Origin of the sequence: Ornithinimicrobium kibberense (assembly GCF_006519705.1) — a bacterium.
Lineage (GTDB): Bacteria > Actinomycetota > Actinomycetes > Actinomycetales > Dermatophilaceae > Ornithinicoccus > Ornithinicoccus kibberensis.
In genome coordinates this window covers 1-57671 of record NZ_VFXM01000004.1, presented here as the reverse complement: position 1 = coordinate 57671, position 57671 = coordinate 1, and the positions used below count along the sequence as shown (strand labels likewise).

Annotated in this window: 46 protein-coding genes and 2 tRNA genes (1 of these 48 running past the window's edge); 21 read left to right on the top strand and 27 right to left on the bottom strand. The window is 73.6% G+C overall.

The window, feature by feature from the left end; translation table 11 throughout:
* The 7 genes from FJR00_RS04225 to FJR00_RS04195 all read left to right on the top strand — a co-directional run.
* Window positions 1-1297, top strand: the 3' portion of a protein-coding gene (locus FJR00_RS04225) for an acyltransferase family protein (RefSeq protein WP_141337595.1). 1001 nt of this gene lie to the left of the window's left edge; 1297 of the gene's 2298 nt are visible here — the last part of the coding sequence; its start codon lies beyond the left edge, outside the window; the stop codon is at window positions 1295-1297.
* A 55-nt stretch (window positions 1298-1352) separates the two neighbouring features.
* Window positions 1353-2570 carry an ATP-grasp domain-containing protein gene (locus tag FJR00_RS04220; RefSeq protein ID WP_141337594.1) on the top strand — a complete coding sequence of 406 codons (1218 nt, stop codon included), beginning with the start codon at window positions 1353-1355 and terminating at the stop codon, window positions 2568-2570.
* Window positions 2560-3603 carry a hypothetical protein gene (locus FJR00_RS04215; protein ID WP_141337593.1) on the top strand — a complete coding sequence of 348 codons (1044 nt, stop codon included), beginning with the start codon at window positions 2560-2562 and terminating at the stop codon, window positions 3601-3603. The genes FJR00_RS04220 and FJR00_RS04215 overlap by 11 nt, the downstream gene beginning before the upstream one ends.
* A complete protein-coding gene (locus FJR00_RS04210) occupies window positions 3600-4790 on the top strand; it encodes an alpha/beta hydrolase (RefSeq protein WP_141337592.1) in 1191 nt (396 codons plus the stop codon). The genes FJR00_RS04215 and FJR00_RS04210 overlap by 4 nt, the downstream gene beginning before the upstream one ends.
* A gap of 62 nt (window positions 4791-4852) precedes the next feature.
* Window positions 4853-5404 carry an NYN domain-containing protein gene (locus FJR00_RS04205; protein ID WP_141337591.1) on the top strand — a complete coding sequence of 184 codons (552 nt, stop codon included), beginning with the start codon at window positions 4853-4855 and terminating at the stop codon, window positions 5402-5404.
* Window positions 5405-5557: 153 nt separating this feature from the next.
* Window positions 5558-6085 carry a peptidase gene (locus tag FJR00_RS04200; protein WP_141337590.1) on the top strand — a complete coding sequence of 176 codons (528 nt, stop codon included), beginning with the start codon at window positions 5558-5560 and terminating at the stop codon, window positions 6083-6085.
* Between the two features lie 43 nt (window positions 6086-6128).
* The gene (locus FJR00_RS04195; RefSeq protein WP_141337589.1) at window positions 6129-8798 is read left to right on the top strand and encodes a phosphoenolpyruvate carboxylase; all 2670 of its coding nucleotides are present in this window, start codon (window positions 6129-6131) and stop codon (window positions 8796-8798) included.
* A 56-nt stretch (window positions 8799-8854) separates the two neighbouring features.
* Here the strand turns inward: FJR00_RS04195 and FJR00_RS15680 are convergent, their stop codons facing one another.
* From FJR00_RS15680 to dnaA, 15 genes are all read right to left on the bottom strand, one after another.
* On the bottom strand, window positions 8855-8995 hold the full coding sequence (locus tag FJR00_RS15680; RefSeq protein WP_181409485.1) for a hypothetical protein: 141 nt from the start codon (window positions 8993-8995) through the stop codon (window positions 8855-8857).
* Window positions 8996-9007: 12 nt separating this feature from the next.
* The gene (locus FJR00_RS04190) at window positions 9008-9676 is read right to left on the bottom strand and encodes a mechanosensitive ion channel family protein (protein WP_141337588.1); all 669 of its coding nucleotides are present in this window, start codon (window positions 9674-9676) and stop codon (window positions 9008-9010) included.
* 174 nt (window positions 9677-9850) lie between these two features.
* Window positions 9851-9923 (bottom strand) — tRNA-Ala (locus FJR00_RS04185).
* A 71-nt stretch (window positions 9924-9994) separates the two neighbouring features.
* A complete protein-coding gene (locus FJR00_RS16220; protein WP_237770312.1) occupies window positions 9995-10126 on the bottom strand; it encodes a DLW-39 family protein in 132 nt (43 codons plus the stop codon).
* Window positions 10127-10156: 30 nt separating this feature from the next.
* Window positions 10157-10233 (bottom strand) — tRNA-Ile (locus FJR00_RS04180).
* Between the two features lie 89 nt (window positions 10234-10322).
* Window positions 10323-10985 (bottom strand): PIG-L deacetylase family protein, encoded by a 663-nt coding sequence (locus tag FJR00_RS04175; protein WP_181409484.1) that lies wholly within the window; start codon window positions 10983-10985, stop codon window positions 10323-10325.
* A 64-nt stretch (window positions 10986-11049) separates the two neighbouring features.
* Window positions 11050-11868 carry a DUF3566 domain-containing protein gene (locus FJR00_RS04170; protein WP_238330294.1) on the bottom strand — a complete coding sequence of 273 codons (819 nt, stop codon included), beginning with the start codon at window positions 11866-11868 and terminating at the stop codon, window positions 11050-11052.
* Window positions 11865-14627 carry a DNA gyrase subunit A gene (gene gyrA / locus FJR00_RS04165; RefSeq protein WP_141337587.1) on the bottom strand — a complete coding sequence of 921 codons (2763 nt, stop codon included), beginning with the start codon at window positions 14625-14627 and terminating at the stop codon, window positions 11865-11867. The genes FJR00_RS04170 and gyrA overlap by 4 nt, the downstream gene beginning before the upstream one ends.
* Before the next feature lie 111 nt (window positions 14628-14738).
* Window positions 14739-16790, bottom strand: coding sequence for a DNA topoisomerase (ATP-hydrolyzing) subunit B (gene gyrB, locus FJR00_RS04160; RefSeq protein WP_141337586.1), 2052 nt, complete (start codon window positions 16788-16790; stop codon window positions 14739-14741).
* Between the two features lie 229 nt (window positions 16791-17019).
* Window positions 17020-17568 (bottom strand): DciA family protein, encoded by a 549-nt coding sequence (locus tag FJR00_RS04155; RefSeq protein WP_141337585.1) that lies wholly within the window; start codon window positions 17566-17568, stop codon window positions 17020-17022.
* Window positions 17522-17797 (bottom strand): COX20 family protein, encoded by a 276-nt coding sequence (locus FJR00_RS04150; RefSeq protein WP_238330293.1) that lies wholly within the window; start codon window positions 17795-17797, stop codon window positions 17522-17524. The genes FJR00_RS04155 and FJR00_RS04150 overlap by 47 nt, the downstream gene beginning before the upstream one ends.
* Before the next feature lie 71 nt (window positions 17798-17868).
* Window positions 17869-19095 carry a DNA replication/repair protein RecF gene (gene recF / locus FJR00_RS04145; protein ID WP_141337583.1) on the bottom strand — a complete coding sequence of 409 codons (1227 nt, stop codon included), beginning with the start codon at window positions 19093-19095 and terminating at the stop codon, window positions 17869-17871.
* A 22-nt stretch (window positions 19096-19117) separates the two neighbouring features.
* A complete protein-coding gene (gene gnd, locus FJR00_RS04140; RefSeq protein WP_141337582.1) occupies window positions 19118-20209 on the bottom strand; it encodes a phosphogluconate dehydrogenase (NAD(+)-dependent, decarboxylating) in 1092 nt (363 codons plus the stop codon).
* A 56-nt stretch (window positions 20210-20265) separates the two neighbouring features.
* The gene (dnaN, locus tag FJR00_RS04135; RefSeq protein ID WP_141337581.1) at window positions 20266-21396 is read right to left on the bottom strand and encodes a DNA polymerase III subunit beta; all 1131 of its coding nucleotides are present in this window, start codon (window positions 21394-21396) and stop codon (window positions 20266-20268) included.
* Between the two features lie 650 nt (window positions 21397-22046).
* On the bottom strand, window positions 22047-23621 hold the full coding sequence (gene dnaA, locus FJR00_RS04130; RefSeq protein WP_238330292.1) for a chromosomal replication initiator protein DnaA: 1575 nt from the start codon (window positions 23619-23621) through the stop codon (window positions 22047-22049).
* Between the two features lie 380 nt (window positions 23622-24001).
* On the opposite strand from dnaA, the gene rpmH reads away from it, so the two are divergent.
* From rpmH to FJR00_RS04090, 8 genes are all read left to right on the top strand, one after another.
* Window positions 24002-24139, top strand: a complete 138-nt coding sequence (gene rpmH / locus FJR00_RS04125; protein WP_075959256.1) for a 50S ribosomal protein L34 — start codon at window positions 24002-24004, stop codon at window positions 24137-24139.
* A gap of 26 nt (window positions 24140-24165) precedes the next feature.
* The gene (gene rnpA / locus FJR00_RS04120) at window positions 24166-24576 is read left to right on the top strand and encodes a ribonuclease P protein component (RefSeq protein ID WP_141337580.1); all 411 of its coding nucleotides are present in this window, start codon (window positions 24166-24168) and stop codon (window positions 24574-24576) included.
* Window positions 24573-24947, top strand: a complete 375-nt coding sequence (gene yidD / locus FJR00_RS04115; protein WP_238330291.1) for a membrane protein insertion efficiency factor YidD — start codon at window positions 24573-24575, stop codon at window positions 24945-24947. Before rnpA ends, yidD begins: the two co-directional genes overlap by 4 nt.
* A gap of 7 nt (window positions 24948-24954) precedes the next feature.
* On the top strand, window positions 24955-25929 hold the full coding sequence (gene yidC / locus FJR00_RS04110) for a membrane protein insertase YidC (RefSeq protein ID WP_141337579.1): 975 nt from the start codon (window positions 24955-24957) through the stop codon (window positions 25927-25929).
* Between the two features lie 85 nt (window positions 25930-26014).
* On the top strand, window positions 26015-26599 hold the full coding sequence (locus tag FJR00_RS04105) for a Jag family protein (RefSeq protein WP_141337578.1): 585 nt from the start codon (window positions 26015-26017) through the stop codon (window positions 26597-26599).
* Window positions 26600-26618: 19 nt separating this feature from the next.
* The gene (gene rsmG, locus FJR00_RS04100; RefSeq protein ID WP_141337577.1) at window positions 26619-27416 is read left to right on the top strand and encodes a 16S rRNA (guanine(527)-N(7))-methyltransferase RsmG; all 798 of its coding nucleotides are present in this window, start codon (window positions 26619-26621) and stop codon (window positions 27414-27416) included.
* Window positions 27417-27890: 474 nt separating this feature from the next.
* Window positions 27891-28670: a ParA family protein gene (locus FJR00_RS04095; RefSeq protein WP_141337576.1), complete on the top strand. Its 780-nt coding sequence runs from the start codon at window positions 27891-27893 to the stop codon at window positions 28668-28670.
* Window positions 28667-29797, top strand: coding sequence for a ParB/RepB/Spo0J family partition protein (locus FJR00_RS04090; RefSeq protein ID WP_141337575.1), 1131 nt, complete (start codon window positions 28667-28669; stop codon window positions 29795-29797). The genes FJR00_RS04095 and FJR00_RS04090 overlap by 4 nt, the downstream gene beginning before the upstream one ends.
* Window positions 29798-29917: 120 nt before the next feature.
* On the opposite strand, the gene trxA is transcribed toward FJR00_RS04090, so the two are convergent.
* From trxA to FJR00_RS04055, 7 genes are all read right to left on the bottom strand, one after another.
* Entirely contained in the window at window positions 29918-30241 is a 324-nt protein-coding gene (trxA, locus tag FJR00_RS04085; protein WP_075959247.1) for a thioredoxin, read from the bottom strand.
* 86 nt (window positions 30242-30327) lie between these two features.
* Entirely contained in the window at window positions 30328-31341 is a 1014-nt protein-coding gene (gene trxB, locus FJR00_RS04080; RefSeq protein WP_141337574.1) for a thioredoxin-disulfide reductase, read from the bottom strand.
* A 151-nt stretch (window positions 31342-31492) separates the two neighbouring features.
* A complete protein-coding gene (locus FJR00_RS04075; protein WP_075959245.1) occupies window positions 31493-32422 on the bottom strand; it encodes a hypothetical protein in 930 nt (309 codons plus the stop codon).
* A gap of 184 nt (window positions 32423-32606) precedes the next feature.
* The gene (sigM, locus tag FJR00_RS04070) at window positions 32607-33164 is read right to left on the bottom strand and encodes an RNA polymerase sigma factor SigM (protein WP_272949565.1); all 558 of its coding nucleotides are present in this window, start codon (window positions 33162-33164) and stop codon (window positions 32607-32609) included.
* 18 nt (window positions 33165-33182) lie between these two features.
* Window positions 33183-36902, bottom strand: a complete 3720-nt coding sequence (locus FJR00_RS04065) for a murein biosynthesis integral membrane protein MurJ (protein WP_141337573.1) — start codon at window positions 36900-36902, stop codon at window positions 33183-33185.
* Window positions 36899-39634: a DUF6049 family protein gene (locus FJR00_RS04060; RefSeq protein ID WP_141337572.1), complete on the bottom strand. Its 2736-nt coding sequence runs from the start codon at window positions 39632-39634 to the stop codon at window positions 36899-36901. The genes FJR00_RS04065 and FJR00_RS04060 overlap by 4 nt, the downstream gene beginning before the upstream one ends.
* Before the next feature lie 7 nt (window positions 39635-39641).
* On the bottom strand, window positions 39642-40124 hold the full coding sequence (locus tag FJR00_RS04055) for an NUDIX hydrolase (RefSeq protein WP_075959240.1): 483 nt from the start codon (window positions 40122-40124) through the stop codon (window positions 39642-39644).
* Window positions 40125-40204: 80 nt separating this feature from the next.
* Between FJR00_RS04055 and FJR00_RS04050 the strand changes: the two genes are divergently transcribed.
* From FJR00_RS04050 to FJR00_RS04040, 3 genes are read left to right on the top strand one after another with little or no spacing between them, the layout of a single operon-like run.
* Window positions 40205-41710 (top strand): CCA tRNA nucleotidyltransferase, encoded by a 1506-nt coding sequence (locus FJR00_RS04050; RefSeq protein WP_141337571.1) that lies wholly within the window; start codon window positions 40205-40207, stop codon window positions 41708-41710.
* Window positions 41703-42344 (top strand): hypothetical protein, encoded by a 642-nt coding sequence (locus FJR00_RS04045; protein ID WP_141337570.1) that lies wholly within the window; start codon window positions 41703-41705, stop codon window positions 42342-42344. Before FJR00_RS04050 ends, FJR00_RS04045 begins: the two co-directional genes overlap by 8 nt.
* Window positions 42341-44791 carry an acyltransferase family protein gene (locus tag FJR00_RS04040; RefSeq protein ID WP_141337569.1) on the top strand — a complete coding sequence of 817 codons (2451 nt, stop codon included), beginning with the start codon at window positions 42341-42343 and terminating at the stop codon, window positions 44789-44791. The genes FJR00_RS04045 and FJR00_RS04040 overlap by 4 nt, the downstream gene beginning before the upstream one ends.
* On the opposite strand, the gene FJR00_RS04035 is transcribed toward FJR00_RS04040, so the two are convergent.
* Window positions 44688-46055 carry a glycosyltransferase 87 family protein gene (locus FJR00_RS04035; RefSeq protein ID WP_141337568.1) on the bottom strand — a complete coding sequence of 456 codons (1368 nt, stop codon included), beginning with the start codon at window positions 46053-46055 and terminating at the stop codon, window positions 44688-44690. The two genes, FJR00_RS04040 and FJR00_RS04035, sit on opposite strands and share 104 nt — an antisense overlap.
* On the bottom strand, window positions 46052-48382 hold the full coding sequence (locus tag FJR00_RS15945) for a transglycosylase domain-containing protein (protein ID WP_141337567.1): 2331 nt from the start codon (window positions 48380-48382) through the stop codon (window positions 46052-46054). The genes FJR00_RS04035 and FJR00_RS15945 overlap by 4 nt, the downstream gene beginning before the upstream one ends.
* A 194-nt stretch (window positions 48383-48576) precedes the next feature.
* Between FJR00_RS15945 and FJR00_RS04025 the strand changes: the two genes are divergently transcribed.
* The 3 genes from FJR00_RS04025 (at window position 48577) to FJR00_RS04015 (ending at window position 53075) form a co-directional block, all read left to right on the top strand.
* Window positions 48577-49644, top strand: coding sequence for an inositol-3-phosphate synthase (locus tag FJR00_RS04025; protein ID WP_141337566.1), 1068 nt, complete (start codon window positions 48577-48579; stop codon window positions 49642-49644).
* 23 nt (window positions 49645-49667) lie between these two features.
* Complete coding sequence (locus tag FJR00_RS04020; RefSeq protein WP_141337565.1) at window positions 49668-50024, top strand: hypothetical protein; 357 nt, start codon at window positions 49668-49670, stop codon at window positions 50022-50024.
* A gap of 75 nt (window positions 50025-50099) precedes the next feature.
* A complete protein-coding gene (locus FJR00_RS04015) occupies window positions 50100-53075 on the top strand; it encodes a glycosyltransferase (RefSeq protein ID WP_141337564.1) in 2976 nt (991 codons plus the stop codon).
* Between the two features lie 13 nt (window positions 53076-53088).
* Here FJR00_RS04015 and FJR00_RS04010 read toward each other — a convergent pair whose 3' ends face one another.
* The 3 genes from FJR00_RS04010 to FJR00_RS04000 all read right to left on the bottom strand — a co-directional run bounded on the left by FJR00_RS04010 (window position 53089) and on the right by FJR00_RS04000 (window position 57558).
* On the bottom strand, window positions 53089-55785 hold the full coding sequence (locus tag FJR00_RS04010; protein WP_141337563.1) for a hypothetical protein: 2697 nt from the start codon (window positions 55783-55785) through the stop codon (window positions 53089-53091).
* 31 nt (window positions 55786-55816) lie between these two features.
* The gene (locus FJR00_RS04005; protein WP_141337562.1) at window positions 55817-56380 is read right to left on the bottom strand and encodes a hypothetical protein; all 564 of its coding nucleotides are present in this window, start codon (window positions 56378-56380) and stop codon (window positions 55817-55819) included.
* Between the two features lie 86 nt (window positions 56381-56466).
* A complete protein-coding gene (locus FJR00_RS04000; RefSeq protein ID WP_141337561.1) occupies window positions 56467-57558 on the bottom strand; it encodes a glycosyltransferase in 1092 nt (363 codons plus the stop codon).
* Between the last annotated feature and the right edge of the window lie 113 nt (window positions 57559-57671).

Here is a 57671-nt window from a genome sequence, read left to right as displayed (position 1 = left end):
GGCGACCGTCGTGCTCGTGGCCGCCCTGCTGGAGTCCGACGGCCTGTGGCGCTCGACGATGGAGCTGGCGCCGCTGCGGTGGGTCGGCGAACGGTCGTACGGCATCTACCTGTGGCACTGGCCGGTCCTGATGATCGTCGGCGCGGTCTTCCCCTACGCCGTCGGCACCACCCGCGGCTGGGTCGTGCTCGGCGGGGCGCTGGTGCTGACCCTGGTCATGACCGAGCTGTCGCTGCGGCTCGTCGAGCGGCCGGTGCGCAAGCACGGGTTCCGGCGCTCGATCCGCCGGGCGACCCGATGGGTGCGCACGCCCTGGGAGACCAGCCGCACGCCGCGGATCGTCGCCGGGACCCTGGCGGCCATGGTGCTGCTCACGGCGGTCGCGGTGGCCACCGCCCCGGAGAAGTCGCAGACCCAGCAGCAGATCGAGGAGTCCGAGGCCCGGCTCGGGGTCACCGGCGGTGCTGCCGACGGCGGGGACGACGCGGCCGGGGACGGGGGCGCGGCGGACCTGGACGCCGGCGACACCGGGATCGCCGCCGGGCAGGCCCTGGGGACGGCCGGGGACGAGGGGGCCGCAGCCAAGGATGCCGCCAAGGACGGGTCCGACGCGAAGGACGGCGCGAAGGACGAGAAGGACTCCGGGGACAAGGACAAGGACACCGACAAGGAGACCGACAAGGCCGCGGCGAAGGACGACGAGGACGGCGACAAGGAGGAGCCGGCCGACGCCGAGCTCCCCGAGGGTGCCGTGGTGGTCAACGGCTCGTCCTTCGCCCCCGACGCCGACGACCTGCTCGTCCCGGCGGGGGAGGAGATCACCGCGATCGGCGACTCCCTCGTCGTCACCAGCGCCGACGGGCTGACCTACCGCTTCCCGGGCGTCGCCTACGAGGCCCGGTCCAACCGGCAGTGGCACGACACCCTGGCCGTCATCGAGGAGTCGGTGGCCGCCGGCACCGTCCGCGACAACGTCGTCCTCCACCTGGGCACCAACGCCGGGGTCGACGAGACGGCCCTGCGGGCTGCGCTGGAGGCGTTCGGGCCGGAGCGCAACGTGGTCGTCATGGACCTCTACGTGCGCAGCTCCTTCGTCGACTCCTCCAACGAGACCATCCGCGAGGTCGTCGCCGACCACCCGAACGCGGTCGTCGGCGACTGGAACGGCACGATCAGCCAGCAGCCGCAGGTGCTGCAGTCCGACCAGGTCCACCCGGACATCGAGGGGATGCACGTCTACGCCGAGGTGGTGGCCCGGGCGTTCGACGAGCTCGCCCGCGGCGCGCAGAAGGACTGACGCGGCGCGGCCGCATACCTCTCCCCGCGGCCCCCGATGTGGCAGGCTCGACCTCGTGAACATCGTCTTCGTCGAGCCGCACTTCCCGCGCAACCAGCGCGAGTTCCCCCGGGCTCTCGCCGGGACGGGCGCCACCGTCATCGGCATCGGGGAGACGCCGCTGGACTACCTGGACGACCAGCTCAAGGACTGGATGGTCCACTACGAGCAGGTGGGCTCGGTGACCGACCTGCACCAGATGACCGAGGCGGTCCGTCGGGTGCAGGGCATGGTCTGGGTCGACCGGCTGGAGTCGACGATCGAGTCCCACCAGATGGTCGCCGCGCAGGTGCGGGAGGCCCTCGGCATCCCAGGCACGTCGGTGCGCACGACCTGGCTGTGCCGCGACAAGCCCTCGATGAAGGAGGCGCTGCGCCGGGCCGGGGTGCGCACCGCGGCCACGGTCGGCGCCGACGACGCCCAGCAGGTGTGGGACTTCGCCCGGGAGCACGGCTACCCGATCATCCTCAAGCCCCGCGACGCCGCCGGGGCCGCCGACACGCGCCGGGTGGACGACGACAGCCAGCTCGCGGCGGCCCTGGACTCCATGGGGCACTACAGCTCGATCGCCGTCGAGGAGTTCATCGAGGGCCACGAGGGGTTCTACGACACGGTCAGCATCGACGGCCAGATCGCGCTGGACTTCGCCTCGCACTACTACCCCAACGTGCTGGAGGCGATGCGCACGCGCTGGATCTCGCCGCAGTTCGTCGCGACCAACCGGGTCGACGGCGGCGGCCTCTACGACGAGATGCGCGAGATGGGCACCCGGGTCAACGCCGCCCTGGGGATCGGCACCTCCGCCACGCACATGGAGTGGTTCCACGGGCCCAAGGGCCTGGTCTTCAGCGAGATCGGCTGCCGCCCGCCCGGCGTGGGCTGCTGGGACCTCTACAACGCCGCCAACGACATGGACGTGTATGCCGCGTGGGCCGAGGCGGTCGTGCACGGTCGCATCAGCCAGCAGCCCTCGCGCAGCCACTCCGCCGGGATCGTCGCGCTGCGGCCCGACCAGGACGGGGTGATCAGCGGCTACACCGGGCTGGAGGAGGTCGAGAACCGGTTCGGACGGTGGATCATCGACGCCAACGTCCCGGTGGCCGGCACCGGCACCCAGCCGGTGGAGGCCGGCTTCATGGCCAACGCGTGGGTCCGGATGAAGCACCCCGACTACGACCACCTGCGGTTCATGCTCGACGAGGTGGGTCGCGTCGTGCAGGTCCATGCCGGCTGACCCGGTCCCGGAGGACCTGACCGCCGACCCCCGGATCACCCTGCTCGGACCGCAGCGCACCCCCCGGATCGGGCAGGTCGTGGCCGACCTCGGCCTGGCGGGGCGCCGGTTCGCCACGATCACCACCGGGTGGCGCGACCGCGAGGCCGACGACGCGCTCCTCGCCGAGCAGCTCGGCCACCGGTGCGTCAACCTCGGGCTGTGGCAGCTCATGCAGGAGGTCTGGGAGGCCGACCCCGAGCTGGCCGAGGCCGACCGGCGCCGCCGGCTGGTGCACACCGAGATGCAGGAGCTCTACCTCATCGGGCTCGAGCAGGCCGTCGAGGCCCTGCGGCGGATCCGGCAGCACACCCCCCGTGACCCCCGGGTCGTGGAGCTGGCCGTCGAGGACGTCCTGTCGATCATGCGCGAGATGGACGTGCGGCACCTGGAGCGGGTGGGCGATCTCAACCACGAGTTCTACGCCCGGTGGGAGCCGCACCACCGCGACGCCGTCGTCACCGCCCGGTTCCACGTCGGGCGGCTCGTCGCCGACACCGAGGCGGTCGTGGTCACCGGCGGGCACGTGGGGGTGCTGCTGGGTGCCCTGCACCTGTTCAACCTCGGTCCGGCGCTGGCCGCGCCGTCCGACGTCGAGCCCAGCACGCCGTTCGACCGCAGCGGCGGGCCGGACCTCGGGCCGGCCCCGCGGCTGCTGCGGCCGATCATCGCCTGGGGGGCCGGTGCGATGGCCGTCACCGAGCGGGTGCTGCTCTTCTACGACGACCCGGTGGCCGCCCCCGGTGTCTCCGAGCTGCTCATGAACGGCCTGGCGCTGACCCGGGGCGTCGTGGCCCTGCCCTCGCCCCGGGAGCGGCTGCTGATGCGCGACCAGGACCGGATGCGGATGCTGGCCGCCCGGACGGCCCCGTGGACCGCGCTGCTGCTGGAGGAGCGGGCCCAGGTCACGCTCACCGCCGACGGCCGGCTGCCCGCAGGGGCCCGGGTCCTGGGCGCCGACGGTCTGCCCCACGACCTGGAGGGAGCAGCGTGAGCCTGCCCACGCCATACCCGATCGCGCCGCGCCCGAAGGGCAAGCTGGCCATCAACCGCCTGCGGGAACGGGCCCCGCTGACCGACGCCGAGGTCGAGGAGTTCCTCGCCGAGCACGAGGTGCCCGTCGTCGAGGGGCCGCGGAGCACCTTCCTCTACCGGGGACAGGCCGACGCCGTCGCGGTGCTGCACCGGATCGTCAACCAGCCGCAGCACGTGCCGATGAAGCGGCTGGACGTGCTCGACGGCGACCCGCTGTGGTACGTCACCATCGAGCTGCCGGCGCACTCGCGGGTGGAGTACCAGCTCGAGGTGCGGCAGGGCGCGGCCGTCGAGGCGGTCAACGACCCGCTGAACCCGCACGTCGCGCACTCCCCGGTCGGCAGCTCCAGCGTCTGCCAGGCGGCAGGCTACGAGACGCCGACGTGGGTGCTGCCCCAGCCGGAGTCGAGGCCGGGGGAGCTGATCGACTGGGACCTGCCGTCGAAGGCGCTGCGACGGACCACGCACAACCGGGTCTACCTGCCCGCCCGGTTCCGGCGGTCCAGCTCCTACCCGTTGCTCGTCGTGCACGACGGGGACGACTACATCACCTACGCGGCGATGAAGACGGTCCTGGACAACCTCATCCACCATCTCGACATGGCCGAGACGATCGTCCTCTTCTCCAACCCCGGCGACCGGCTCAGGGAGTATCCCAACCACGCGCCCCATGCCCGGCACGTCACCCGCGAGCTGCTGCCGGCGCTGGAGGAGGAGCTGCCGGTCGTGCGGCGGTCGGACGCGCGGGCGCTCATGGGCGCCAGCTTCGGTGCGGTGGCCTCGCTGTCGACGGCCTTCCGCAGCCCCGACACGTGGGGCAACCTGTTCCTGCAGTCGGGCTCGTTCGTCTTCACCGACATCGGCTCCGACCACGGCGGCGGGCCGGCGTTCGACCCGGTGGTGAAGTTCATGAACCGCTACCGGGAGCGGCCGCGCCGGGTGGCCGACCGGATGATGATCACCTGCGGGGTCTACGAGCCGCTCATCGTGCCGAACCGGTCGATGGTGCCTGTCTTCGAGTCCACCGGGGCGCAGGTGCGGTATGTGGAGTCCCGCGACGGGCACTCGTGGGAGAACTGGCGCGACCGGCTGCGCGACGGGCTGTCCTGGATCTTCCCCGGCCCGCAGAAGCTCGTCTACGAATGATCGCAGACGATAGGGCTATCTCGTGTTTTTCGTAGATCAACCGATATCAACCTAGGAGAGAGATGAGCACCTCGTACCTGCTGGTGGACGGCGAGAACATCGACGCCACCCTCGGCAACAGCATCCTGGGGCGTCGGCCCCACCCGGAAGAGCGTCCGCGGTGGGACCGGCTGCTGAGCTTCGTCCAGGACACCTGGGGCAACCCGGCCAAGGGGCTGTTCTTCCTCAACGCCAGCTCGGGCCTGCCAATGTCCTTCGTCCAGGCGCTGCGGGCGCTGGGCTACACGCCGGTGCCGCTGTCCGGGCCGGCCGAGGAGAAGATCGTCGACATCGCCATCCAGCGCACGCTGGACGCGCTGGCCGAGCGCGAGGACGACGTCATGCTCGTCTCGCACGACGGCGACTTCCTCGCCTCGGTCGAACCGCTGCTGGACGGCACGCGGCGGGTCGGCCTGGTGGCGTTCGAGGAGTTCCGCAACTCGGGGTTCACCGACCTGGTGCACCGCGGGATGGAGTTCTACGACCTCGAGCACGACACGCGGGCGTTCAACTCCACGCTGCCGCGGATGCGGATCATCCCGATCGAGGAGTTCGACCCGGCGCAGTTCCTCTGAGAGGGACTGCCTCCCGGCGGGGACGTCCCTGCCGGGAGGTCGCGACGCGACCGCATCGTGACCTGCCGGTGCTTCCCCCCGACCCTCGGCCGTGGCACTCTTGGAAGGACCAAGCAGTGACCTGCATCACACGAGGTTCCTGAGGAGGTCGTCGTGTCGGATCGGGAGGTGCCGCCCGTCGAGGTGGCCCCGTGCACCAAGGACGGCTCGCTGGCGGGCTTCGTCATCTCCAACCGGTGGCCGGACGACACCCTGGAGTGGACCAACTTCCTGCTGCTCGCGGTCCAGATGGCGGCGGTGCCGGGACTGCTCGGCGGCAGCACGGTCTTCCGGGTCATCGAGGAGCCGCCCGAGGGCGCCGAGCACGCGGTCGGCCTGGTGCTGGCCGAGGTGCAGGTCGGCGACCTGGGCCAGATGGTCCCCGGGCGGTATGCCGCGCACCCGCCCCCCGGTCTGGCGGTGCTCCACCCGCCCGGCTCGACCCTGGCGTCGGTGCCGGAGTACGCCACCGCCTCCGGCTGCCTCCTCCTGCCCGGCCTGCCCGACCTAGGGCTGGACCACCGCGCCGCGTGGGTCGAGGCCGACGCCCAGGGTCACGTCACCCGGATGACGAGCCGGGCCAACGTCGACCCCGGGTCGGACGTGGACACTGCGGCGCTGGCGCTGCTGCTGGCCGCGTGAACCTGCCGGACGACGACCCGCCCTGGCCGGTACGTTGGTCGGCATGCGGCACCTGGCCAAAGACCTCGACCTGCTGACCGAGCTGCACGAACAGGTGCTGCAGGAGGCGGGGCAGGGTGACCTCGTCGAGGTCCTGCGACGGTTCCAGGATCCGGACGGGTCCGACGACGGGGACCTCGCTCCTCCCCGGGGGCCGGACCAGGTCGCCGCCGTCAGTCGCGCGGCCACCGTCCGACTGCATCTGACCAACCTGGCCGACGAGCGTCACCGCGCCCGCTCGCTCCGCACCGAGGACGGCGAGCACGGGGGGTCGGTCGACACCGGCGACGTCGGTCCGACGGTGGGGAGCGTGGGACCCCAGGCCCGTGACCGGTTCGCGCGGATGTGCCTCCACCCCGTGCTCACGGCCCACCCCACCGAGGCGCGGCGTCGCGCGGTGACCACCGCGCTGCGCCGCCTCGCCGAGCAGCTCGACCGGCACGCCGACCCGACCTCGGGGCCGACCGAGCGGGCGTTCGCCCGTCGGCGCATGCTCGAGGACATCGACATCCTGCACCGCACCTCGACCCTCCGCACGACCCGCCCCCAGCCCGTCGACGAGGTCAGCACGGTGCTGTCCATCTTCGACACCACGGTCTTCCGTGCCCTTCCGCGTTTCCAGCGGGCGGTGGAGGCGGCGTTGGCCGCCCAGGACGAGGGGCCCGTCGACCAGGAGCTGCCCTCCCTCGTGCGCTACGGGTCATGGGTCGGCGGCGACCGCGACGGCAACCCCCACGTGACGGCCGAGGTCACCCGGGCCACGATGGAGGCGCAGGCGGGCGTGGCGCTGCGGACGCTGCAGGCCAACGTCGAGCGGGTGGCCCGCTCCCTGACGATGGACGAGGAGGGGACCCCGCCGTCCGCCGCGCTCCGGGAGGCGCTCGCCAACGACGCCGTTGCCCTTCCGGGCGACTTCGCCGGGATCGCCAAGGACTCCCCCTCGGAGCCCCACCGGCAGAAGCTGCTCGTCGTCGCCCATCGGCTGGAGGCCACCGCCCAGGGCGCGGCAAGCACGGCATACACCGACCCCGAGGAGCTGCTGGCAGACCTGGCCCTGGTCCGCACCTCCCTCCGCGACGCGGGTGACCGCAGGGCCGCGGACGGGGAGCTGCTGCACCTGGTGTGGCTGGTGCAGACCTTCGGGTTCCACCTGGCCGAGCTCGAGGTGCGTCAGCACAGCGGGGTGCACGTGCAGGCCCTGGTCGAGCTGCTCGGTCACGTCCGGGCCCACGGCGCCACGGTCGACGGACGCCCCGTGGACGAGCCCGAGCGGGCCGCCCGCGACCCGCAGGTCCTGGATGCCCTGGCCCGGCACGGGTGGCCCATCGCCTTGCCGGAGCTGTCCCCGGCCACGCGCGAGGTGCTAGACACGCTGCGGGTCATGTCCTGGCTGCAGCAGCGCTGGGGGGTGCGATGCTGCGGACGCTACATCGTGTCGTTCAGCCAGGGCGCCGACCACCTCGTGGCGGTGCGGGCCCTGGCCCGGCTGGCCGTGGGGGACAGGCCGCTGCGCCTGGACGTGGTCCCGCTCTTCGAGACGGGTGAGGACCTTCGGGCCGCCGGCAGCACCCTGGAGGAGTGGCTGGCGCTGCCGTCCACCCGCTCGTGGCTTGAGGAGCGCGACCGCCGGGTCGAGGTGATGATGGGCTACTCGGACAGCGCCAAGGACATCGGCCCCGCGGCTGCGACGCTGACCCTGCACCGGTCCCAGCAGCAGCTGGTGAGCTGGGCCTCACGGCACGACGTCGAGCTGACCATCTTCCACGGGCGCGGAGGCTCTCTGGGGCGGGGTGGCGGGCCGCTGCACCGCGCCATCACCGCCCAGCCCACCGGCTCGGTCGACGGTCGGTTCAAGGTGACCGAGCAGGGGGAGGTGATCTACGCACGGTATGCCGACGTGCGGCTGGCCCAGCAGCACCTCGAACGCATGGCCTCCGCGGTGCTCCTCGCTGACTCACCCGACGTCGTGCGTCGGCGCGAGCGGGCCGGGGAGCGCCACGCCGCCCTGGGCGAGCGGCTCGAGCTGGCCAGCAGGACCGCCTACCGCGCCCTCATGGACACCGGCGGGATCGCCGACCTCGTGGCCGAGGCCAGCCCCCTGGACGTCCTGGGGGACCTGCGGCTGGGCTCCCGTCCCGCCCGTCGCGGGGCCGGGTCTGGTCGGAGCCTGGCCGACCTGCGGGCGATCCCGTGGGTCTTCGCGTGGTCGATGACCCGGGTGAACCTGCCCGGCTGGTACGGCCTCGGGACCGCCCTCGCGGCCGAGACGGACCGGGACGCGCTGCGCGCCGCCTACCGGGAGTGGCCCGTCCTGTCCTCGATGCTGGACGTGGCCGAGATGAGCCTGGCCAAGAGCCACGAGGAGCTGGCCGGGGAGTTCCTGGACCGCGCCGGCCGCCCGGAGCTGACGGCGACCATCCTGGCCGAGATGCGACGCACGCGCGAGCAGGTGCTGGACGTGCTCGGCCAGACCACCCTCCTCGAGCACAAGCCCCACCTGAGGACGGCCGTCGAACGACGACAGCCGCTCATCGACGCCCTGAGCCGCGTGCAGCTGCGCTGCCTCGAGGAGCTCGATGCCACCGGGGCGGACACGGAGGAGGGGCGGCCCTGGCACCGCGCGCTCCTGCTGACCATCAGCGGCATGGCCGCCGGTCTGCAGAACACCGGCTGAGGCCGGGCGGGGGACTACTGGCACCACACCCCTGGTACCCGACTGCCCACCGGTCCTCACCCGGGCGCGTCCTGAGCCTCCTGGGCCGTGACGTGTCGCACCACCCGCTGGGGGAACGGGATCTGGACCCCTGCCCGGTCGAGCCCACGCTTGAGCGCCATCGCCGCCGCGCTGCGGGCGGCCCAGGTGGACGCCATGTCCGAGGCGTGTCAGAACATCACCGCGAACGTGATGGCGCTGTCCCCGAACTCCTGGGCCCAGGCCTTGGGGGTGGGGGTGTCCTGCAGCTCGTCCAGACCGGCGAGCGACTCGATCAGCACCCGTTGCGCGAGCGCCAGGTCGGTGTCGTAGGCCACCCCGACCACCAGCGTGGTGCGACGCAACGGCGTCCGGGTGTGGTTGACGATCGGGTGGCGCAGCACCTCGGCGTTGGGCAGGACCACGTCGAGACCGTCGTAGGTGCGCAGCCGCGTGGCGCGCAGGTCGATGTCCAGCACGGTGCCCTCGTAGTCGAGGCTGGTGATCTGGTCCCCCACCTTGAAGGGCCGGCGGGCCTGGATGAGCCGACCGGCGAGGAAGTTCTGCAGCAGGTCCTGGGCGGCGAAGGCCACCGCGATGCCACCGACGCCCATCGCCCCCAGCAGCGGCCCCACCTCCAGGCCGCTCACCCGCAACGCCCACAGGCTGCCGAGGATGAAGACGGCCACGCTGGAGAAGCGGCCGACCTGACGACCGGTGTGGCGCTGCCCGTCGGCACCGTCGATCCCCCGGGTCAGCAGGCGATGGATGACCAGGCTGAGGAGGACGGTGACGACGAACACGAGCGCGCCGGACCAGGCGGGGCCGAGGTCCTCCAGCAGGCCGTTCAGGTCCGACATGGGAACGAATGTCTCACAGGCGACGGCCCGGGGGAGGCTCAGCCAGGTTCACCCACGCTCCGTGGTCCGGGGCCCGCTGCTAGCGTGCTGGACAGAGCAGGAGTGGTGCGGATGACCGACAGCTGAACACGACAGAGGCCCTCCCCGCGGAGCGGGAAGGGCCTCTGACCTGGGTGGAGGCGAGGGGACTCGAACCCCTAACCCCCTGCTTGCAAAGCAGGTGCGCTACCAATTGCGCCACGCCCCCGTGCGCGGCCGCAGCCGCGGGGACCACCGTCTTGTGTTGTCCTCCGCCTCGGACCGGGCAGGTCCGGCGACCTACTGACCGGGGTTGGTGTCCACCTCGTCGGTGGCCTCGGCCCACAGGTCGCGCTCGGCCTGGGTGTCCTGCATCTTCTTCAGCGCCGCCAGCCCGAAGGCCGCAGCTGCCAGCACGAGCAAGCGGTTCATCTCGTCCCTCCCGGGATGTCGAGGATGGTCTGGTGGGCCTAACAGGACTTGAACCTGTGACCTCTTCCTTATCAGGGAAGCGCTCTAACCGTCTGAGCTATAGGCCCGTGCGTGCAGGTCCGAGGAGCGCAGCACGCGACGCACGAGGCTACCGTACCAACGCGCGGTGCTCCAAAACGCGACCTCCCCGCCGCCCCTACCGCCGCAGCCACCGCAGGTGCTCGTTGTCCCCCAGCAGCTCCAGCCGGCGCCACAGCACCGACCCGGGCACGGCCTGGCTCGCGTGGCAGCGCACCGCCCGCAGCTGGCGCTCCCGGTCGACCGTCAGCACGAGGTCGACGTCGGCCTCCTCGTGCCCGTCGAAAGGCGCGCCGTACTCCTCGCGCAGGCCCGCCGCCACCGTAAGCGGCAGGGTCCACCCCAGCACGGGTATGCCGAGCACGTCGCCCGCGCGCACGGCCGCTTCCGTCGCGGCGGCGTGGTCGCGGTGGCCGGTGACCCCGGTGAGGTCGAAACCGACCAGGGCTTCGGCCCCGGTGCGCCGGGCGGCGGCGACCACCTGCTCGGTGAGCTCCTCGAGGTCCACCTCGCCCAGAGCCCCGTCAGGGTAGGTCAGCAGCGCCACGTCGCCGACACCCAGCTCCTCCGCCGCGGCCGCCAGCTCCCCGGCCCGCAGCGCCGTCAGGTCGCCCGGCACCCCGTGCAGCGTCGAGGCCTCCCCGCGCGTCAGGCAGAGCACCGAGACGCCAACGCCCGCGTCCCGCAGCGCGGTGAGCACGGCGCCCAGGCCGAACGACTCGTCGTCGGGGTGGGCGACGACGGCCAGCACGGACCGCCAGGCCGGCAGGGTGGACTCCATGGGCTCATCCTTCCTCGTCACCGTCGGGACGGGGCCAGGGCCTCCCCCGGGGTATGCGGTCGGCTCACTCGTCGGAGAGCGTCACCTGGGCGCCGCCGACGAGGGCGGCGCAGATGTTGTAGAGGAAGGCCGTCAACGTCGCCAGGGCGGTCAGCAGGAAGACGTTGAGCACGCCCAGCACCGCCGCCAGGGAGACCACCCGGCCGAAGCCGAAGTAGTCCATGAGGTCGAAGGAGGGGCCGCCGGCCTCGCCGCTGGTCACCTGGACGAAGAAGTCGCTGATCGTGGAGAAGACGTTCATCCCCGACAGCACCGTCCACAGCACCGCCACCATGACGACGCCGGCGATGCCGAGCGCCACCGAGACGAGGAAGCTGATCTTCAGCACCGACCACGGGTCGATCCGCTGGGCGGTGAGCCGGACCCGACGGGGCCCGGTGCGCCGGGGGGCCGGTCGACCGCTCCGGGCAGCGCCGGGGCGGGCGTTGCCCGTCGTGCGGGCGGTCCCGGTGCCGGGGCCGCCCGGCTGACGCGAGGCCGAGGACCGGCCTGCCGTGGCGCCGGCGGCGGACCCGGAGGCCAGGCCGGCGGTGGCCCCGCGCAGCGCCCGCGCCTTGCGGGCGGCCAGGTCCCGGCCCTGGGCCGTGCGGGCCATGGCGCCGTCGCGCATCTTCTCGGCCGTCGAGCGCTCGTCGGGGCCACCGCCGGCGCCCTTCGCCCCGGAGCCCTCGGCGTCCTTGGCGGGGGCGTCCTGCGCCGGTCCCGCCCCGGCGGGCCGTCCCGACCCACGGTCACCGTCCTCGCCGGGACGGACCCGGGGGTTCACCTGGGTCTCGTCGCCGGACGTGGTCGAGCCCGGCTGGGCGCCGTGGGTCGTGCTCATGCGTCGTCTCCCGTGCCGGTGTCGTCGGTCCCGGTGCCACCCTCGGTCGTGCTGCTGCCGGTGGTCCGGCCGCCGCCGGCGGGCGTCTCCTGCTCCGACGGTACGGCATCGGCCGGTGCGGCGACATCCTCCGCGCCGTTCGGGGCCGTCGCGGGGGCGACGTCGAGGTCGTCCACGTCGGCCGCGATCTCCTCGACGTTCTCCACCGCGTCCTTCTCGGTGTTGCGGGCCACGGCCACGATCGAGTCGTTGCGGCCCGGCTTGGCGAACTGCACCCCGGAGGTGTCCCGGCCGGTGACGCGCACCTGGTCGACCGAGGAGCGCACGACGTTGCCGCGCTCCATGACGACGAGCACCTCGTCGCCCTCGTCGACGGTGAGCGCACCGACGAGGTCGCCGCCGCGCTCGCTGGCCTTGGCCACCTTGATGCCCAGGCCGCCGCGTCCCTGGACCCGGTAGGCGGACACGGGGGTGCGCTTGGCCATCCCGGTCTCGAAGACGACGAAGACGTAGGGGTCCTCGCCCGAGGGGACCACGGACATGGACAGCAGGTGGTCGTCGCCGCGGAACTTCATACCCGTGACGCCGGAGGTGGCGCGCCCCATGGGGCGCAGCTGCTCGTCGGTGGCCGTGAAGCGCACGGACTGGCCCTGGCGGGAGACGAGCAGCACGTCGTCCTCGGCCGAGGCCAGCTGGGCCCCGACGAGCTCGTCGCCCTCGCGCAGGTTGACCGCGATGAGGCCGCCGGAGCGGGGGGAGTCGTAGTCGCCCAGGCGGGACTTCTTGACCAGCCCGTTGCGGGTGGCCAGCAGCAGGTAGGGCGCCTGCTGGTAGTCCTGAACCGTGAGCACCTGGGCGATCTGCTCGTCGGGCTGGAAGGCCAGCAGGTTGGCCACGTGCTGGCCCTTGCCGGTCGGGCCGCCCTCGGCGAACTCGTAGGCCTTGGCCCGGTAGACCCGGCCCTTGTTGGTGAAGAACAGCATCCAGTGGTGGGTGCTGGTGATGAAGAAGTGGTCCACGACGTCGTCGGCCCGCAGCGCGGCGCCGCGGCGGCCCTTGCCCCCGCGGTTCTGCGGGCGGTACTCCCGGACGGGGGTGCGCTTGACGTAGCCGCCGCGGGTGATGGTGACGACCACGTCCTCCTCGGGGATGAGGTCCTCCATCGACATGTCGCCCTCGTCGGGGACGATCTTGGTGCGCCGGTCGTCGCCGTAGCGGTCGACGATGGTGCCCAGCTCGTCGGCGATGATCGAGCGCTGCCGCTCGGGCCGGGCCAGGATGTCGTGGTAGTCCTCGATGAGCGCCTGCAGCTCGTCGTGCGCCTCGATGATGCGCTGCCGCTCCAGCGCCGCCAGGCGCCGCAGCTGCATGTCGAGGATTGCCCGTGCCTGCACGTCGTCGATGCCCAGCAGCTCGATCAGCCCGTCGCGGGCCTCGTCGGCCGAGGGGCTGCGCCGGATGAGGGCGATGACCTCGTCGAGCATGTCCAGGGCCTTGAGCAGGCCGCGCAGGACGTGGATCCGCTTCTCGGCCTCGTCGAGGCGGTACTGCGTGCGCCGGACGATGACGTCGACCTGGTGGTCGACCCAGTGCCGCACGAACGCCGAGATCGGCAGGGTGCGCGGCACCCCGTCGACGAGGGCGAGCATGTTGGCGCTGAAGTTGGCCTGCAGCTGGGTGTGCTTGTAGAGGTTGTTGAGCACGACCTTGGCGACGGCGTCACGTTTGAGGACGATGACCAGGCGCTGGCCGGTGCGGCCGGAGGTCTCGTCGCGCAGGTCGGCGATGCCGGCCAGGCGGCCCTCGTTGACCAGCTGGGCGATCTTGCGCACGAGGTTGTCCGGGTTGACCTGGTAGGGCAGCTCGGTGACGACCAGGCACTGGCGGCCGTGGATCTCCTCGACCTCGACGACGGCGCGCTGGACGATCGAGCCGCGACCGGTGCGGTAGGCCTCCTCGATCCCCTTCTTGCCCAGGACGAGCGCCCCGGTGGGGAAGTCCGGCCCGGGGACCAGCTCGAGGGTCTTCTCGAGCAGCTCCTCCCGGCTGGCCTCGGGGTGCTCCAGCAGCCACTGGGCGGCGGAGGCGACCTCGCGCAGGTTGTGCGGGGGAATCTGGGTGGCCATGCCGACGGCGATGCCGGCCGAGCCGTTGACCAGCAGGTTGGGGAAGCGCGACGGCAGCACCGACGGCTCCTTGGTCTTGCCGTCGTAGTTGTCGACGAAGTCGACGGTGCCTTCCTCGATGTCGCGGACCATCTCCAGCGCCAGCGGGGCCATCCGGCACTCGGTGTACCGCGGGGCGGCCGCCCCCTCGTCGCCGGGCGTGCCGAAGTTGCCCTGCCCGGAGATGAGCGGGTAGCGCAGCGACCACGGCTGGACCAGGCGCACCATCGCGTCGTAGATCGCGCTGTCGCCGTGCGGGTGGTAGTGGCCCATGACGTCGCCGACGACGCGCGCGCACTTGTTGAAGCCGCGGTCGGGGCGGTAGCCGCCGTCGAACATCGCGTAGACGACCCGGCGGTGCACCGGCTTCAGGCCGTCCCGCACGTCCGGCAGCGCGCGCGAGACGATGACGCTCATCGCGTACTCGATGTAGCTGCGCTGCATCTCGGCGTTGAGGTCGATCGCCTCGGTCCGGTCGCTGTCGCCCGGGGACCGGTCCACCGGCGCGGTCTGGGGGTCCGGGTTCTCCGCGTCGACGCCGGCGCCCGAGGGCAGGTCGCCGGTCACGTCGTCGGGGGTCTGGTCGTCAGCCATCGTCTCTCTTCGGTCCTGTCGGTCGGATCAGGTCGGGTATGCCGTCAGTCAGGGGGGCTTCGCCCCCCCGACCACCCCCCGGTATGCCTGCGGCGGAGGGCGCCGGGGGCTTCAGATGTCGAGGAACCGCACGTCCTTGGCGTTGCGCTGGATGAAGCCGCGCCGGGACTCCACGTCCTCGCCCATGAGCACCGCGAAGATCTCGTCGGCCGCGGCCGCGTCGTCGATCGTCACCTGCAGCAGCACCCGGGTCTCGGGGTCCATGGTCGTCTCCCACAGCTCCTGGGGGTTCATCTCGCCCAGACCCTTGTAGCGCTGCACGCCGGAGTCCTTCGGCAGCCGCCAGCCCTTGCTCAGCCCCTCGCGGTAGAGCGCGTCGCGCTCCCGGTCGGTGTAGGCGAACTGGTGGTCGGCGTTGGTCCACTTGAGCCGGTAGAGCGGCGGCTGGGCCAGGTAGACGTAGCCGTGCTCGATGAGCGGGCGCATGAACCGGAACAGCAGGGTCAGCAGCAGGGTGCGGATGTGCATGCCGTCGACGTCGGCGTCAGCCATCAGCACGATCTTGTGGTAGCGGGCCTTGGTGATGTCGAACTCCTCGCCGATGCCCGTGCCGAAGCCGCTGATGAGGGCCTGCACCTCGAGGTTGGCCAGCACCTTGTCCAGCCGCGCCTTCTCGACGTTGAGGATCTTCCCGCGGATCGGCAGGATCGCCTGGTGGTGCGGGTCGCGCCCGGACACGGCGGACCCGCCGGCGGAGTCGCCCTCGACGATGAACACCTCGGAGGTGGCCGGGTCCTTGGACTGGCAGTCCTTGAGCTTGCCCGGCAGCCCGAGGCTCTCCAGCGGACCCTTGCGCCGGGTGGCGTCGCGCGCCTTGCGGGCGGCCATCCGGGCGTGCGCGGCCTGCACCGCCTTGTTGACGATGGCCCGCCCCTCGCGGGGGTGGGCGTCCAGCCAGGAGCCGAAGCGCTCGGTCATCGCCGCCTGGACGAAGCCCTTGACCTCGGAGTTGCCCAGCTTGGTCTTGGTCTGCCCCTCGAACTGCGGCTCGCCGAGCTTGACCGAGATGACGGCGGTCAGGCCCTCGCGCACGTCGTCGCCGGTGAGGTTGTCGTCCTTGTCGCGCAGCACCTTGTTGGTGCGGGCGAAGTCGTTGACCAGCCGGGTCAGCGAGGCCCGGAAGCCCTCCTCGTGGGTGCCGCCCTCGTAGGTGTTGATCGCGTTGGCGTAGGTGTGCACCGACTCGCTGTAGGCGGCCGTCCACTGCATGGCGACCTCGAGGCTGAGCGCGCGCTCGGTGTCCTCCAGCTCGAAGGCGATGACCTCGTCGTGGATCGGCTCGGCCCGCTTGGAGCGGTTGATGTGCTTGACGTAGTCGAGGATGCCGTCGGCGTAGCGGTAGGTGACGCTGCGGTCCTTCTCGGCGCGGGCGGCCTCGTCCTCGGCCTCGGCGACCGCCTCGGGGTCCTCGTCGGTCTCGACGGGCCGCTCGTCGGTGAGCGTGATCGACAGCCCCTTGTTGAGGAAGGCCATCTGCTGCAGCCGGGCGCGGAGGGTCTCGAAGTCGAAGACGACGGTGTCGAAGATGTCCGGGCTGGGCCAGAAGGTGATCGTCGTGCCGGTCTCGTCCTCGGGGATCTGCTCGTCCACGGACAGCGGGGCCACGGGCACGCCCAGCTCGTAGGCCTGGCGGTGGACCCGGCCGTTCTGGCGCACCTCCACCTCGAGCCGGTCGGAGAGCGCGTTGACGACCGAGGAGCCCACGCCGTGGAGCCCGCCGGAGACCTTATAGCCGCCGCCGAACTTCCCGCCGGCGTGCAGCACGGTGAGGACGACCTCGACCGCCGGGCGGCCCTCGCCCTCGTGCATGCCGGTGGGGATGCCGCGGCCGTTGTCGACCACCCGGCACCCGCCGTCGGCGAGCAGGGTGATCTGGACGCCGTCGGCATACCCCGCCATGGCCTCGTCCACCGAGTTGTCCACGATCTCGTAGACGAGGTGGTGCAGCCCTCGCTCGCCGGTGGAGCCGATGTACATGCCCGGCCGCTTGCGGACGGCCTCCAGGCCCTCCAGCACGGTGATCGCCGAGGCGTCGTAGGCCGGCGTCGTGGCCAACGACCCGGGATCCCCCTCCGTCGGTGTCGCCTCCGGAAGCTCCGGCATCGCCGGCTCGTCAGGGATCTCGGGACCGACCTGGGGCACGGTGCTCCTCGGGGTGGAAGGTGGACCACGGGACGTGGAACGGACAACAGGTCGATGTTACCCGTTGGGTGGTGCGAAGACCGCATTCCACAGCCTCTTTCGCGGCCTTTCCCCGCCCGTCTGGCGACGGAACGGACGGCCGGACCACCCCCTCCACGTCACCGGGGGTGTCCGGGCCTCTGCGAGGCCGTCAACCGTAGGTGTCCCGCGGTCCCCGCCCACCGGCCGACAGCGGCCCCTTGCGCCAGGACGGGCCCCCCGGCCCGCGGACCACGATCTCGGTGACGATGCCGCCGCCGACCTCCTGCTCGATCCGGCCGAGGACCGTGGAGACCAGCAGCCGCATCTGGGTGGCCCAGGCCGTGGAGGCGGCCCGGACCGTCAGCGTGGTCCCCTCAAAGGCGACCACCTCGACGTTGTCGGCCACGCGGTCGCCGACGATCGTGCGCCACCGGCCCACGACCGAGCCGACCTGCACGTCCGTGTCCCAGCCGCGGGCGGCGACGAGACGGTCGATCTCGGCCCCCACGGGGTGGGGGTCGCGGTCGTCGCGCGAGGTCGTGCTCGCCGTCGGCGCCCGTCGCTGACGGCGGCTGCCCGCGGGGGACCCGGGACGCAGGCCCCTGGCCCTGGCCGCCCTCCGGGCACGGGCCAGCGCCTCGTGGGCGGCGTCGAGCGGTCCCGGCTCGTCGTCACCGGGCAGCGCCGGTTCCCCCGGGGGGGTCGTTCCGCTGCCCATCGCCTGCTCCTGCGTCGTTCCGGTGCCCGTCGTCCTCGATCATCCCACCGCTCTGCCGCCGGCCCCGCGCCTGGTTCTGCTCGACCGCGGCCCCGATCCCCAGCCCGAGCGCCACGCCGACGCCGGCGAGGATCAGCCAGAGGACGTCCCCGGAGATGGCGAACATCACCGCCCCGATCCCCGCCCCCGCGACGATGCCGTACATCATGCCCGCCTGCGCGGGCGTCACCCGAGGACCAGCCATGCTCCACCACTCCCTGACGGCGGACCGCCGACGGCGGCGTCCGCACCTGCTGCAGGCTACCCGCGATCCTCCGTCGTGGCCCGGGGGACCACCGAGCCCAGGGTGACGTCGAGGACCCGTCCGTCGGCGACCAGGCCGGCGGGCACGTCGTCGGGGACGGCCGCGGTGACGAGGACCTGCTCGCAGTCGGCGACCAGGTCGGCGAGCCGTCGGCGCCGCCCGGTGTCCAGCTCGGCGAAGACGTCGTCGAGGACGAGCACCGGGTCGGTCCCCAGGTCGTGCCGCAGCAGGTGGAACCCGGCCAGCCGCAGCGCCAGGGCGAGGCTCCACGACTCCCCGTGGCTGGCGTAGCCCTTGGCCGGCAGGTCGCCGAGGGTCAGCACCAGCTCGTCCCGGTGCGGGCCCACGAGGCTGACCCCGCGCTGCTGCTCCTGCTCGCGCACCTCCTCGATGGTGGCGAGGAGGGCGGCGACGAGCTCCTCCTGGTCGGGCACCTCCCCGCCCGCGACCGCCTCGGCCACCTCGGCCCGCAGGGACGAGCGGTAGGTCGCGTCGGCCAGGGTGTCGGCGTCGGCGATGGTGCGGTAGGCGTCGGCCAGGTAGGGCCGCAGGTCGCGCAGCAGCCGCAGCCGGGCGTAGACGAGGGCCCCGCCGATGCGGGCCAGCTGGTCGTCGAAGACCGCCAGCGTGGCCGACGCCGAGGCGCGGGCCTCCTCCACGCTCTCCCCGGGGGCCAGCCGTGGCCCCTGTCCCCGCCGGGGCGCGCGCCACAGTCCCGAGGCCTGACGCAGCAGGGTGTTGCGCTGCTTGAGCGCCTTCTCGTAGTCGGCGCGGACGCCGGCCCAGCGGGGCTGCCGGGCCACGAGCAGGTCGTCGAGCAGCCGCCGTCGTTCTGACGGGTCGCCCTTGACCAGGGCCAGGTCCTCGGGGGCGAAGAGCACCGTGCGCAGGTGGCCGAGGACCTCGCGCTGCCGGCCGACGGGGGACCGGTTGACCCGTGCCCGGTTGGCGCGTCCCGGCACGATCTGCAGCTCGAGGAGGGTCTCGTGCCCGTCCTGGACGACCGTGGCCCGCACGACGGCGCTGTCCGCCCCGGCGCGCACGAGCGGGGCGTCCTGGGCGACCCGGTGCGAGCCGAGGGTCGCCACGTAGCCGGCGGCCTCGACGAGGTTGGTCTTGCCCTGCCCGTTGCGGCCGAGCAGCACCGTCACCCCGGGCCCGAGCTCGACGGTGGCCGAGGGATAGCTGCGGAAGTCGGTGACCGAGAGCTCGCGCAGGTGCACCGGTGGGAGGACCCTGGCCCGCTCAGGCGGGGTCGGTGTCGCCGCTGCCCGAGGTGGGCCCCTGGCCGTCCTCGGTCCGACCGGTGCCCGAGGAGGGACCGGCCTCGGTGGCCGCCTCGTCCGAGGACCCGGACCCGTCGTCGGCGCCGACCCGGCGCTCGCCCGAGTCGTCCTGCTTGGGCTCCGCGCCGCCGTGCACCTCGACCTCGCCCTCGGTGCGGGTGTCCGGGTCGTCGAGCATCTCGACCGCGTGCCCGCCGAACTGCCCGCGCAGCGCCGCAACGGCCTGCATGGCCGGGGAGTTCTCCTGGCGCGAGGCGAACCGGGCGAAGAGGGCGGCGCTGATGACGGGCATCGGCACGGCCATCTCGATGGCCTCCTCGACCGTCCAGCGGCCCTCGCCGGAGTCGGTGGTGTACTCGCTGATGCCCTCCAGGCCGGGGGTCTCGTCGAGCGCCTTGACGAGCAGGTCCAGCAGCCAGGAGCGCACGACGGTGCCGCGGGTCCACGCCTGGAAGCAGCCCTTGACGTCCTTGACGATGTCCTTGGCGGTGAGCAGCTCGAAGCCCTCGGCGTAGGCGTGCATGAGGCCGTACTCGATGCCGTTGTGGACCATCTTGGCGTAGTGGCCGGCGCCCACGTCGCCGGCGTGGACGAAGCCCTCCTCGCGGGGACCCTCGGGGCGCAGCGCGTCGAAGACCGGCATGGCCAGCTCGACGTGCTCCGTGCGCCCGCCGCACATGAGGCCGTAGCCGTTGTCCAGGCCCCAGATGCCGCCGGAGACGCCGCAGTCGACGTAGCCGATGCCCTTGGGCTCCAGGATGGCGTCCAGCTCACGGTCCTCGCTGAAGTGGCTGTTGCCGCCCTCGATGACCATGTCGCCCTCGGAGAGCAGCTCGCCCAGGGTCTCGACCGTCGACCGGGTGGGGTCGCCGTGCGGCACCATCACCCACACGACCCGGGGAGCCTCGAGCGACTCCACGAGGGCCTCGATGCTGTCGACGTCGCGAACGTCCTCGTTGAGGTCGTAGCCGACGACCTCCAGGCCGGCGCGGCGCAGCCGTTCCCGCATGTTGCCGCCCATCTTGCCCAGGCCGATCATGCCGATCTTCATCTGCTGCTCCTCGCGGGTCGGGTGCTGCTGGCAGGCTGCGCGGTGGGGACTGACGATCAGGACGTGCGCACCGGCATCAGGACGTAACGGTAGGACTCGTCGGACTCCCCGTCGACCTCAGCCTGCCCGGACAGCACGGCCGGGCGGGAGGGCTGGGTGAAGGACAGCCGGGCGAACGGGGCGTTGAGCACGCCCAGCCCGTCGAGGAGGAACTGGGGGTTGAACGCGATCTCGATCTCGGGGCCGGTGAGCGTGGCCTCGACGGCCTCCGACCCCTGGGCGTCGTCGCCCGTGCCGGCCTCGATGGCGACCTGGTCCTCGGAGAAGCGCAGCCGGACAGGGGTGTTCCGCTCGGCGACGAGGGCGACGCGCCGGACGGCCTCGACGAGGGCCTGGGTGTCCACGACCGCGACGCTGTCGACGCTGGTCGGGAAGATCGAGGTCACCTTGGGGTACTCCCCGTCCAGCAGCCGGGTGGTGCTGCGGCGACGCCCGGCCTCGAACCCGACGAGCCCGTCCCCGCGGGCGGCGTCGCCGAAGGCGACCCCCACCGAGGCCGAGGCGCCGAGCGACTTGGCGGTCTCGGACAGCGTGCGGGCGGGGATGAGGGTGACGTGGGAGGCGTCGGAGGACCGGGGGTTCCAGGTCAGCTCGCGCATCGCCAGGCGGTAGCGGTCGGTGGCCAGCATGGTGACCTTCTCGCCGTCGATCTCCACCCGGACCCCGGTGAGGATCGGCAGGGTGTCGCCGCGGTCGGCGGCGATGGAGACCTGGTGGACGGCCTGGGTGAAGACGTCGCCCTCGATGGTGCCGTCCGGCTCGACCTGCGCCGGCAGCTGGGGGTAGTCCGAGACCGGCATCTGGATCAGCGCGAACCGGCTGGACCCGCAGGTCAGCTGCACCTTGGCGCCCTCGGTGGCCACGTCGACCGGGCGGTCGGGCAGGTTGCGGGCGATGTCGGCCAGGAGCCGGCCCAGGACGAGGACCTGCCCGCCCTCGGTGACCTCGGCCTCGACGGTGACGGTGGCCGAGACCTCGTAGTCGTAGGCCGACAGGGTCAGCGTCCCCTCCTCGTCGGCGGTGAGCAGGACACCGGCCAGGACGGGCACCGGCGGACGGTTGCTCAGGCCACGGACCACCCAGGCCACGGCCTCGGAGAGGACATCGCGCTCGACACGGAACTTCACGTCACACGGCCTTTCGGCTTCCAGGAACTCACGACCAGCGGCACGCCCGGGGGCGGCGCGCGGAGAAGAAGCATGACACGTCCGGCCAGCCCCTGCACCCGCGGGTCCCCGGGGGTCCCGACCCGGACCACTTTGCCACGCGGTGCCGTGTCCGTTCGGGGCGCATCCCCAGGGACGCAGGACGGATCGAGTCGGGGTAGAAGAGTTTCGTCATCGTCATCGGGCCTGTGGACGCTGTGGACAACCACCCGGGTGGAGGGGTGTCGCCGCAGGTCCCACGGCGTGGCGGAGGTGTCGTTCACCCTGTGTACACGACGTGGACGCGTCGGTGGACGCGGCAGCACCGGTGTGGACGCCGTCGGCCGGTCCCCAGGGCGCACCGGGTCCGTCCACCCGTCGTCCGCAGGCTGACCTGCGGCGATCCACCGTCCGTCCCCAGGTTGTCCACACCCCGAGGCCCCGCGGGGAACGGACGCGTCCCGTCGGTCGAGGGCCGTGCGGGCGGGGCGGGTGTGACGTCGGTGAACGCACGGTGACGACGCACAGGTCTGTCCACACCTGTGGACAACGGGGTTCCCTGCGGGCGTTCCGGGCGAGACTTCCCGGAGCAGACTTCCCGGGGCAGGTGTGCCGGGCAGGGGGCCGGTGGCTCAGCGGGCGGAGGCAGCCTTGCGGATGATGCCGGTGAGCTCGGTGATCTGGTCGAACAGCGCCCGTCGCTCTCCGATGAGCTGACGGATCTTGCGGTCGGCGTGCATCACCGTCGTGTGGTCGCGGCCGCCGAAGGCCTGGCCGATCTTGGGCAACGACAGCTCGGTGAGCTCGCGGCACAGGTACATCGCGATCTGCCGGGCGTTGACCAGGGTCCGGGACCGGGACGAGCCGCACAGCTCCTCGGGGGTGATCCGGAAGTAGGAGGCCACCTCGTCCATGATGACCGGCACCGTGATCGCGGCCGACTCCGCGCTGGGGATGATGTCCTTGAGCACGTGCGCGGCCAGGTCGGCGTCCGGGGGACGGTCGGAGAGGGAGGCGAAGGCCATCACCCGGATGAGCGCCCCCTCCAGCTCGCGGATGTTCGTCGTGATCTTCGTGCCGATCAGCTCGAGCACCTCGTCGGGCAGTTGCATCCCCTCCTGCGCGGCCTTCTTCTGCAGGATGGCGATGCGCGTCTCCAGGTCGGGCGGCTGGACGTCGGTGAGCAGCCCCCACTCGAACCGGCTCCGCAGGCGCTCGGCGAAGCCGGACAGCCGCTTGGGCGGCTGGTCGGAGGTGATGACGACCTGCTTCTCGCTGTTGTGCAGCGTGTTGAAGGTGTGGAAGAACTCCTCGACCGTCTGCTCCTTGCCCTGCATGAACTGGATGTCGTCGATGAGCAGGAAGTCGACCGTGCGGTAGCGCCGCTGGAAGGCGCCGGCCTTCTGGTCGCGGATGGAGTTGATGAAGTCGTTGGTGAACTCCTCGGAGTTCACGTAGCGCACCCGGGCCGCGGGGTTCAGCGTGCGGGCGTAGTGCCCGATCGCGTGCAGCAGGTGGGTCTTGCCCAGCCCCGACTCGCCGTAGATGAACAGCGGGTTGTAGGCGCGGGCGGGCGACTCGGCCACGGCCAGCGAGGCGGCGTGGGCGAACCGGTTGGACGATCCCGACACGAAGGTGTCGAAGGTGTACTTCGGGTTGAGCCGGGCCTCCTCCAGGGCCGCCCGGTCCAGGCTCCGGCCCCCGGCGTGGCTCCGCCCGCCCCCGCCGTGCCCGTTCGCCCGGTCGGGGTGACCGCCGAGGCCGGTCGGCCGGCCCTGCACGGCGGTGCCGTCCTCCGCCGAGGGGTCGGTCCCCTCCCGCCCGGGGTGCCCCCCGGTGGGGCTGGGGTATGCCGCGTCCGTCCCGTCGTGCGCGTCCGTGGATCCGCCGGCCAGCTCGTCGCTCTCGTCCTCGACCTGCTGACGCAGGTCCTCGTCGACGGTGATGGCCAGCCGCACGTCCTGATGGAGCTGGGCGGACAGCGAGTCGACGATGGGCCGGCGCAGCGTCGTCTCCAGCGTGTCCTTGGTGTGCTGGTAGGGAACGGCGAGCAGGACGGTGGAGTCCAGGATCCCGACGAGCTGGGTCAGCCGGAGGAAGGCGCGCTCGCGGGCCGGAAGCCCCCCGTCCTCGAGCTCGGAGACCACCCGCCGCCACACCTCGGTGGTGTCGACCGGGGAGCCACCGCTTGTCATCGACCTGCTCATCCCCTCATGCTCGGTGGGTCCCCTGTCGTTGTCCACATGGTTGTCCACAGCTGTGGATGAGCCGTGGACGACGAGGGTCGGAAGCGCGACGCTAACAGGCCGGTCGCGCGCCGGGCAAGTGGGGGTCGGACCGATCCGGACGTTCCCGGCGTGTCGTGCCGACGCTCGGATGCGCCAGGCCCGACCATGGGAGGTTCATCCCGGCCGGACCGACCGGCGGGACCACCGACGGGCGGGGTTTGACCGTGGGGGGAGGCTCCCGTACCGTTGGACGAGGCCGTTCTGTCGGCCGTTTCCGCCTGCCCCAGGGCCTCGATCGCCCGGGCCACCCTGATCCACGGGCGTCCCCAGGACGTCCCCGTCTCCACCGGAGCACATCGATGAGCAAGCGCACGTTCCAGCCGAACAACCGTCGTCGCGCCCGCAAGCACGGCTTCCGCCTGCGGATGCGCACCCGCGCCGGCCGGGCCATCCTGGCCTCGCGCCGGGCCAAGGGCCGCAGCAGCCTGTCGGCCTGAGCCCGACGGCCGCCCCGGCGCTGTCGATGCTGCCGCGCCGTCACCGGCTGACCCGGCCCGAGGACTACCGGGCCGTGCTCCGGGGACGACAGGGCGGGCGGCGGCGTCGGACCGGCACCGAGCTGCTCGTCGTGCACGCCGCACCGACCACACCCACGCGCCCGCCGCGCGTGGGTTTTGTGGTGTCCAAGGCGGTCGGCAACTCCGTGGTCCGGCACCGGGTGGTCCGTCGGCTGCGGGCGCTCGTGGCCGGCCGGCTGCCGTCCGTGCCGGCGGGATGGGACCTGGTGGTCCGGGCGCAGCCGGCCGCGGCGACCGCCACGTCGGACGCGCTCGGCCGCGACCTGGACCGGGCCCTGACCACCGTGCTGCCCGCGGAGGGGACCGGCTCGGCCGCGCACGAGCAGGCGGGTGCCGCCGGGAAGGACGCCGGATGACGGAGGGGTCCATGCGCGACGTGCACCGCGGAGGGGTGCCCGCCGGGGAGAGCCGCAGCCTGCTGGCGCGGCCGCTCGTGTGGCTGGTCCAGCTCTACCAGCGCACGGTCTCTCCGCTGCTGGGGCCGGTGTGCCGCTACTACCCCTCGTGCTCGGCCTACTCGGTCACCGCCCTGGAACGGTTCGGCCCCCTGCGCGGGACCTGGCTGACGGTCACCAGGCTGCTGCGGTGCAACCCCTGGGCCCGGGGCGGCGTCGACCACGTGCCGGCGCGGGAGGGCGCCGGCACGCCGCATACCCATTCCGGACCGGACCACGAGGACCGGCACCGGACCACCCCACCGGTGGGCCAGCCCCACCGCCGAGACTGAGGACCCCATGGGATTCTTCGACACGATCCTCTTCCCGTTCATCTGGTTCGACTCCGCGATCCTGGTCGGCTTCGAGTGGCTGCTGACCCAGGCCGGGCTGTCGGACACGAGCGGGTGGACCTGGGTGCTGGCGATCATCGGGCTGGTCGTCACCCTCCGCGCCCTGCTGACGCCGCTGATGATCCGGCAGATCAAGAGCCAGCGCCGGCTGCAGATGGTCCAGCCCGAGCTCGCCAAGATCCAGGCGAAGTACAAGGGGAAGAAGGACCAGGCCAGCCAGAAGGCGTTCCAGGAGGAGACCTTCGGTCTCTACCGGGAGGCGGGGGCCAACCCCTTCGGCGCCTGCTTGCCGATCCTCATCCAGATGCCGTTCTTCTTCGCGCTGTTCCGGCTGCTCAACAGTGCCGAGAACGTCTCGCAGGGGCGGGCCGAGCCGCTCGGGCTGTTCACCCGGGAGCTGGCCACCAAGATGGCCGAGTCGGACATCTTCGGCGCCGGGCTGACCTCGACCTTCCTGCACGACCAGGACCTGCAGGCCAAGATCCTCTCGCTCGTGCTGATCCTCGTCATGTCCGGCACGCAGTTCATCACCAGCCACCAGCTGATGCGCCAGAACATGTCGCCGGAGGCGCTCAACAGCCCGATGGCCAAGCAGCAGCAGATGCTCATCTACGTGCTGCCGGTGGTCTTCGCCGTCACCGGGGTGAACTTCCCGATCGCCCTGCTCATCTACTGGACGGTGAGCAACTTCTGGACGATGGGCCAGCAGTTCTTCGTGATCCGCAACATGCCCGCGCCCGGTTCGCCGGCGGAGCAGAAGTACCGCGAGCGGATGGCCCGCAAGGGCAAGGCAGCCACCGGGATCCAGCTGAAGAACCCCTCGCTCCTGGCCGAGCGCGAGGCGGCGGCCCAGACCGAGCAGCAGCGCAAGGCCGGCCAGCGCGTGCAGCCCAAGAGCAAGAAGCGCGCCAAGAAGCGCTGACCGCACGACCCCGGCCCACCGGGCCACCCAGACCAGTCCACGTCCTGCGGCGCCGCGGAGGCGCACGGACCACCCGAGGAGAGACATGAGCAGCAGCCAGGAGAACACCGGCACCACCGAGGGCACCACCGACGAGGGTGCGGTCGTCGAGGCCGGTGCGGAGGACCAGCCGGTCGCCGCGGCCGGAGCGGCGAAGGAGCGCACCGACGAGCTGGTGCGCGAGGGAGAGATCGCCGCCGACTTCCTGGAGGGGCTGCTGGACATCGCCGACCTGTCCGGGGACCTGGAGGTCGACATCGAGAACGACCGTGCGGCCGTGGCCATCGTCGACTCCGAGGACGGCGTCGCCCCCGGGCGGCTCGTCGGACCGGGCGGACAGGTGCTGGACGCCCTGCAGGAGCTCACCCGGCTGGCCGTCCAGGCCGAGACGGGCGAGCGCAGCCGGCTCATGCTGGACGTGGCGGGCTACCGCGCCGACCGGCGGGCGGCGCTGGTGACCACGGCCCGGCGGGCCGTGGCGGAGGTGCAGGAGTCGGGCCAGCCCAAGGAGCTGGAGCCGATGACCGCCTTCGAGCGCAAGGTGGTGCACGACGAGGTGCTCGCCGCCGGCCTCAGCTCGGAGTCCGCCGGGGTCGAGCCCGCACGGCACGTCGTCGTGCTGCCCCGCTGACCCGGACGGGCCCGACGGGATGACGGACCAGGAGGGGGCGAGGCCCGCACCGGAGGCGACGGCTGCCGGGCTGCCGCCGCCCCCACCTGCCGCCGTCCGTCTGTTCGGCGAACGACTGCCGCTGGCAGTGCGCTACGCCGAGGAGCTGGCCACGACGGGGATCGAGCACGGACTCGTCGGTCCGCGGGAGGCACCCCGCCTGTGGGACCGGCACCTGCTGAACTGCCTGCTCCTGGAGTCGGCCATCCCCCAGGGGGCGACGGTCGTCGACGTGGGCTCGGGTGCGGGTCTGCCGGGGATCGTCCTGGCGCTCGCCCGGCCGGACCTGAGCGTGCACCTCGTGGAGCCGCTGCTGCGACGCACGACCTGGCTGGACCGCACCGTGGAGCGGCTCGGCCTGGACAACGTCGTGGTCCACCGAGGCCGGGCGGAGCAGGTCGGGCTGACCGCCCCGGTCGTCACCGCCCGGGCGGTCGCCGCGCTCGGGACGTTGGCCGGGTGGACCCTGCCGCTCCTCGAGACCGGGGGCCGGCTGCTCGCGCTCAAGGGGGCGACGGCGGCCGAGGAGCTGGCCGACGCGCGCCCGGTCCTCGAGCAGCTGGGGGTCACGCAGGCCCGCGTGCTGACCCTCGAGGCCGATGGGGTCGACCCGGTGAACGTCGTCGAGGTCCTCCGGCCGGACGTTGTCCGCACCCCCACCGCGGCAGCGGCAGGACGGGCGGGCGGGAGCGACGGCTCGGGTGGAGGGTCGGGCCGGCGGGGCCGCGGGGGCCGGCGGGGCCGATCGTCCCGGGGAGGCTCTGCGCCCGGTCGCTGAATCCTCCTGGTCCGTCTTCGGGAGTCTGGCGGAACCTGTGGGTGGCGGCTTGGTCAGGACGGTCTCGTCGGCGATGATGAGGACCTCATGTCTAGCGTTCATGGTGAGGCCCTGGGATGGCCCCGACATCCCGTCCGGAACACCTGGGACGACCCCACCTGGGCGTCGCTCTTCGACGAGCAGACCCGGTTGGGCTGGCCCCTGACGGCGACCGGACTGGCCGTCCAGGGCGGAGAGCCTGACCACGTCCGCCCACCCACGGCTCCTGCCGATGATGTTTCCCGTGAAACGACGACGGACGAGGGCGCGGTTTCCCGTGAAACGTCCACCGAGGTGAACGGCGTAGGGGCCGCCGGACCCGGGCCGGACCCGGCGCCAGGTGATGTGCCCGTCCTCTCCAGGCGCGTCCCGCCGATGCCGCCGTCGAGTGACGGCCCGGCGGACCGCCCCCGTCCGTGGGCCGGCACGAGGGTGATGACCGTGGCCAACCAGAAGGGTGGCGTCGGCAAGACCACCACCGCGGTGAACATCGCGGCCGCCATGGCGGATGCGGGCCTGCGGGTCCTCGTCGTCGACATGGACCCCCAGGGCAACGCCAGCACGGCGTTGAGCATCCCGCACGCCAGCGGAACGACCGGCATCTACGACGTGCTCATCGACGGGGTCCCCCTGGCGGACGTCGTCGTGGAGTCCCCCCACGTGCCAGGACTGTTCGGCGCCCCGGCCACCATCGACCTGGCCGGCGCCGAGATCGAGCTGGTGCCCCTGGTCGCCCGGGAGAACCGGCTGCGTCGGGCACTGACCACGTTCCTGCAGAGCCGGCCCGAGGGAAGGGGCTTCGACCTCGTCCTCATCGACTGCCCGCCGAGCCTGGGCCTGCTGACCGTCAACTCCTTCGTCGCCGCGGACGAGGTCCTCATCCCCATCCAGTGCGAGTACTACGCCCTGGAGGGGCTCAGCCAGCTGGTGAAGAACGTCGAGCTCATCCAGCAGCACCTGAACGCCGGTCTGCGGATCTCCACCATCCTGCTGACGATGTACGACGCCCGGACACGGCTCTCGGCCGAGGTGGCTCAGCAGGTCCGGGAGCACTTCGGCGACCGCGTGCTGCGGGCCGCCATCCCCCGCTCGGTCCGCATCAGCGAGGCGCCCAGCCACGGCGAGACCGTGATCACCTACGACCCGACCAGCACGGGTGCCCTGTCCTACGTCGAGGCTGCCGCGCAGATGCGGCAGCAGGAGGTGTCCGTATGAGCGACCGCCGTCGTGGCCTGGGGAAGGGCCTCGGAGCCCTCATCCCGTCCGCCCCCGGAGGTGACCGTCCGTCCGACGTGTTCTTCCCACGCCCGCAGGAGGAGTCCCGTCCCGGCAACGGTGATGGGACGATCTCACCTGCCGGAGGCGAGCTCGGAGCCGCACCCTCGCGGCCCACGGACGAGCACGCCGGCGCACCTGGTTTCACGGGAAACGGTGCTCCCGGCGGCAGGGACGATCCGGGCGTCGGCGACGATGCGGGGAACCGCCAGGTCGCCTCGTCGCCGCACGAGCTGGCACCGGTCCCCGGGGCCACCTTCGCCGAGGTACCCGTCGATGCGGTACGTCCCAACCCGCGCCAGCCCCGCCAGGTCTTCGACGAGGACGAGCTGGCCGAGCTGGTGGCCAGCATCCGCGAGCTGGGGGTCCTCCAGCCCGTGGTGGTGCGGGAGGTCCCGCCGGCGGAGGGCACGACGTCGGGCGACGCACCCGCCTACGAGCTGGTCATGGGGGAGCGTCGGCTGCGGGCGACCCGCGAGGCCGGGAAGGCCACCATCCCGGCCATCATCCGGAGCACCGACGACGAGAATATGCTCCGGGACGCGCTGCTGGAGAACCTCCACCGGGCCCAGCTCAACCCGTTGGAGGAGGCCGCGGCCTACCAGCAGCTCCTCGACGACTTCGGCTGCACGCACGAAGATCTGGCGGGCCGGATCGGGCGCTCCAGGCCGCAGATCTCCAACACCCTGCGACTGCTCAAGCTGCCGCCGCTGGTGCAGCGTCGCGTCGCGTCCGGGGTGCTCAGCGCCGGCCACGCACGCGCCCTGCTCGGTCTCCAGGACGGCGCCGCGATGGAGCGGCTCGCCCAGCGGATCGTCGCCGAGGGCCTGTCCGTCCGGTCCGTCGAGGAGATCGTGGTCCTCGGCGACGACCAGACGCCCCGGCGGACCCGGACCAGGGCGGGGACCCCGCCTCCGCCGGAGCTGCAGGAGGTGGCCGCCTCCCTGTCCGAGCGGCTGGAGACCCGGGTGCAGGTGACGATGGGTCGACGGCGCGGCAAGATCACCGTCGAGTTCGCCGGCCAGGACGACCTGGCGCGGATCCTGGAGGCCCTCGGCCGTCCGTGAGACCGGCCCCGCCACAGCCCGCAGACCGGCCCCGCCCCAGCCCCCCGTTGTCCACAGAAGCACGAAGGCCGTCCACAGGGTTGTGGACAACCCGTGTGGACGGCCTTCGTGCGGGCCGGGTCAGGAGGTGAAGGGTTCCATCTCCTTGGCCAGCTTCTTCTTGGGGAGGGCGCCGACGAGGGTCTTGACGACCTGCCCGCCCTGGTAGACGTTCATCGTGGGGATCCCGGTGATCCCGTAGGCCCGGGTGGTCTCCGGGTTGTCGTCGGTGTTGAGCTTGGCGATGGTGAGCTTGTCGCCCCATTCCTTGGAGAGCTCCTCCAGGACGGGTGCGATCATCTTGCAGGGGCCGCACCAGGGCGCCCAGAAGTCGACGAGGACGGGTCCGTCGTGCTGGAGGACGTCCTCGGTGAAGGTGGCGTCGCTGGTCTGGATGATGGCCATGTGGGGGTTCCTTCCGGCTGGGGGTACGGGAGCGAGGGTAGTCGCCGGCGTGCGTCGGGACGTCCCCGGGCGGGGGACCGGTCCGCTCACACGCCGACGGCGACCTCGGGCTGGTTGGCGTCGAGGGCGGCGAGGTAGCGCTCGGCGTCGAGCGCGGCCGAGCAGCCGGTGCCGGCGGCGGTGATGGCCTGCCGGTAGCTGTGGTCCACCAGGTCGCCGCAGGCGAAGACGCCGGGGACGTCGGTGGCGGTGGTGCGCCCCTGGACCTGGACGTAGCCCTCGTCGTCCAGGGCCACCTGACCGACGACCAGCTCGTTGCGGGGGTCGTGCCCGATCGCGATGAACAGGCCCTTGGTCGCGACCTCGCGCGTCTCTCCGGTCACTGTGTCCCGCAACGTGATCGAGGTGAGCTTGGGGTCGCCGTGCAGGTCGGTCACCTCGGCGTTCCAGATGAAGGAGATCTTCGGGTCGTTCATGGCCCGCTCGGCCATGATCTTGCTGGCGCGCAGCTCGTCGCGACGGTGGACGACGGTCACGCTGCGGCCGAACCGCGACAGGAAGGTGGCCTCCTCCATCGCGGAGTCGCCGCCGCCGATGACGACGATGTCCTCGTCCCGGAAGAAGGCACCGTCGCAGGTGGCGCACCAGGAGACGCCGTGGCCGGAGAGCCGGTGCTCGTCCGGCAGGCCGAGCTCCCGGTAGGCCGAGCCCATGGCCAGGATGACCGAGCGGGTGCGGTGGACCTGGCCGGAACCGTCGGTGACGGTCTTGACGTCGCCGGCGAGGTCGACCTCGACCGCGTCGTCCCGGACCATCTCGGCGCCGAACCGCTCGGCCTGCTCGCGCATGTTCATCATGAGCTCGGGGCCCATGATGCCGTCGGCGAAGCCGGGGTAGTTCTCCACCTCGGTCGTGTTCATCAGGGCGCCCCCGGCGGTGACGGACCCCTCGAAGAGCAGCGGTGCCAGGTTCGCGCGGGCGGCGTAGACGGCTGCGGTGTACCCCGCGGGGCCGGAGCCGATGATGATCACCTCGCGCAGACCGTCACCGGCTGGTTGGGTGGTGGGGGTGAGGCCGACCGGGTCGATGAAGTTGGTCATGGGTCCTTCCTGAGGGCACGTTGAGGCGCCGGGCCGAACGGATCGTGTACTGACGAAACCGCCGGGGTGCGCGAGTTTGTTCCCTGCGTCCCCGGGGGCCGACGGGGGCCGTGGAGCCGCCCGGGGAGCGCGGCGTGCCCGGCCAGAGAGGTCAGTCGTCGGCGTCCCAGACGACGTGGTCGAGCGGGACGGTCGTGTGCAGGGGGTCTCCCGTGCCCGGGGGCGACGTGCAGTCGAACGGCAGGAGGAAGGACTCGCCCCGGTCCCCGGAGCGGGCGACCAGCACGACGGTCGGCTGCTCGTCGAGGTCGGCCCGGGCGGCGTGCAGGGTGTCCCAGCGGTGGGGGGACCCGGTCGCCGACCAGCAGGCCTCGACCTCCTCCCTGGTCAGGTCGGCGGAGGGGGTGGCCGGGGAGCCGGCCCGTGCCTCGAGCCGCTCGCGGTAGTCCTCGGTGGTGACTTCGCCCAGCGCCGGCAGGACCACTAGCTCTCCGGGCATCCCCGCGGGTGCGGCCAGGGCCGCTGCGGCCTCCTCCGACCCCGCGTCGGCGTCGGACCCGTCGTCCGCGGCCGACCCGGCGGCCCCCATCTCCTCGGTCGCCACGTCGCCGCCGGCCTGCTCCGGCCCGGCCCCGTCGGCCGCATCGTCGGCCCCCGCCCCGGCCATGTCCATCGCCTCGTCGTCGTCCGCGAGCGTGCTGGTCCCGGTCGGGTAGCTCGCAGCGCTGTCCGGGGCCGTCCGGGAGCCCAGGAGCCCGCCGTCGACCAGCTGCCCGATCCCCAGGGTGGTGGCGAGCAGACCCGCGGCGGCGACCCCCAGGAGCGCAACGGTTCTGGCCGGACGGCGGGAGGAACGCTCCGCGGCGAGGTCGACCAGGCGGTCGGCGGACCGGTCCCCCGAGCCGGCTGCCGAGGCCGCGTGGGCCTCCACGGCCAGCCTGGCCTCGATCCGACGGACGAGGTCCTCGGGCATGGGCCCGGGGTCGGGCAGGGAGGACAGCAGGGCCCGCATCCCTGTGGGGTCCGGCTCGGACCCGGACCCGTCGGAGGGACGGGAGGACGACGCGTCGGTGGGCGTCACAGGGCGACCTCCTCGCGCGACGGACGGGCCGGGATGTCCCGGCGGGCGGCGGACCGGCCGGAGGGACCGGCCCGGTGCTGGTGGGCCCGATCGTGCCCACGGGTGTAGGACGAGCGGCCCGTCGGAAGGGTTCCCGCGGCACGGCACCGGCCTGCGGCCCGCCCGGGTCGCGTCGCCGGCGCCCTCACGACCCGCCCCTGTCGGGGTCGTGGCCCGCAGCGCCGAGGATGCGGGCCATGGCCTCCCGTCCGCGGGAGCAGCGTGACTTCACCGTGCCCTCCGCGACGTCGAGGACGGCGGCGGCCTCGGCGACGGACAGGCCGTGCATGTCCACCAGGACCAGCGCCAGCCGCTGGCCCTCGGGGAGCTGCGCGAGGGCGGCCCGCACGTCGAGGCGGACGTCGACGGCGCGGTGGCCGTCCCGCGGCTCGACGGGCTCGTGGTCGTCGATGTCGGCCGTCGGACGCACCCTGCGCAGCCGGTCGAGACAGGCGTTGACGGTGATCCGGTGCAGCCAGGTCGTCACCTTGGCCTCGCCCCGGAAGGAGGAGGCTCGCCGGAAGGCGTTGAGGAAGGCGTCCTGGACCGCGTCGGCGGCCATCTCGGGGTCGCGGGTGGTGCGCAGCGCCAGCGCCCACATCCGGTCCCGGTGCCGGCGGAAGATCTCGCCGAACGCGTCCGGGTCGCCGGCCTGGTGCAGCCGCATGAGCTCCGCGTCGTCGACCTCGGTCCACCCCCGCACCGGCCAGCTCCTGCCCGGTCAGCCGACGGTGATCTCCCGCACGCCGACGATCTCCCCGTCCGGGGAGGTCCACGCGCGGTCGAACCACAGCACGAGGTAGCGGCCGGTGGCCGTGTCCTCGGGGGTCACGGTCCAGGTGCCGCTGGCCTCGTCGTCGCTGCCCAGCTCGGTGGCCCCGTCGATGGTGGGCTCGTCGGCCAGGTAGAGCGTGGCCCCCATGTCACCCTCGGCGAGCTCGACGACGACCTCGGACACCTCGGCGTCCTCGCCCAGGTCCAGGACCAGCCCCGTGCCGGACTTCAGGCTGCCCCAGCCGGGCGAGAGGTAGGTGTGGGAGGTCCACGCCGTCTCGGGGTCCCCGTCCACGGCCAGGGGGGTCAGGTCGTTGCGCTCGTCCCCGTCGCCCTCGGGGTCGAAGGAGGTGATGCCCAGGACCGGAAGGGTGCCGTCGTCGCCCGGGGCCGGGGCGGGGGCGGCCTCGCCGCCCTCCTCGTCCTCACCCTCGGCAGTCTGCGTCGCGGTGTCGTCCGTGTCCTCCCCGGCGCCGGTGCTCGCGGTGCCGTCGGCCCCGTCCCCGGTCGCACCGGCGGCATCCTCGGGCGCGGTGGCCACGGGGGCGGCGGGATCGTCGGGGTCGTCCTGGCCCATCCCCTGGATCGCGCTCCAGCCGAGCACCGCGGCCAGGCCCACGAGGCCGACGAGGACCAGGGCCACGACAGCCGTCTGGGCCCCGGTGGACCGTTCCTCCTCCAGCCCTCGCGGACCGTCGTCCACGGGGCGTCGACCCGGGGAGGAGGACCGGCGTCCGGGCCGCTCGCCGGTGCTGCGGATACCAAGCATCTCCGCGGTCGACGGCCGGTCCCGGTCCGGTTCGACGGAGGGGTCGGTCCCCGCCTGGACCGGTGTCGGCCCGGTCCGGTCCGCGCCGGCGTCGAGCAGGTCGTCCATCCCGTCGCCGTCGTCGACCCGGTAGTAGGGACGTGGGCCGGTGGCGTCGGCACCGGCCGAGCGCAGGTGCTCGGTGTCGGCGGGGTGCGCGGCCGCGGCGGCGGCGGTCGCTCCGGCCGCGCCCGTCAGCGGCCCGGCGGAGGGGTCGCCACCGGTGCCGGACGACGGTGCGCCCAGCGACGGGGGCCGGCGGGCGTGGACCATCTCCGAGGCCCAGGGCGACAGCTGCCGGGCCAGCTCGCCGGGGGTGTGCGGTGCCCGCCCGAGGTCGGCCCCGGACCCCAGCACCAGCCGGCAGAGGGCGTCGAGGTCGCCGGGGACGCCCCCGACGAGCTCGGAGGGTGCGGGCAGGGAGCCGTCCGCCAGCCGGCGGGCCAGGCTCACCCCGGGCATCTCCTCGCCCGGCCACCGCGCGGTGAGACCGGTGTAGAGCAGGCTGACCAGGTCCGCGGTGTCGATGATGGACGCCTCGTCGGCCGTGACGTCGTCGGTGCCCTCCAGCGCGGAGGCGACCCCGACCCCGGAGACCTTGACGGTGCCGTCGCTGGTGCGCAGGACCGAGTGGGGGTTGAGGTAGAGGTGGTGCAGCCCGCGGCGTCGCGCCGACTCCAGCCCGGCGGCGGCCTCGCCGACGATGCGGCGGGCCTCCTCGGCGGGCAGCGGCGCCTCGGCGACGAGCGAGGCCAGCGACTCGGCCTCGCTCAGGCCCTCCTCGACGATCCAGGCGAGGCCGTCCCCGCTGCCGACGTCGAGGACGCGGACCAGCCGGGGGTCGTCGACGGAGGCGACCCGGCGGGCGCCGTCGAGGGCCGCCTGGGCGGTGTCGGCGTGCCCCCCACCCGCAGGCAGCACCGTGACGGCGACCAGCCGGCCCAGCGTGACGTCCCGGGCCGACCAGTAGTCCAGCGTGCCGCCCTCACGACGGGCCAGCAGCTCCTCGAGCGCGTAGCGGTCACCGAGCACGGTGCCCACCTCGAGCCGGTCCATGTCGCTGTCCTTCCGGTGCTCGACCCCGGACGGGGCCACGTCGTCGTCCCAGCCTAGTGTGCCGGGGGCCGCCGTCCCGGGAGCCGCGGGCACGTCCGGCGTGGCCTGCTGGGCCGCGACCGCCCCCTCCGGTCGCCCACGGCCCAGCCACCGGGACGCCCCGGGGACCTTCGCGAGCACGGGCCGGGCCACCTCGCCGAGCTCGCGCACCCCGAGGAGGTGGGCGAGCACGGCATACACCGTCAGGAACAGCACCCCCGCCGCACCGAGCGACACGGCGGTCACCGCCCACCCGGTCAGGCCGACGCTCTGCGAGTCCAGCGACCCGCTGGGCAGCCGGCGCAGGAGCAGCCACGTCGGGACCGCGGCGAGCACCGCAGCCCCCGCCGCCCCGAGGAAGGTGCGCCCCACCTCGCGCAGGCCCAGTCCCGGCAGCCGGCCGCGGGCGGCCCTCAGCCCCAGGACCGCGGCGGTCAGCTGGCCCAGCGCCTGGCCGGCGGCCGCCGTGACCGCCGCCCGCTCCGGCGGGCCGGTGAAGGCCACGGCGAGCACCACGAGGAGCACGGCGGTGATCGACAGCTGGAAGCCGAAGGGGGTGCGCCCGTCCTCGAAGGAGTAGAAGACGCGGGCGCACAGGAGGTAGACGCCGTAGGGCACCAGGCCGAGGCTGAGCACCATGACGATGGGTGCCATGGCCGTGGGGTCGGCGTTCCTGGGGAAGATGATCCTGATCAGGTAGGGGGCGAACAGGATCATCCCCACGGCGATCGGCACCATCGCGGTCCCCAGCAGCCGCAGGCCCCGGGCCGTGCTGTCGGCCATCGAGGCGAGGTCGCCCTGCGCGGCGGCCCGGGACAGCACCGGGTAGATCGCGGTCAGCAGCGACAGCGCGACCAGCGAGTGGGGCAGGATGAAGACGAGGAAGGAGTTGTCGTAGGCCGCACGGGCTGGGGCCGTCGGGGCGGCCACGGTCACCCAGGCCATGAGGTTGTAGACGACGAGCAGCCCGGCCTGGCTCACCCCGACGTCGGCCAGGGACCACCCCGCCATCCGGGAGGCCGAGCCCAGGCCCACGCCCCGGAACCCCCAGCGGGGACTCCACCGGAAGCCGGTGCGGCGGACGGCGGGGACGAGGACGGCCGCCTGCACGACGATCCCCAGCGTCGCCGAGCCGGCGAGCAGCCAGACCATCCCCGACGTCCACGTCTCCAGCGGCACCGCCTCGGGGTCGGCCGCCTGCGGGTAGCGCCGCATGAACAGCACGATCCCGGCGATGGCCACGACGTTGGCCAGGGCGGGGGACCACATGAACGCGGCGAACCGCTGGTGCGCCGCCAGCACCTGGCCCAGGAGGGTGTGCAGGCCGTAGAAGAGCATCTGCGGGATGCACAGGTAGGCGAAGAAGATGGCCAGCGACAGCTCGGGGCCGCCCCACTCCCAGGACATGTTGTAGAGCTTGGTGACCAACGGGGTCAGCGCGACGAAGACGACCGTGCCCCCCACGAGGATGGACACCGCCAGGGTGAGCAGCCGGTCGGTGTAGTCCCGGCCCGCGTCGCCGCGCACCATGCCCTTCATCAGCTGCGGCAGGAGCACCACGTTGAGCACGCCGGCGGCGAGCAGCACGTAGATGGTGTTCGGCAGGGTGTTGGCCGCCTGCCACACGTTGCCGGCAGGGGTGAAGATGCCGATGGCCGCGGCGAGCAGGGAGGCCCGGGCCAGGCCGAGCACCCGGGACACGAGGGTGCCGCTCGCCATGACGGCGCTGGACCTGGCCAGGGACGCCGAGGAGGTACCGCTCACGGACGCTGCTCCTTGGGGGTGGGGCTCGGGGTGGTGGACGTGCCCGAGGTGCTCGGGGCGCTCGCCGACGTCGTGCCTGCCGACGTCGTCGACGCCGGGGCCGTCCCGTCGGGACCGGGGCGGCGCAGGGCGCGGACGACGCCCAGGACGAGCAGCACCCCGGCGAGACCGCCGAGCACCCAGTAGATCCAGGTGCCCGTGGGCTGCACGCGGACGTCGACCACCGCGTCGTCGCCCAGCACGGTCCCGTTGGGGGTGGTCAGCTCGGCGGTGACCTGCGTCTGCCCCCGGGTGACCGCACGGGCGCTGAAGGAGACGGTCGCGCGGCTGCCGGCGCCGATGGACACCGGTCCGGGCTGGTCGACGATCCGCAGCACGGCCCGGTCGGGGGCCAGGCGGGCCTGGACGTCGTGCACCGCGACGGGGAGGTCGTTGAGGACGGTGACCTGCATGAGGCCCTGGTCGGACAGGAAGTTGATCGTGCTGGGGTTGGCGTGCACCTGGGACCGGGTCTGGGCGCTGAGGTCGCGCAGGGCCCGCCAGGTGCGCGACCAGGCCTCCGGCGCGTCCCGCCAGCGGGTCGACCACAGCCCGGACAGCACCGGCTGCCAGGACCGGAGCGCCTCGGTGTCGGCCAGCACCTCGGCGAGCCCGTCCAGCTCGCGCTCGATCCGTCCCAGGCTGGCGACCCGGCCCGGGTCGAGCGGCGAGGGCGGGGGGTCGAGGTATGCCGTGAGGCTGCCCAGGACGGTCCCGTCCGGGGCCTGTCCGGTCAACGTCGCGGGCGCCACCCGGTCCGCCTGGGCGAGCAGGTCGGCGGCGGGCACCGGCGCCAGCCAGGGGGCCGACGCCAGCCCCTCCGACAGCTGCTCGAGCAGGTCGGCGGGCAGCGTCGTGCCGCGGGGCGGCGCGACGAGCAACGACCGGGCCTCCCAGGGGGCCTCCTGGTGGGCCGTCAGGGTGTCGGCGAGCAGCCGCTGGGTCACCGCGGCCCGACCGACCAGGGCGGCGTCCGCCCCGGCGTCGGCCACGAGCCCGGTGAGCCCGGAGTCGCTGCCCAGGGCCGTGACACCGGGGACGTCCGCCAGCGGCACGGCCGAAGGACCGACGGGGGCGCCCGTGCTGCCGGTGACGGATTCACGTGGAACCACGACCGCCTCGAGCACGCGGTCCTCGTCCGTCCGGTCCAGCACGCTGCCCGAGCCGGGGCCGTCCTCCGGGTCCTCGCGGCGGTCGAACCAGTCGGCGACGGTGGCGACCTGCCCCGTCCGGAGGGTCGGGGCCGCCGGCCAGGCCACCGTCGAGCTGCCCCGGCGCAGGAGGCGGACGAGCTGGGCCGGCGGGTCCACCGGCTGGCGGGTCAGCAGCCGGTGGGCCGTCCCGCCGTCGACCTCCAGATCGACGAGGGCGGACAGGTCCGGGTCGTCGGTCGGCAGCCACCACAGCCGGGACCCGTCGACCCGGGCGAGCCGCCCACGCAGCTCCACCAGGGCGCTCTCGACGTCGTCGGCGTCCAGGCTATCGACCTCGTCCTCGCCGGCCTCGTCCTCGCCGGCGTCGTCGTCCGAGGCCGGCTCCTCCTCCGGCGCGGGGGCGGGTGCGGGGGCCGCCGTCGTCGGCGCACCGTCGGTCGGTCCGGCCTGGCCTCCGTCCTCCTCCCGCGAGGGCGCGCCCAGGTCGGCCGTCGGGGCCGGTGCCGGGACCGCGGTGGCCGTCGCCCCGTCGTCGACCGGTCCCTCGGGATCTTCGGGCCCGTCGGACTCCTGGGGGTCCTCCGACTCGTCGGGCCGCTCCGACTCCTCCGGTGCCTCGGGTCCCTCGCCGGGGACGCCCTCCCCCGGGCCGGTGAGGGTCTCGGCGGGCGAGAGCATCCGCAGCAGCGCGGGGTCGACCATCCAGGTGACGCCGGGCAGGTCCAGGCCGTCGAGCCAGGTGCGGGCCGGGGAGCCGGGGCCGGCGACGGCGTACCACGCGGGGTTGCGTACGTCCGGGTCCGGACTGACGAGCCCCGGGTCGGGCGGGAGGGTCAGCGGCACCACCCAGGACAGCCCCAGCGGCACCTCCGGCGGGTCCTCGGCCGCCGAGACCGTCAGCACGGTGCGCAGGCCGACCGGCTCGACCCCCTCCGGGACGCCCTCGGCCCCGGCATCGTCCGCGCGCAGCTGCAGGCCGACGACCCCCCGGTCGGCCACGAGGCCGGCGAGCGAGCCCTCGGGCACCCGGACGGTGAACCGCAGCTCCCGGCCGGGGGCCACGACCGGCCCGATGGTGTCGTCCCCGATGACGTGTCCGGCCACGAGCGAGGGGTCCGTGGCCTCCACCCAGTCGGTGACGGCCTCCCGGGAGCCCAGCGGCTGCCACGTCGTCGACACCGTCAGGCTGGTCAGCCGACGACGCGAGGTCCCGTCGTTGACCACGCGGCCCCTCAGCTCCAACGGCTCTCCGGCCCGGGGCACCACCGGGTCTACCTCGTCGAGCACGATCCTGATCCCCTCGGCGGGAGCCTCCTGGCCCACGACGACCTCCGGGGGTCCCGGCGCCCCCGGTGGGCCCGCGGGGACGGGGGGAGCGGGGGTGCCGGCGGCCGCGGCGGGCAGCAGCAGCGCGGCGGCGACCAGCCCGGCCGTGGCGCCCGTCCCGGCCCGACGGACCCGTCGCGCCGCGGCGACGACGCGGGCGGCGGCCGCGCGGGGACGGGCCGCCCACGCGTCCCGGCGGGCTGGGCGGGTCACGTCGCGCTCAGGAGCTCCGCGTCAGGCGCTGCCACGCCTCGCGGGCGATCCGGCGCTCGTTGGGGAAGGTCAGCGTGCGGTGCACCTCGTCCAGCGGCACCCAGGCGGCGTCGATGGCCTCCTGGTCGGGGTCCTTCTCGACCGTCAGGTAGCCGCCGGTGGCCTCGAGCAGGTAGTGGTGCACCATCTTGTGGATGCGGTGGGAGGGGGTGGTGAACCAGTACTCGATCGTGCCCAGCGTGATCAGCGCCCGCCCCTGGATGCCGGTCTCCTCCTCGACCTCCCGCTCCGCGGTCTGGACGAGGGTCTCGCCCGGCTCCACGTGACCCTTCGGCAGGCACCACTCGACCCGGCCCGACCGGTTGCGCCGGGCGATGATGGCGATGCGCGCCCGTCCCTCGTGGACGTCGATGACCACCCCGCCCGCGGACGTCTCGCTCACCGACGGCAGGCGTCGGGTGACGCCCTGGTGCCGGGGAGTGGTGGTCATCCTCACACTGTAACCACCCGCCCCAGAGGCTGCCCACAGCTTCGCCCGGCCCCCAGCGCGGTCCCCTACCCTGGGGGGCGATGTCCACTCCGCCGACCACCGACGGGGCGCTGCTGCTGCGCGCCCTGCGCCACCTGACCCCCACCCTGCCGCTGCTCACCGAGATCGGGCGGCGCTTCGACGACGCCGGCCACGAGCTGGCGCTGGTGGGCGGCCCCGTGCGCGACGCGTTCCTGGGGCGCTCCTCCCCGGACCTGGACCTGACCACCTCCGCCCGGCCCGAGCAGATCGAGGCGGTGCTGGCCGGCTGGGCGGACAGCACCTGGGACGTGGGCCGCGAGTTCGGCACGATCGGGGCCCGCCGCGGGCCGGACACCCTGGAGATCACCACCTACCGGGCCGACGCCTACGAGCCGGACTCCCGCAAGCCGGTCGTGGCCTTCGGGGACAACCTCGAGGACGACCTCGTGCGCCGGGACTTCACGGTCAACGCGATGGCGCTGCGGCTCCCCGAGATGGTCTTCGTCGACCCCTACGACGGGCTCGCCGACCTCGCGGCCGGGCGGCTGCGCACGCCGACCACCCCGGAGATCTCCTTCGGCGACGACCCGTTGCGGATGATGCGGGCGGCCCGGTTCGCCGCCCAGCTCGGGCTCGTCCCGGCCCCCGAGGTGCTGGCGGCGATGGAGGGTATGGCGTCGCGCCTGTCGATCGTCTCCGCCGAGCGGGTGCGCGACGAGCTGGTCAAGCTGCTGCTGGCCGACGACCCGCGGGCCGGCCTGGAGATCATGGTCGACACCGGCCTGGCCGACGAGGTGCTGCCCGAGCTCCCCGCCCTGCGCCTGGAGGTGGACGAGCACCACCGCCACAAGGACGTCTACGAGCACAGCCTCACCGTGCTCCAGCAGGCCATCGACCTCGAGGACGGTCCCGCCGGGCGGCCCGACCAGGCCGACGAGGACCGGGTGCCCGGACCGGATCTGGTGCTGCGCCTCGCGGCGCTGCTGCACGACATCGGCAAGCCGGCCACCCGCCGCTTCGAGCCCGGCGGCGGGGTGAGCTTTCACCACCACGAGCTCGTGGGTGCCCGGATGGCCCGCACCCGGCTGCGGGCGCTGCGCTTCGACAAGGAGACCGTCAAGGCGGTCAGCCGGCTCGTCGAGCTGCACCTGCGCTTCCACGGCTACGGCGACGGGGAGTGGACCGACGCCGCGGTGCGCCGCTACGTCACCGACGCCGGCCCGCTGCTCGGCCGGCTGCACCGGCTGACCCGCTCGGACAGCACCACCCGCAACCGGCGCAAGGCGGCCCGGCTGGCCGCCGCCTACGACGACCTCGAGCGCCGCATCGAGCGGCTGCGCGCAGAGGAGGAGCTGCGGGCCGTGCGGCCCGACCTCGACGGCCACCAGATCGGCCAGGTCCTGGGTATCCCGCCCGGCCCGGTGCTTGGCCAGGCCTACCAGCACCTGCTCGCCGTCCGGCTCGACCAGGGACCTCTCGGGGAAGAGGCCGCCCGGGCCGAGCTGCTGCGGTGGTGGGCCGAGCAGCCCGAGTCCGCCGACGTCCCGGAGCCGGAGGATGGGTAGGCACCGGTCGGCGGCGCAGGTCGCGCGTCGCGGCGGGGCCACGGCGGCCCGGCCCGGCCGGCGGGGACGGCGTCGGGCCCGGGCCGACTCGCTGACGACGGCGCTGCTCGCGGTCCCCTGGGTCACGGTCGTGCTCCTCGTGCTCGTGCCGGTCGCCGCGGTCGACCTGCTGCGGCCGGCGGTCTACGCCGCCACGACCACGGTGACCGCGACCTCCGAGGAGGCGGCCGGCCGCGCCGCGGTCGACCTGACCCGGGCCGACGTCGTGGGCCGGGTGGAGGACCGGATCGAGCTCGAGGACGCCTGGCGGGGCACGGTGCACCTCGCGGTGGACCGGGCGGGGGAGCCGGACGAGGTCAGGGTGCTGGCGAGGGCCGCCGATCCCCGCCTTGCGGCCCTGGCCGCGGACACGGCGGCGGCGCTCGCGGTCTCCGACGCCCCCGAGGACCTCGCCCTCAGCGCGGCCGCGGCGGTGCCGACCCGCCCGGAGGGCGAGGGGCCCCGCTGGTGGGTCGTCTCGGCCGTGCCCCTGCTCGTCCTGGCCGCGCTCGTGGAACGGGTCCGGGCCCGGCGCGAGACCGCACCGGCCCGCGGTGCGGGAGGACCCGTCCGACCGGTCCGGGACGCCACGTGAGCGGCGCGGCATACCCTCCTCGCGCCTCGCCCGACCCCGCCCCCGACGGGACCGCGGGCACCACGGCCGGCCCGGGGGGCGGGAGCGAGGCGCTGCCGACCCGGGCCCGGCTGCGCGCGATGCGCGCCTACCGCCATGCCCTGCGGGTCCCCCCGGTCCCGCGGGACTTCCGCGCCGACATCGAGGGCATGCGGGCGATCGCCGTCATCGCGGTGATGCTCTGGCACGCCGGGGTGACGCTGCTGCCCGGCGGCTTCGTCGGCGTGGACGTCTTCTTCGTCGTCAGCGGCTTCCTCATGACCGCCCTCCTCCTGGAGGAGGCGCGCGCCCGCGGCCGGGTCGACCTGGGCCGCTTCTACGCCCGCCGGGCCCGGCGCCTGCTGCCGGCGGCGCTCACCGCGCTCGTGGGGACCGCCCTGCTCACCCTGGCCTTCATCCCGCGGACCCGGTGGGGGGAGATCGGCGGCGACCTCGTGGCGTCGGCGGCCTACCTGGTCAACTGGCGCCTGGCCGACCGGTCCGTGGACTACCTCGACCTGGAACGGGCCCCCACACCGGTGCAGCACTACTGGTCGCTGGCGGTGGAGGAGCAGTTCTACATCCTCTGGCCCATCCTGCTGCTGCTCGTCCTGCTCGTGGCCCACGGGCGGGCGAGGGTGTTCACCACGTGGGTGTGGGCCCTGACCGCGGTGCTGCTCCTGGGGTCGCTGGGCCTGTCCTGGTGGTGGACCCAGGCGCACCCGTCGCAGGCCTACTTCGTCACCTTCACCCGGGTGCACGAGCTCATGCTCGGCGCCGTCGTAGCCCTGGGGGCGGCCGCCTGGCCACGGCTGCCCCGGCTCGTGGCGGCGGCCGTGGGCTGGCTGGGGCTGGGGATGATCGTCGCGGCGTTCTTCGTCATCGACCTCGCCACGCCCTTCCCGGGGACCTGGGCGCTGCTGCCCACGGGGGGGACCGCCCTCGTGATCCTCGCCGGGGCGGCCGCCGGCGGCTGGGGCCCCGAACGGCTGCTCCGGGCGCGGCCGCTGCAGTGGGTCGGGCGGATCAGCTACAGCCTCTACCTGTGGCACTGGCCGTTCGTGGCGGCCGCCGCCTCCCTCGCCGGTGTCGGGACCGGGGGCCCGGACGCCCTGCCGGTGAGCTGGGGCCTGGTCGCCGTGCTCGTCTCCGTGGTGCCGGCCTGGCTGTCGTTCCGGTACGTCGAGGAGCCGGTCCGGGTCCGGGGCCGGGTGCTGGCCCGTCACGTCCCGCCCGGCGTGGTGACCCAGCGGGGCCTGCGGCTGGGGCTGAACTGTTCGCTGGCCGGCGTGCTGCTGGGCATGACCGTCGTCGCGCTCGGGCCGACGTCGCTGACCCCTGGCACGGTGGCCTGGCGCACCCCGCAGGTGGTCGACGACGTGCGGGCGCCGGTGGGGGCCGGGACGCTGCCGGAGGCCGGCGGTGGTGCGGCCGGACGACAGGGGGCGCTGGCCTCGGCCGTCCTGGGCGCCGCGGGGTGGGGCGGCGACGGCGACGGCGACGGTGGCGCCGCGACCACGGACGCGGAGGCGACCGCCACGGCCGCACCGGTGCAGCCGGAGATCCCCGACGAGCTGCCCACCCTGGCCGTCCCCTTGGAGCAGGTCGCCGACGACCGGCCGGTGATGGAGCCGGAGGGCTGCTTCGTGGGCATCGCCGGCAGCGACCCGGGGGTGTGCCGGGCCGGCGACCCCGACGGCGAGGTGACGATCGCCCTCAACGGCGACAGCCACGCGGGGATGTGGATCACCGCCCTCGACGAGATCGGGCGGGACCGCGGCTGGCGGATCGTGTCGCTGACCAAGTCGTCCTGCCCGCCGGCCCCCGGCGTGGAGGTGGAGCGCCCCGGGCAGCGGGGCGGCACCTACGACCAGTGCACGGCCTACCAGGCCGGGGTCGACGAACGGCTCGCCGAGCTGGACCCGGACGTGGTCCTGCTCTCGTCGGCGGCCTACGACGTGCCGCCCGACGAGCTCGCCGCGGCCATGGCCCGGCGCGTGGACAGCCTGCGGGAGGCGGGCGCCGTCGTCGGGATGGTCCGGGACGTGCCACGGGTGCCGTTCGACATGCCGGAGTGCCTCCTCGACAACCCCGGCGAGGCGAGCAACTGCGCGTTCCCGCGGGAGGAGGGACTGGTCCGTTCCGGGGTGGGGCAGGACGAGCTGGCCGCCCTGCGCCCGGGGATGCCGGTGCTGGAGTTCAACGACGCGGTGTGCCCCGGCCCGGTCTGCTCGCCGGTGCTGGGCGGCGTCGTGGTCTGGCGGGACTCCAACCACCTGTCGGCCACCTACGTCCGCTCGCTGCGCGACCTGGTCGAGGAGCAGGTCACCCCGCTGGTGGAGGCGTCGCGGCTGCCGGAACCGGCCCGGACCGTGCTGCTGGAGGGGACCAGGCTCGGGCGGTCCTCGTCGTCGACTCCTCGTCGGTGATCCGCCAGAGCAGCCATCCCCAGGCGGCCGCGCGCAGCAGCACGACGACGGCGTAGGCCAGCGGCGGCAGCCCGCGGCCCGGGTCGCTGTCGAAGGCGATGTGCAGCCAGGTGGCCACGAAGTGCAGGGTCTCCACCCCGGCCCAGACCAGGTGCTCCCACCAGGGACGCGCCGACAGCACGAGGAGGGGAAGCACCCACAGGCCCGACTGCACCGACAGCGAGGGGGCGGTGAGGGCCACCACCGCAGTGGCGGCGGCCGCGACCTGGACGAGGCCCCACCGCGGGCGGCGTGCCAGGACCACGGCCAGCGCGACGGCGGCCACCCAGCCGGCGACGGCGACCCACGTGGAGGCCGTCGTCCCGAGCGGGAAGCCCGCGAGGCGGGGCATCATCTGGACCGCACCGTAGCCGGCCCCCTGCGACCACCACTGCTCGGCGGCGGTCAGCGCCTGGGGCTCGACGGCGACGAGGGGGACGAGCAGCAGGAGGGCACCCAGGGCGGCCCCGACCACGGCCTGGGCGGCGCGCAGGAGGTGGCCCTCGCGCCGGGCGACCAGGACGAGGGCGAGCAGCACGAGCAGCGGGAACGGCCGGACGAGGACGGCCCAGCCCAGCAGGGCACCGGCCAGCCACGGATGCCTGCGCTGCCAGGCCCACAGCGCCACCAGGGTGAGCACCACGCCGAGCAGGTCGACCGAGACCAGGGCCAGCGTCACCAGCACCGGGCTGACCGCGAGGTGGGCGGCCCGCCAGGGGCTCCGGGGGAGCAGCGCGACCGCCGCCACCACGCCGATCGCGAGCAGGGCCGTGGCGAGCAGCGCCCAGGCGACGAAGACGCCCTGCTGCGCCCCCAGGCCGGCACCGGCCGGAGAGACCCGGGCCAGCAGCCACAGCACCAGGCCGGGCAGGGGCGGCTGGGTCGAGGGCACCTCGCCGCTCCACGGCAGCAGCCCGTCGGCCAGCGGCGAGCTGACGTGCACGACCGGGACGTCGGAGTAGCAGGCCCGCCAGAACTGGTCCGGCGTGCTCCAGCCCTTCAGCAGGCAGTGCCCCTTCTGCCAGACACCCAGCGCGAGCATCCCCGCCCCCAGGACGACGAGCGCAGCGGCCACGCCGGCCAACCCGCGACGACCGACCACGCCGTGCCGTCCCAGCGGTCCGCCCACCACGCCGGTCGCCCGGGCGACCACCGGGTCGCGCCAGGACGGGACCCGCCAGGGCACGTCGCGGCGTCGACCCTCACGGGACGGGACGGCGGTCACGCGTCCGGGGTGGCCCTCGCCGACGTGGGCGCCCCGTCGCCGGGAGGCCCGGCGGCGTCGCCGGCGCTCCCATCCCCGGAGCCGCCGCCGTCGCTCCCGCCGGCGTCACCCTCGCCCCCGCCGTCGCCTCCGCCGTCCCCCGGTGGCGGGGTCGAGGTGGTCGGCGGGGCCGGGTCGGTCGTGGGCGGAGCAGGGTCGGCCGGCTCGGTGGGCTCCGGCTCCGTGGGCTCCGGGGTGGTCGGCTCAGGGGTGGTCGGCTCCGGCTCCTCGGTGGGCTCCTCCGTCGGCTCCTCGGTCGTGGGGTCCTCGGTCTCGTCCTCCGTCGGCGACGGGGTCGGTGCCGGCTCCTGGGTCGTCGGGGCGACCTCCTGGGTGGGCTCGGGGGTCACGACCATCTGGTCGCCCACCCCCGCACGCTCAGGGAACGGCAGCACCTCCTCGCCCTCCAGGGCCAGGCGCATGAACTCGCCCCAGACCTGGGCCGGGAAGGTGCCGCCGGTGACCTGGTCGAGCCCGGCGACGTCCTGCATCGGCACGGTGCCGTCGCCCTTGTACATCACCACCCCGGCGGCCAGCTGCGGGACGAACCCGTCGAACCAGGCGGAGACGTTGTTCTCGCTCGTCCCGGACTTGCCGGCGCTCGGCCGGCCCAGGTCTCCGGCGGTGGTCCCGGACCCCTGGGTCATCACGTAGGTCATCGCGTCGATGACGTCGGCGGCGACGTCGGCCTCGATCCCCTCCTCGGTCTCCGGCTCGGCCTCGTAGGTGGTCTCCCCGCCGGCCGTCACCACCCGCTCGACGAGGTAGGGCTCGGCCCGCTCGCCCTCGGCGGCGATCGTGGCGTAGGCGTTGGTCATCTCCACCAGCGTCGGCGAGGCCGTGCCCAGGACGTTGGTCAGGTCGGCGCCCAGACCGGGGGTGTCCTCCGGCAGGCCCAGGTCGACGGCCGTCTCGACCGTCTGCTCGGGCCCGACCTGCTCGTTGAGCTGGACGTAGGTCGTGTTGACCGACTCGGCGAGGGCGACCCGCAGGTCGAGCACGCCGAAGGAGATGTCGCGGAAGTTGCGCACCTCGACCTCGCCACCGGGCGTGCCGAAGGTCATCGGGCTGGGGCCGGGCAGCTCGGTGGTCGTCGAGATGCCCTCGCCCACGGCCGCGGCCAGCGTGATCGGCTTGAACAGCGACCCGGCCTGGACCTGGGCGTCGGTGGCCGCGTTGAGCTGGGTCTGCTGGTAGTCCGCCCCGCCGTACATCGCGGTGATCGCCCCGTCCCCGGGACGCACCGCCGTCAGCGCGGTGGTGATGTCGTCGGCGTTGTCCCCGGTGGGGGCGAACGCGTCCACGGCCTCGACGGCGGCGTCCTGGTGCTGCTCGACGATGGTCGTGGTGACCCGCAGACCGCCGGAGTCGATGGCGGCGTCCTCGAGCCCGAGGAGCTCGCGCAGGTCCTCGCGGACCTGCTGCGCGACATACCCCTGCACCCCCTGGACCGCCGTGGACGGCGGGGTCGGCCCGACCTCGGGGAACTCGGTGGCGTCGCGCTCGCCCTCGCCCAGCCAGCCCTCCTCGACCATCCCGCCCAGGACGTAGGCCACCCGGTCGCGGGCCCGTTCCTCGTTGCCCTCGGCGAAGTCGGGGTCGAACAGCGACGGCGCGTTGGTGACCGCGGCCAGGAAGGCGCCCTCGCCGACGGTCAGGTCCGAGACGTCCTTGTCGAAGTAGGCCCGGCTGGCGGTCTGGATGCCGTAGGCGCCGCGGCCGAAGTAGACGGTGTTGAGGTAGTTCTCCAGGATCTGGTCCTTGGACTGCTCGTTGTCGATCTTCACCGAGATGATCAGCTCGCGGAGCTTGCGCTCCAGGGTCTGCTCCTGGGTGAGGTAGTAGTTCTTGACGTACTGCTGGGTGATCGTCGAGCCGCTCTGCACGCCCTCCCCGCGCAGCGTGCGCCAGGCGCCCCGGGCCAGGCCGGTGGGCGAGATCCCCTCGTTCTCGTAGAACGACCGGTCCTCGGCGGCGAGCACCGCCTGCTGCACGTGCTCGGGCACCTGGTCCAGCGGCACGGACTCGCGGTCGAAGCCGCCGGTGAACCGGGCCAGCTCCGTCTCGCCGTCGGCGTAGTAGAGGATCGTGCTCTGGGCCTCGGCGAAGTCGTTGGGCTCGGGCACGTCCGTGCGGGCGTAGGCCCAGGCCAGCGCCGCCGTCAGCAGCACCACGACGAGCAGGGCCAGGCCGACCAGCCAGAGCAGGACGCGGCGCAGCCGGCCGGGTCGGCGTCGGCGGCGCCCCTTGGCGGGGCGGCGGGCGGTGCGGGTGCGGGAGGAACTCACGTGGACCATTGTGCCTGGACCGGCTGACGGGTCTGCCGGAATGCAGGGGTACCCTGGGGAGTTGAGCGTTCTCGGTGGGCGGCCCCGGACAGGGACCGCCCTCACCGTGCCGGGGTCCCGTCGGGCGCCCCGCAGAGTCGAGACCCGGGTCGCCCCGTCGGGCGCCCCGTGCAGTGAGCTTCGAGGAGAGATGTATGACGTCCGTGCGCGTGGCGATCGTCGGTGTGGGCAACTGTGCCAGCTCCCTGGTCCAGGGTGTCGAGTACTACAAGGACGCCGACCCGTCGGCCACGGTGCCGGGGCTGATGCACGTGCAGTTCGGGGACTACCACGTGCGGGACGTGGAGTTCGTCGCCGCGTTCGACGTCGACGCCAAGAAGGTCGGCTCCGACCTGGCCGACGCGATCGACGCCAGCGAGAACAACACGATCAAGATCGCCGACGTCCCGCAGTCCGGCGTCACCGTCCAGCGCGGCCCGACCCTGGACGGCCTGGGCAAGTACTACAGCCTGACCATCGAGGAGTCGGACGCCGAGCCGGTCGACGTGGTGCAGGCCCTCAAGGACGCCCAGGTCGACGTCCTCGTGTCCTACCTGCCCGTCGGCAGCGAGGAGGCGGACAAGTTCTACGCCCAGTGCGCCATCGACGCCGGGGTCGCCTTCGTCAACGCGCTGCCCGTCTTCATCGCCTCCGACCCCGTGTGGGCCAAGAAGTTCGAGGACGCCGGCGTGCCGATCGTCGGGGACGACATCAAGAGCCAGGTCGGGGCGACCATCACCCACCGGGTCATGGCCAAGCTGTTCGAGGACCGCGGCGTCGCCCTGGACCGCACCTACCAGCTCAACGTCGGCGGCAACATGGACTTCAAGAACATGCTCGAGCGCGAGCGGCTGGAGTCCAAGAAGACCTCCAAGACCCAGGCGGTCACCTCCAACGTGGCCCACCAGTTCGCCGACCGCGACGTGCACATCGGCCCCTCGGACTACGTCCAGTGGCTGGACGACCGCAAGTGGGCCTACGTGCGGCTCGAGGGCCGGGCCTTCGGGGACGTGCCGCTGAGCCTGGAGTACAAGCTCGAGGTGTGGGACTCGCCCAACTCGGCCGGCATCATCATCGACGCCATCCGCGCCGCCAAGATCGCCAAGGACCGCGGCCAGGGCGGCCCGGTCGTCGGCGCCTCGGCCTACCTGATGAAGTCCCCGCCGGTGCAGATGCACGACGACCTGGGACGCGCCGAGGTCGAGGCGTTCATCCGGGGCTGAGGCTGCCCGGTAGCGTGTCGCAGGTGCGCCCCCAGCAGATCCTCCTCCTCGGAGCCGGTGTCGGAGCAGTCCTCACCGCGGCTGCCACCGCGGCAGCGCTCACGGGACTCTGGTGGCTGGTGGTCCTGGCCGGGATGGCGCTGCTCTCCTTCGTCCTGCTCGTGGCGCTCGACATCGTGCGCCGGGTACGGGAGACGCGCCGCTTCCTGCACGGTGAGCTCCGCCGGCTCAACGAGGGAAGCGGGGCGCCCGTGGGATCCGCCGCCACGGCGGAGGACGTCGTGGGAACGGTCCGCGCGCTGCAGGCCCAGTACACCGGACGGCTGGACCGTCTCCAGGACGCCGTCGACGAGGTGCTCCGCCGGGATGAGCGGCGCTGAGACCCACCGCCGGGAGTCCGGGGGCCGATGATGTCAGCAACGACGCCGACGCCGGTGCGGGCGACACGCCCGCGGGTGAGCCAGGACACGGCGAGCAACAAGATCCTCCTCGACCACCCCGACGCCCTCGCGGTCACCGCACTGCGTACCCGGTCCGTGCACGCGAGGGAGGTCCTCGTCGAGGCCGCCTGGCCGGGCCGCTCCGCGGAGGAGATCGATGCCTGGGTCGCCGACCGGCTCGCCGGTGCCGAAGGGCGACACCTCCCGCCCGGGATGGACGCGTTCCACCTCGGGCAGTACGCCCGGGTCCTCGTCCTGCAGACCGGCGACCCGGACGACCGGCGACGCGGGCGCACCCTGCTGGAGGCGCTCGCGACGGGGGACGGGGCGACGCTGACCCAGCTGCACCCCCAGGCGGTGCAGCTCCTGCTGCACCTGCGCTGCCAGGACCGGGACCATGCCGGCTGCGCGGCCCTCCTGGACCACCCACAGGTCCCCGGGGACGTGGCCGAGGCCGTGCGCGCCGACCTGGCCAACCCGTTCCTCGCGGCCCGGGCCGGCGCTGGCCAGGGGCCTGCTCCCGGAGAGGTCGAGGACTGGCTGGCTCTGCTCGGCACCGCGTTGCGCGGCCCGGGACTGGCGCCGTTGCGGCTGGACCCCGCCGGCGTGGGAAGGCCCTTCGACCGTCTCACGACGGACAGCCCGCCGCGGGCCGACCGCCACGGCGACCCGTTGGTGACCGTTGCCATCAGTACCTACCATCCGGGGCCGCCCCTGCTCACTGCCGTGCGCTCCCTGCTGGCGCAGTCGTGGGAGCACCTCGAGGTGATCGTCGTCGACGACGCCTCCGGGCCTGCCGCCGAGCCGTGGCTGCAGCGCGCCGAAAGCCTGGACCCGCGGATCAGGGTCGTCCGCAAGGCGGTCAACGGAGGTACCTACCGGGCGCGGAACACCGCCCTCCGTCAGGCCAGGGGACAGCTGTTCACCACCCTGGACTCCGACGACTGGCTCCACCCCCGAGCCATCGAGACCCTCGTGCGGGCGCTCGAGGAGGACCCTCGACGGATCGCGACGAGGGCCATGGGGGCCCGGGTCGACGAGGACCTCTCACTCGTGCGTCCCGGTTACCGGCACCGGGTCCTCGCCGCTCCCACGTTGCTGTTCCGGGTCGACCTGGTCCTGCCCCGTGTCGGCTTCTTCGACCCGGCCCGTAAAGCGGCCGACACCGAGTTCGCCCGCCGGCTCGAGGCAGCCTTCGGCCCGGCCGCCGTGCACACGGTGGACACCTGCCTGCTGCTGCTGCGGTCCGGCGAGACGCTCTCCTCCTCGGAGTTCGGGCGGGGCTGGCGGCACGGCGCCCGGCACGCCTACAAGACTCTCTACGCGCCCTGGCACGAGGAGATCGTCGCGGGCGCGACGGCATACCTGGACCCGTGGACGGACCGCCCGGTGCCGGAGCCGAGGCGGTGGTCCCGCCCCCGGGATGCGGGGCTGGCCCCGCGGCGGGACCTGGACCTTGTGCTCGCCGGGGACTGGCGGCGCTACGGAGGTCCGCAGCGGTCCATGCTCGAGGAGCTCCGTGCCGCGCGGGAGGCCGGTCTGCGGGTTGGGGTCCTGCACCTGGAGGCCCTGCGCTTCGCGACCACCCGGGACCTGCCCCTGTGCGCACCCGTCGTGGAGCTGCTCCGGCGCCGTGAGGTGGAGTGGGTGCAGCTGGACGACGCCGTGGACGTCGAGGTGCTCCTGGTGCGCTACCCGCCGGTGCTCCAGCACCCGCCGCACGTGACGTCGGGACAGGCACTCCGGCCCCGACACCTTCTGATCGTCGCCAACCAGACCCCCCTGGAGCCGGACGGCACCGACCAGCGGTACGTCGTCGCCGACGTCACCGCGAGGGCCCGGAAGCTCTTCGGGGCCGACCCCATGTGGGTCCCTCAAGGACCCGTCGTGCGCGAGGTCCTCCGGGAGCAGGACCCCGACGTTGCGCTGACGGACTGGGACAACCCCGGCCTCATCGACGTGGAGGAGTGGTCGAGGCCGCCGGGGGCGCGGGCGGCCCGGGGGCCGGGCGAGCGGCCGGTGGTGGGCAGGTGGTCCCGGGACCACCCCCTGAAGTTCCCCCGTACCCATGCCGAGCTGCTGCAGGCCTACGACCTGGGTCCGGACGTGCACGTGCGGATGCTGGGCGGGCGGGCGACGTGGAAACGCCTGGCGGTGGAGGCCGGTCTCCCGGAGGACACCCCCCTGCCAGCGACGTGGGACCTGCTGCGGGCGGGGTCCGTCGACCCCCGGGAGTTCGTCCGCGGCCTCGACCTGGTCGTCTACCACGACAATCCGGACCGGCACGAGGCGTTCGGCCGGGTGCTACTGGAGGCGGCGGCCTCCGGCGTGGTGACGATCGCCGACCCGAAGCACCGACCGGTCTTCGGCGACGTGCTCGACTACGCGGAGCCCGGGCCGGCGACCCGGGAGCTGGTCCAGGCCTACCTGTCCTCCCCGGACCGCTACCGCGAGCGGTCCCGGGAGCAGCAACGCCTGGTGCGCGAGCGCTACTCTCACACCTCCTTCCTGGACCGCCTGGCCTCGGTGCCAGGGGTACGTGCGGGATGGGCGGCCGGCCAGGTGGACGACGCCGCCGGGACGGCGCCCTGGCGGGGGGAGGCCAGGCTGCAGGTGCACGCCACCGGTGAGCGCACCCTCCCGCTCGCGGTCACCGTCGAGACGCTGGACGGGGATCCGCTCGGCGCGCACACCACACCGCTGCGGACCGCCGCCGACGGCACCCGGGCCGACCAGCTCGTCGTGCTGCACCGGCCACCCTGGTCGACGACCACCCGGGAGGGGCTGGGGGCCGCCCTCGACGTCCCCGCGGAGGGGGACGTCGACGAGGCGGTGATCGCGGCGGTCGACGGACGGCCGGACGTGGCGGCCGTGGTCCTGAGCCGGGACGGCGAGGTGCGCGTGGTCGCGACCGGAGGGGCCGTGGTCGACGACGGCGGACCCTTCCGGCTGGCCGGCGGGTCGAGGACCGTCCGGCTGCGACGGGGCTGAGGTCCCCCCGGGCTCAGTCCCGGGGGAGCAGCGGCAGCAGCCGGTCGCTGAACGGCAGCGCCACCGGCCGGACCCCCTGGACGAGGTCCCAGCTGCGGGGGCGTCCGCGGGACCCGTCGGGAACGGCGCCCAGCCAGACGACGGCGTCGCGCGGGAGGGCCTGGACGAGCGCGTCGCCGACGGGGACGGGGAGGTCGTCGCGGCCCCAGGTGCGGTGCAGGGCAGTCGAGGCGGCCTCGCGGGCGCTTCGCCCTGGCTCGCCCGCCGACCCGTCGACGTCCTCGTGCACGCCGACCAGCCGATGGACCAGACCGGCCTCGACGGCGGCCCGGTTCGCCCCGATGGCCCGGTCGGCCGCCCGGTCGTCGGCGTGCCGGTCCCACCAGGTGACGGCGCCGGCGACCGGCCCGCCGTGACGCAGGTTCAGCAGCTCACCGGAAGAACTGCTGCCGTCCAGCCCCAGCCAGGCAGGGCCACGTCGACGCAGCAGGTCGCCGTGGCGCGCCAGCCGGGCGCCGTGGGTGGCGGCGGGCCCGGCGTGACCGCCCGGGTCGGCCACGTCGAGGACCGGCGCGGGGGTGAGCGCCCCGGTGCCGGGAGGCCGGCTGCCGGAGAGCACGTGGGAGCCCCTGATCGCCTCGCTCGCGCCGCCCGCAGCGAGCGTGGCGTGCGACACCAGGGTCCGGGCGTCGTCCAGCAGGTGCAGGCCCAGGCTGACGAGCGGGTCGGACAGGACGACGGTGCCTCCCGGCGACCGGAGCAGGACGAGCCAGCTGCCACCCAGCACCGACGCGGTCGGGACGGCCCGGTCGGGGTCCTGGTGCAGCAGGTCGAGCAGGCGCTCGGCGACCTCCCGGGCCCCCACCAGCCCGGCCCCGACGTCCACCGGCTCGCCCAGCACGAGGACCCAGGCGTCCGGGGAGCCCGCCGTCGCGCGGCCCAGCCCGGGATGGTGCCGCAGCTGCGCCCCGTCCCCGGGCAGGAGGACCCGCGACCAGCCGCCCGGCACGTGGACCGCCGGTGCCGGGCCCGCTCCCGCCGCGGCGGGGAGCACGGCATACCCCCGCGCCCAGGAGAGGCGCGCCAGGTCCGTCGACCGTTGCTGCCGACGGACCGCCGCCGAGGCACGGCGCCCGAGCGGGCCGGGCAGGAGGGCGGCGGCGGACCGGAACTGCGGTCGACCGGCCGACTCCAGTCGTCTGGGCAGCCGGGCCCGGGGCTCCTCGTGGAGCAGGCGGTGGAGGAGCACCTTGGCCTCGCGCTGCGGGTAGGGCAGCGACAGCATCGTCTCCAGCAGGACCCGGTCGTTGAAGGGCAGCAGGATCCGGTGGCCCAGGTCGCCGTCGACGAACTTCTGCCAGCCCCACCGCCCGATCCGCTGCTCCCAGTAGAAGAGGTCGTGGTGGTCGTAGCCGAGCAGCCGGTCGGGGGTCATCGCGGCGTGCTCCACGTAGCCGCCGTACATCCGCTCCGCCAGATCCTCAAGACCCTCGGTGGCGTTCATCATCATGCGGGCCAGCCGGAGCGGGGAGAGAGGCTCGGCGGTGCGGCGACGCAGGAAGGTGGTGCCGGTCTCCGCACAGTTGGACTGCAGTTGCACCAGGTCCCCGGGCAGGTCGGCCCACATGGCGTGGGCCGCCCCCCGGGAGGGCAGCAAGGGGGCGTAGGTGCGGCGGTGCAGGACGTCGAAGGTGCCGCCGGGCGGGGGCTGACGCCACCGCAGCACCCGGTGGGGCAGGCCCAGCTGGGCGGCCACCGCGCTGGCGCCGGTGACGTCGGCCATCGCGGCGGGCTTGGTGCGGGCGTCCCGGGGGTTCACGTAGGTGAAAACGAAGCCGTCTCGCTCGCGCAGGGTCGTTGTGGCGACGGCCACGGTGGCCCGGCTGTCCAGCCCGGCCGTCAGGCTCACCGCCGGCCTGCCCAGACCGGCCAGCAGCTCGACGTGGGCCGTCAGCCTGGTCCGGAAGGTGTCGTAGGCGGCAGCAGCGTCCGTGGTCACGCGCCGGTCGCGCCACGGCCAGAAGCGTTCGTGCTCCACGGTCGGCGCGGAACCGCCCGGCCGGCCCACGTGGACCCGGAGGAGGGCGTTGGGGAGGAGCTGGTCCAGACCCTCGTAGGCCGTCCGCCGCCCCGGCAGGTAGGTCACCGCCCCGCGACGGCGCGCGCGCAGCTCCTCGAGCAGCTCCAGTGCGTCGCGGTCCTCGACCAGGCCGAGGCTGCCCGCCACGAGGGAGGCGGAGCTGGCCAGGGCCAGCCGACCGTCCGCCGTCGCGGCGAAGACCGGCTGGGTGGCGTGCGTGTCGGGGAGGACGAGCAGGTCGCAGGGAGCGGGCCACGCGGCCCGGAGCTGCGGGGCGCGCACGGCCAGCAGCGTCCAGCGTCCGCCCAGCTCGGCGGCCTGACGGACCAGGGCGTCGTCCCCGCCGGCGGCCCAGGTGCGTGCCAGCCCCCCGACGATCGCGGTGCCTGTCGTGGTCTTGGCCTGGACGTCGACGGGATGGCCGACCAGCATCACCGTCCCCGCGTCGGACCGTGCGGAGGAGAGAACCGTCCGGGGGTGGAGGTGCAGGATGCCGGAGCGGACCGAGGTGCTGTCCCGGCGCCAGCCCGCGACGTCCGACGGGGCGGGGGGCGGCTCGTCCCGGGACCCGCCGGCCCGCAGCAGCCAGCCGTGCGGGTGCGCGCCGTCCAGCACCAGGGCTGGTTCCACCTCCTGGGGAGAAGCTGACGGCACGGACGCTTCAGCTCCCTCGGTGCACCTGAAGGCCCTCGGGGAACCGCTCCGGCAGGTGACGCAGCACCGCGATGTCGACCGGGTCGAGGGTCACGTCGGCGTGGGAGGAGACCGGGACGGCTCTCGCCATGTACCACAACCGGTAACGATCGGTCACCGATGAGACCCTCCGGGCCAGGTAGCTCTCCCACGATCCGGGGGCGGGCACACCGTCGGCGGTCCAGCCACCGGCCGCCCAGGTATCGCTCGGGACGACGTGCTCGAGGACATATCCGTGCGCCCGCGCCTCGTTGAACACCGGGCGGTCGAGCACGAGGACGGGCCGGAAGGAGAGGCACTCCTCCTGAAGCTCGGCCACGTGGTCGACGAGCTGTGCCGCCTGGACAGGGGTGAGCCCGAGGCCGAGGACACCCACGACGGGGAGCCGCAGCACGTCAGGACCAGCAACGTGCCGGTCGGGCTGAAGCACGACGGGCACCTGACCGGCACCGACCCCCGGCGTGAAGACGCGGGTGGCCAGGTCGGTGAGAAGTGGACTGGTCCTGATCCGCGGCAGCACGGTGTCCGTCATGTGGTGCCAGCCTGGGGCTCGACGGACCCACCGGGCGAGGCGTTGCTGGCGGCGGCGGGCGGCTGCCGACTGTCCTCCGAAGCCGGTCATGGGCGGGCCTCCCGCCGGGAGGGGGAGCTCGAGGCCACCGCGAGGATGGTGCGCGCCGCCTCGGCGGCGCCGTTGCCCGGGTCGTCCCGGCGTGCCTGCGCGGACAGTTCGTTCCCTCGTGCGACGAGCTCGTCGACCAGACACTGGGCCTGACCGCCCGCCAGGGAGTCGGTCGAGAGGGCCCAGCCCCGCCGCGCCGCTTCCCGTGCCCGTCCCACCTGGTCGTCCAGCGAGGTGTGAGTGTTGGGGACGAAGATGCTCGGCACCCCCAGCCGCAACGTCTCGTGGAAGGAGTTGTACCCAGCTGCCGTGACGGCGTAGTCGAACGCGGCGAAGTGCTCCGAGAGGGGGAAGTGACGGACCAGGTGCACGCCGGCACCCGCATAGGCCCGTTCGGCGATCGCCGGCGCGGTCACGCAGACGTCGATCTGCCGGGACTGGAGTGCCGCGACGGCAGCACCGATCTCGTCGTTCGTGTCGTTGATGTTGCCAGCTCCCAGGGAGACCAGTGCCAACGGCCCCTCCGCCGGGAGGCCGAGCACCCTTCGGGAGTGGGTTCGGGTGCTCAGGTCGTCCTGGTCGACGAGCGTGACCGGCGGCACACGGGTGACGTCGTCCGCGGGTACGGCGGCGGTGGCGCCCCGATCGGCCTGACCCGCCAGGTCCCCTGGCTCGATCACCGCGTCGAACCAGGCCGCCTTCTCCAGCTGGTCGACGTTGCGCCCCGCCTTCCACATGCCCCGTCGCGACCACACTGCCCTGGTCCGGGGGTGGGCGGCCAGGGCCACGTCGAGTCCACGGTAGGGGTGGGTGCCGTCGAAGACGAGCACATCAGGGTCGAGGCGGTGCAGCAGCTCGGTGACCCGCTCGGCGAACAGTGCCCGCCAGGTGGCAGGCAGCAGTCCGGACGCACCCTGGCTGGGCAGATACTCCCAGGGGATTCCCTCCTGCTCGACGACCGGGACGGCCTGCGACAGGGAGAGCACGTGCCGTCGCACCTCGCGGGGCATCCGACGGGAGTAGGCAAGCAGCCGCGTCAGGTGGCCCATGCCTGCGCCGTTGCTGGACACGAGCAGGACGGACGACATAGCGGCGATGATGTCACAGCGCGATAGCATGTCCGGCGCACCAATCGTGACCGCCTGCCCCCATTCCGAGGAGTCGACCAATCGTGGCTGTGGACGCTGTCATCATCGGACTG

Coding starts and splice junctions, on each gene's coding strand:
- FJR00_RS04215 (WP_141337593.1), top strand. CDS start 2,560: ATGCCGGCTGACCCGGTCCCGGAGGACCTGACCGCCGACCCCCGGATC.
- FJR00_RS04205 (WP_141337591.1), top strand. CDS start 4,853: ATGAGCACCTCGTACCTGCTGGTGGACGGCGAGAACATCGACGCCACC.
- FJR00_RS04195 (WP_141337589.1), top strand. CDS start 6,129: ATGCGGCACCTGGCCAAAGACCTCGACCTGCTGACCGAGCTGCACGAA.
- FJR00_RS15680 (WP_181409485.1), bottom strand. CDS start 8,995: ATGGCGTCCACCTGGGCCGCCCGCAGCGCGGCGGCGATGGCGCTCAAG.
- FJR00_RS04190 (WP_141337588.1), bottom strand. CDS start 9,676: ATGTCGGACCTGAACGGCCTGCTGGAGGACCTCGGCCCCGCCTGGTCC.
- FJR00_RS16220 (WP_237770312.1), bottom strand. CDS start 10,126: ATGAACCGCTTGCTCGTGCTGGCAGCTGCGGCCTTCGGGCTGGCGGCG.
- FJR00_RS04175 (WP_181409484.1), bottom strand. CDS start 10,985: ATGGAGTCCACCCTGCCGGCCTGGCGGTCCGTGCTGGCCGTCGTCGCC.
- FJR00_RS04170 (WP_238330294.1), bottom strand. CDS start 11,868: ATGAGCACGACCCACGGCGCCCAGCCGGGCTCGACCACGTCCGGCGAC.
- gyrA (WP_141337587.1), bottom strand. CDS start 14,627: ATGGCTGACGACCAGACCCCCGACGACGTGACCGGCGACCTGCCCTCG.
- gyrB (WP_141337586.1), bottom strand. CDS start 16,790: ATGCCGGAGCTTCCGGAGGCGACACCGACGGAGGGGGATCCCGGGTCG.
- FJR00_RS04155 (WP_141337585.1), bottom strand. CDS start 17,568: ATGGGCAGCGGAACGACCCCCCCGGGGGAACCGGCGCTGCCCGGTGAC.
- gnd (WP_141337582.1), bottom strand. CDS start 20,209: ATGAAGATCGGCATGATCGGCCTGGGCAAGATGGGCGGCAACATGCGG.
- dnaA (WP_238330292.1), bottom strand. CDS start 23,621: ATGAGCAGGTCGATGACAAGCGGTGGCTCCCCGGTCGACACCACCGAG.
- rpmH (WP_075959256.1), top strand. CDS start 24,002: ATGAGCAAGCGCACGTTCCAGCCGAACAACCGTCGTCGCGCCCGCAAG.
- rnpA (WP_141337580.1), top strand. CDS start 24,166: ATGCTGCCGCGCCGTCACCGGCTGACCCGGCCCGAGGACTACCGGGCC.
- yidD (WP_238330291.1), top strand. CDS start 24,573: ATGACGGAGGGGTCCATGCGCGACGTGCACCGCGGAGGGGTGCCCGCC.
- yidC (WP_141337579.1), top strand. CDS start 24,955: ATGGGATTCTTCGACACGATCCTCTTCCCGTTCATCTGGTTCGACTCC.
- FJR00_RS04105 (WP_141337578.1), top strand. CDS start 26,015: ATGAGCAGCAGCCAGGAGAACACCGGCACCACCGAGGGCACCACCGAC.
- rsmG (WP_141337577.1), top strand. CDS start 26,619: ATGACGGACCAGGAGGGGGCGAGGCCCGCACCGGAGGCGACGGCTGCC.
- FJR00_RS04095 (WP_141337576.1), top strand. CDS start 27,891: ATGACCGTGGCCAACCAGAAGGGTGGCGTCGGCAAGACCACCACCGCG.
- FJR00_RS04090 (WP_141337575.1), top strand. CDS start 28,667: ATGAGCGACCGCCGTCGTGGCCTGGGGAAGGGCCTCGGAGCCCTCATC.
- trxA (WP_075959247.1), bottom strand. CDS start 30,241: ATGGCCATCATCCAGACCAGCGACGCCACCTTCACCGAGGACGTCCTC.
- trxB (WP_141337574.1), bottom strand. CDS start 31,341: ATGACCAACTTCATCGACCCGGTCGGCCTCACCCCCACCACCCAACCA.
- FJR00_RS04055 (WP_075959240.1), bottom strand. CDS start 40,124: ATGACCACCACTCCCCGGCACCAGGGCGTCACCCGACGCCTGCCGTCG.
- FJR00_RS04050 (WP_141337571.1), top strand. CDS start 40,205: ATGTCCACTCCGCCGACCACCGACGGGGCGCTGCTGCTGCGCGCCCTG.
- FJR00_RS04045 (WP_141337570.1), top strand. CDS start 41,703: ATGGGTAGGCACCGGTCGGCGGCGCAGGTCGCGCGTCGCGGCGGGGCC.
- FJR00_RS04025 (WP_141337566.1), top strand. CDS start 48,577: ATGACGTCCGTGCGCGTGGCGATCGTCGGTGTGGGCAACTGTGCCAGC.
- FJR00_RS04005 (WP_141337562.1), bottom strand. CDS start 56,380: ATGACGGACACCGTGCTGCCGCGGATCAGGACCAGTCCACTTCTCACC.
- FJR00_RS04000 (WP_141337561.1), bottom strand. CDS start 57,558: ATGTCGTCCGTCCTGCTCGTGTCCAGCAACGGCGCAGGCATGGGCCAC.